Origin of the sequence: Microbacterium sp. Root322 (assembly GCF_001425645.1) — a bacterium.
Taxonomy (GTDB): Bacteria; Actinomycetota; Actinomycetes; order Actinomycetales; family Microbacteriaceae; genus Microbacterium; species Microbacterium maritypicum.
Window position 1 is genome coordinate 1,165,555 of sequence record NZ_LMCS01000002.1, and the last position, 54,288, is coordinate 1,219,842.

The window sequence follows — 54,288 nt, forward strand, 5'->3', positions numbered from 1 at the left end:
CCGTGATCCCCGGAGCCGGCACCACCGGAATCTCCAGAGTCGACGGCGGAGACACCGGCGGCTCACCCGACGGCGGAGTACCCGTCGCCGTCGCCGTGTTCGACACGCCACCCGCATCCACATCCGCCTGCGTCACCACATACGACGCCGTACACGTCACCGCTGCCTCCGGAGCCAACGACGCCGCACCCGCCGGRCACGTCACCACCGGAGCGGTGCCCGTCCCCGTGAACGCCGTCTCATCCACACTCACATCGGTGAGAGTGACATTGCCGGTGTTCGTGACCAGGAACGAATACCCGATCGTCTGACCCGCCGAACTGATCTCCGTCGYRTCCGCCGACTTCACCACCGTGATCCCCGGAGCCGGCACCACCGGAATCTCCAGAGTCGACGGCGGAGACACCGGCGGCTCACCCGACGGCGGAGTACCCGTCGCCGTCGCCGTGTTNCGTGATCCCCGGAGCCGGCACCACCGGAATCTCCAGAGTCGACGGCGGAGACACCGGCGGCTCACCCGACGGCGGAGTACCCGTCGCCGTCGCCGTGTTGTCGAGCGARTCGGTGCGGTARTCGKCTGCCGTCGTCGTATACGTCGCCGTGCACGTGACCGCCGCCTCAGGAGCCAATGATGCCGCACCCGCCGGACACGTCACCACCGGAGCGGTCCCCGTCCCGGTGAACGCCGTCTCATCCACACTCACGTCCGTCAGCGTCACATTGCCGGTGTTCGTCACCAGGAACGAATACTCGACCGTCTGACCCGCCGAAGTGATCTCCGTCGTGTCAGCGCTCTTGACCACCGTCAACGCCGGGGCCGCCGCGGCGGGCACCGTCACAGTGGAGGGGGGAGACACCGGAGGAACGAGGATGCCCGGAGGTGTTCCCGTCGCCGTCGCCGTGTTGGAGAGGGAGCCTCTGTCGATGTCGGCCTGTGTGAGCGTATAGCTCGCCGTGCAGGTCGTCGAGGCGCCGGCGGCGAGGGTCGTCGTCGGACACACTGCCGGCGAGATCGTCCCCGAGCCGTCGAACGCGGTCTCGGTGACCGCGACGTCGGTGAGAGTCACGTCGCCCGTGTTGGTCACCACGAACGAGTAGTCGATGACCTGCCCGACGGTGAAGGCCTCCGGGCCGGAGGGTGTCGCGGACTTGACCAGCGAGATCCCCGGGTTCACGGCGGCGATGGTGAGGGCGTAGTCCTCCACCTCGCCGGTGATGGCGGCACCCGTCGGAGTCGCCGTCGTCAGATCCGTGCCGTTCGCGATCCGGAATCGCGCGAACGTCGGGCCGGCGACCGTCTGGGAGATGATCCCCGGCCACGTGAGCGTGACGGACGAACCGTCCGCAGTTCCTGCAGGCACGGGCGCGGAGACGCCCTCGTTGGCGTCGAAGACACCGTTCCGGTTGAAGTCGACCCAGCCGACGAGGGTCGCGTTCGTTCCCGGCGCCTTGTTCGCCACCAGCACCGACACGGAGTAGCTGCTCGTGATGCCGGCCGTGATGGGCCCGAACGTCGAGACGCCGTTCTCGTCGTTGATGAACTGGTTCGGGGCCGCGCCGCCGACCTGGTTGTCACCGGTCGCGTTCGCGCTGTACTGCATCGCCGCCTCGGTATCGGCGGACCATCCGAGATACGTCGCGGCGTTCAGCTCGTGGGAGGCGGAGCCGTAGCTGGCGGGAGCATCGCCGAAGTCGTCCGGGATGGTGGCGCACGAGGGGTTGAATCCGTCGATGCCCTCGCCGCCGCTCTGCGCGCGGTAGCCGCGCACCACGATGTCGCTCGTGCCGGTCGTGGTCCCGGGACCGCAGCGAGGGGTCGGAGTCTGGAGCCCCCCGGTGGTGTTGAAGTTCTCGCCGATGGTCAGCACCGTCGGGGTGGCCGCCAGGTTCACCCGGAGCTGCCCGGCTGCGGTGAGGATCATCGGTCGGCAGGTGATCTGGACGGATGACGGCCAGCGTGCCACCCCGTCGCCGACGAAGGTCGTGCCGGTGATGCGATGCACGAACGTGTTGGCGGGACACGTGCCGGTCCGCAGGTTGCCCCGGCTCTCGTTGTACACCGGACCGTTGATCCAGGTCGGGTTCACGGTGCCGGTGACGACGCCGGCGTTGCTCACCGTGATCGTCGAGCACTGCACGGCGAAGCGCGTCAGGATGGCATTCGCGCTGGTCGGGTTGATGTTCTGGCGGTTCTCGGTCTGCACTCCCGTGAGCACGGAGTTCGATGGGCACTCGGTCGGCGCGGTCAGATCCTTGTCGGATCCCACCACCGCGGCCTCGAAAGACGGGCCGAGGTAGAGCTGGGCGGCGTCACCGGGGGCGGCCGCCGCCGTCGTCGCAGGAACGACGAGACCCGCGAGCACGAGCGTCAGCAGTGCGACGACGGCGGAGGGCTTGCGACGCGCCCGGGAGAGCCGAAGACGAGCGAGGAACGATTCGCGTCGCCGCTCGCGCACTCGCTGGATGGCACCGGACGTGCTGGTCTGAGAATGCATCGAGGCCCCCTCGCGTCGCAGAAGCGACGTCCTCGTCGCTCAAGCTGAGATTTTGCCCAGAGTACAGGAGGCGTCACCGGAGCCGACAGGTTTTTTCCACTTCACCTGGGTGAGGTCCGAACGTGCCGGAAGGACCTGAGGCAGCATCCCGGCATTCGTTCTTTTGAGTTATTCAAATCACGGGGTACACTCAAGGCATGGAGACGGAACTCGACTCAGCGCTTCGCGGTGCCGGGCTTCGTGCGACCGCGGGCCGCGTCGCCGTTCTCGAGGCTCTCGACTCCATGGCCCATTCAGACGCGGAACGGCTCTACCGCGCTGTGTCCGAAGTGCTGCCGACCACGTCGATCCAGTCGGTGCACAACATCCTCGCGGACCTGACGACGGCGGGCCTCATCCGCCGGATCGAACCGGCAGGCTCCGCGGCGCTCTACGAGCGGCGCATCGACGACAACCACCATCACGTCGTCTGCACCTCCTGCGGTGCCATCGGCGATGTGGACTGCGTCGTCGGTGAAGCGCCGTGTCTCACCCCGTCCTCGACGGGGGGATTCACCGTCCAGACAGCCGAAGTCACCTTCTGGGGCCTGTGTCCCAGTTGCCAGAACGCCGCACAGTAGCAGTCCGCCGATCGCCCATCCTCGGATGGGGTGTTCGTCGCGCCTGCACTGATGCGGATAAGGAGAAGGAGAACACCATGACGAAACCTGCCACCACGACCCAGACCGGGACCCCCGTCGCCAGCGACGCGCACTCCCTCACGGTCGGCGCCGACGGCCCCACCGTCCTGCACGATCGCTACCTGGTCGAGAAGCTCGCCTCCTTCAACAGGGAGCGTGTGCCGGAGCGCAACCCGCACGCGAAGGGCGGCGGCGCGTTCGGCGAGTTCGTCGTCACGGAAGACGTGTCGGCGTACACCAGGGCCGCGGTGTTCCAGCCCGGCGCCGTGAGCGAGACACTCATCCGCTTCTCGTCGGTCGCCGGAGAGCAGGGGTCGCCCGACACCTGGCGCGACGTGCGCGGATTCTCGCTGCGTTTCTACTCGACCGAGGGCAACCTCGACATCGTCGGCAACAACACCCCCACGTTCTTCCTGCGCGACGCCATGAAGTTCCCCGACTTCATCCACTCGCAGAAGCGCCTCGGCGACTCGGGTCTGCGCGATGCCGACATGCAGTGGGACTTCTGGACGCTCTCGCCCGAGACCGCCCACCAGGTCACGTACCTCATGGGCGACCGCGGCCTTCCCCGCAGCTGGCGCCACATGAACGGCTACGGCTCGCACACCTACCAGTGGGTGAACGCGGCCGGCGAGCGGTTCTGGGTGCAGTACCACTTCCTCTCCACCCTGGGCTTCGAGACCATGGAGGCCGACGAGGCAGAGAAGCTCGCCGGCTCGGACGCCGACTACTACCGTCGCGACCTGTTCGACGCGATCGCGCGCGGCGAGAACCCCTCGTGGGATGTGTTCGTGCAGATCATGCCGTACGACGAGGCCAAGGACTACCGCTTCAACCCCTTCGACCTCACGAAGACCTGGTCGAAGAAGGACTACCCGCGCATCAAGGTCGGCACGTTCACGCTGAACCGCAACCCGCAGAACTTCTTCGCCGAGATCGAGCAGGCCGCGTTCTCGCCGGGGAACCAGGTGCCCGGCACCGGGATCTCGCCCGACAAGATGCTCATGGCCCGCGTGTTCTCCTACTCCGACGCTCAGCGCTACCGCATCGGCGCCAACTACAACCAGCTGCCGGTGAACCAGCCGCACGCCGCCGAGGTGCGCAACTACATGCACGAGGGGCAGATGCAGTACCGGTTCAACCCGGCCGAGCACCGCACCTACACCCCGAACTCCTACGGCGCTGCGGGCGGCCCCGAGGCCGATCCCGCGGCCGGCGTCGAGGCGAGCTGGGAGTCGGACGGCGAGCTCATGCGCGCCGCCGCCACCCTGCACTCCGAAGACGACGACTTCGGCCAGGCCGGCACGCTCTACCGCGAGGTCTTCGACGCCGAGCAGCGGGCGCGCTTCCTGGAGACCCTCACCGGCCAGGGGCGCTCGATCACGATCGACGCGATCCGCGAGCGCTTCTTCCAGTACTGGACGAACGTCGACGCCGACCTCGGCGCCGCGCTGCGTGCGCGCTTCTGATCCGCACGATCATCTGATCGGCTGGGTCACCTGATCCGCACGGTCACCTGATCCGCACGGCCTCCCGGGGACACCTCGTCCCCGGGAGGCCGTTTCGTCGTGTCGCCTTTCCCGGGGGAACCGTCCTGCGCCGACGACCCGGGAACGGGTCCAAGATGGAGGAGTGGCCGTCCCTCTCTCCGACCTGACCAGCATGCCCGAGCCCCAGCAGGTGTACGCCGCCGACGGCACCCGGCTGGCGACCTACACCTGGGGCGAGCCCGACGCCCCCGTCGTGGTGATCGTGCACGGCTTCGCCTCGAACGCACGCGACAACTGGGTGCTGACCGGCTGGGTGCGTGAGCTCACCCGCGCGGGCTATCGCGTGCTGGCGCTCGACCAGCGCGGGCACGGGCTCAGCGAGAAGCCGCACGACCCCGACGGCTACCGCATCCGCACCCTCGTCACCGATGTCGAGACGGTGATGGACACCTATCTCGTCGACGACGCGTTCTATGTCGGGTACTCGCTCGGTGCGCGCGTGGGCTGGGAGGTGGTGCGCGAGCTGCCGCACCGCATCGGACGCGCGGTGCTGGGCGGAGTTCCTGACGGCATTCCGCTGGCCCGCCTGGATCTCGACCAGGTGCGCAGATACATCGCCGACGGCACGCCGGTGGCGGATCGGACGACCCAGAACTACATCGCGCTGACCGAGCGGGTGCCGGGCAACGACCTGCAGGCGCTGGTCGCACTCGCGGAGGGTATGCGGGCGTCGGGCATGATCGACCCCGACCCCTCTGATGCGCCGACCCGGCCCATCCTGTTCGCCACCGGATCGAAGGACGCCATCATCGAGGGCTCGCGGGTGCTGGCCTCAGCGACCCCCGACGGACGATTCTTCGAGATCCCGAACCGGAATCACTTCAACGCCCCGGGCTCGCGTGACTTCAAGGACGCGGCCGTGGCGTTCCTGGCGGAGGCGTAGCCCGGCCGAAACGACCGGGCTACGCGCAGCCGGAGACCGCTGTCGTCAGACGGCGGCGGCTTCGTCGCGCTTCGGCAGCACCCATCCCGCACGGGGGAAGTGGCAGGTGTAGCCGTTGGGGTACTTGATCAGGTAATCCTGGTGCTCCTCCTCGGCCTGCCAGAACGGGCCGGCTGGCTCGATCGTGGTGACGGCCTTCGCGGGCCAGAGGCCGGAGGCGTCGACATCCGCGATCGTGTCGCGGGCGACCGTCTCCTGCTCAGGGGAGAGCGGGAAGATCGCGGAGCGATAGCTCGACCCGACGTCGTTGCCCTGACGGTTCAGGGTCGACGGGTCATGGATCTGGAAGAAGAACGCCAGGATGTCGCGGTAGGTCGTCTGGGCCGGGTCGAACACGATCTCGACCGCCTCGGCGTGACCGGGGTGGTTGCGGTACGTGGCGTGGTCGTTCGAGCCGCCGGTGTAGCCGACCCGGGTGCTGAGCACACCCGGCTGGCGGCGGATCAGGTCTTCCATGCCCCAGAAGCAGCCGCCGGCGAGCACGGCGGTCTCGGTCCCAGGGGTGCGGGTGATGTTTCCCGTGTCGGTCATGACTGCTCCTCAGAGGTGTCGGTGGGGGTGTCGGTGGTGGGGGTGTCCGTCGTCGCGGCGAAGAGGGGACTGTAGCGACCGTACCCCTCCTCCTCCAGACTGGCAGCCGGGATGAAGCGGAGGGCCGCCGAGTTCATGCAGTAGCGCAGTCCGCCCTCGGCGCGGGGCCCGTCGTCGAAGACGTGCCCGAGGTGGCTGTCGGCCCCGGCCGACCGCGCCTCCGTGCGCTTCATCCACAGCGAGCGGTCGGTGCGCGTGGTCACCGCGTCCGCCTCGATGGGCTTGGTGAAGCTCGGCCACCCGGTGCCGCTGTCGAACTTGTCTGTCGACGAGAACAGGGGCTCTCCCGAGACGACGTCGACGTAGATGCCGTCTTCGTGGTTGTTCCAGTACGCGTTGCGGAACGGCGGTTCGGTCGCGTCCTCCTGGGTCACCTCGTACTGCAGGTGGCTGAGGCCGCTGACGGCCTCGGGGGTCTTGCGGTAGTCGTTCGACATGATCTGACTCCTTGTCCGACGCCGCTGGCTGCGGCGTCATAGAAGGAGAACCGACGAGCGGCCCGTTTTGGTCCCGTGGCCCTGGGAGCGGGCTGTGAGTTTCCAGGCCCCTCCGACTCGATAGAGTTGCCTCCGCACTGCACACCTGCCGAGGGGAACCGCCCATGTCCGTTGGACTGCTCGCCGTCGTCGATGACATCCTGAGCGCTGCGATGAAGGCGTCGGCGAAGGCGGCCGGCGTCGTGATCGATGACGCCGCGGTCACCCCGCAGTACGTGCAGGGCCTCACACCGGCCAGGGAGCTGCCCGTCGTAGGCAAGATCGCTCTGGGGTCGCTTGCGAACAAGTTCCTGATCATCATCCCGGCCGCCCTGCTGCTCACCGCGTTCGCGCCCTGGGTGCTGCCGTATCTGCTGATCCTGGGTGGTGCGTACCTCTGCTTCGAGGGCGCGGAGAAGGTGCTGGAGTGGTTCGGCGTGCAGCACGGCCACGCCGACGAAGGCGCGCGCGATGAGAAGAAGCTCGTGCTGGGTGCGGTGCGCACCGACCTGATCCTCTCGACCGAGATCATGCTGATCTCGCTGGCGAGCCTGGACAAGGGCCTCGACATCTGGGCGACCCTGGCGATCCTCGCCGTGATCGCGCTTCTGATGACGGGCGTCGTCTACGGCGCCGTCGCGCTGCTGGTGAAGATCGATGACATCGGCCTGAAGATGGCGAAGAACCCGGTGCAGCGCGTGCGTCACACCGGCACCAGGATCGTGCGGTCCATGCCCGCGGTTTTCCGGTTCATCAGCATCCTCGGCACGGTCGCGATGCTGTGGGTCGGTGGCCACCTGGTGCTCGTCAACCTCGGCGAGGTGGGCTGGCACTTCCCGGTCGACATGCTGCACGCCGTGGAGCACGCGCTCCACGGCCTCGGTCCGGTCGTGGTCTGGATCGTGGACACGATCATCTCCGCGATCGCCGGTCTTCTTCTGGGACTGGTCATCGTCGGGATCGTGCTGGGCATCGCGCGGCTGTTCGGCAAGACGCCCAACTTCCACGAGGGCGAGGAATCCCCCGCCGACGTGCACGTCTGAATCCGAGCCCGAGCCTGAGCCTGAGCGTCCGTCGCTATCCGCCGTGCGGGGGATGTGGCCTGTCGTCCGCTCCGGTTTGATCGGAGCATGAGCACCGATCACGCCACGCAGTTGCGTCGGACCCGGCGCCTGATCTCCGCCACCGCCATCGTGGGGATCGGTGCGGCCGCGGTCTGGTTCGTCTTCGCCGCCATCGACGAGTCCGGGGGCCAACTCACTGCTGCCGGAGCCACGGCTGCGGGGCTGGGCACCGCCTGGTCAGCGGGTTTCGCCACCATCACCTCCCGGCTGAGATCCATCGAGACCGCCTCGACCTCGGCGCGCTGAGTCCATCGGCGAGCGCGACGAAGGTGTCTGTCCGAGGAGACGGCACCCTCACGCCGCGATGTCGTACCGGGCTCTGCCGCCGAGTCTCGGTCTGCGCTCGGGGTCGACGTTCGGCGGCGGGATGAGCCACACCCGCGCGGCGAACCCGCACCCCTCGATCCTGATCTCCCACTCGTTGTCGTGGATGCGGTGGTGACAGCTGTCGCAGAGCAGCACGCCGTTGTCGAGATCGGTCGATCCGCCATCACGTTGCCACCAGCGCAGATGATGCGCCCTGGTCAGTTGCGGGGGCAGCCCGCACATGACACAGCCGCCGTCGCGCTCCACGAGCGCGAGCCTCTGCGCACGGGTGAACAACCGCTTCTCGCGTCCCCAGTCGAGGATCTCGCCTTCACCGCCGAGCACGACGGGGATGATGCCACCGCCCGCCGCCATCCGACGACATGCAGCGATGCTGACCGGCTCGTCAAGGCCGTCGACCGTCGCGAACCCGGCGCCGGTCGTCAGGTCGCCGAGCCCCACACGGACGACGACGGTCGCCCCGGACACCGGCAGCCCGCCGTTGTCGCATCCGCTCGCATGCGCGCAGATCTCTGTGAGCGCGTCGGCCTGGATCATTCCGACCGTGCGACGGTCGGCATCGGGCGCCTCGGGGTCGAGCGCGTGCGCCCGCGTCTGGAACGTCGCCGTGACGTAGGCCTGGATCGCCGCCTTCACGGGAGCCCCGGAGGGGATGTCGGTCTGCAGGGTGAGGTGCAGCGACCCGTCGCGCTCGAACATGGTCAGCGAGCGCCGCGACCTGGCCTCTTCTTCGCGCGGTGCCACACCGTCGGGGTCGAGCCAGGCTTCGGCATGCGCGACGAGCTTGCGCACATCATCGAGCGAGAGCCCCTCGGCACGCTCGACGAGCAGACGCTCGGCCTCGACGAGGCGGTCGACGCCGACCTTGAGTCGCGCCCGATCGAGCAGGGTCACGATCAGCGCCGCGGATGCCGCACCGAGCACGCCGGCACCGATCGCCCGCTGTACCTCGGGATACCGCGGCGGAAGCGGCTCGCCGATCAGGTTCGCCCGAGACGCCGTCGCCTCCCCCACCTTCACGAGCCGCACCGCGTCGCCCGTCGATCCGCCGGTCGTTGCGGCGATCATGGTCGCCGGGCTGCGGAAGCCCTGCTGCTTCGCGAGACCCTCAGCTCCCAGTTCGGGACGCGATTCCCGAGCGATGCTCGCCGCGATCTCGGCGTGGACGCCGTCGAGTCGACGCTGCACCAGCCCCAACGCCCGGTGGGCCTCGAGCAGCTCCGCTCGGGTCAGATCGCTCGCGTTCGTCGCATCGCCCCACGCGTCTTCGAGGCACTTCACTGCCTCGAGGACGGGGTTCAGATGCGGGTTCGCCATGCCCCCAGTTTAGAACATATATTCGAAGGTTCGGAAGGGTTGTGGATAACTCGGGCATCGCGGATGCCGTAATCTCATCGCCATGCCCACGTCCCCGCCCTCGCCGAAGCCGCACAGCACGAAGCGCGACGCCGACCGCTGGTTCCGCGAACAGGGCCTTCCGACGTTCGTGCCGCTGCGGCGCTGGTTCACCGACCTTCCGCGACGCGTCGCGCCGCTGATCGCGTGGGTCGCCGTGGCGGCCTATCTCTTCCAGGACGGGATCGAGGTCGTGTTCGACTTCGCCCTCGACGACTCGGCCGAGGAGGCCGCCTTCGTCGTGGTCGTCGCCGTCGTGCTCTTCACGCTCTCGGCAGGGCTCGCCTGGGCCGCCTACTTCCTGGTGCGCGCCGTGCTGCGTCGCCTCCCGATGGCCATCGGCACGGCGGTCGCGCTCCTCCTGATCGCCGCGTGCCTCGCCTTCACGATCAGCTACGGCTACAGCGTCCAGCCGGATGCGACCGTCGGTCCGGTCCTGCGGACGATCCTCGTCCTCGCTCTCTGCATCCTGGTCACCGGCATGGGCGGTGGCGCGATGATCTCCTGGGCCTCGCGCCTCGCGGTGCGCAACGCCTCGGCGATCGGACACATGGCCTCGATCGCTCTCCCGGTCATCCTGATGCTGGTCGTGTTCTCCTTCTTCTCGGCCGAGGTGTGGCAGATGGCGTCCGCCCTGTCCTGGGGATCGATCGCCCTGCTCGGCCTCGTCGTCGCCGTGCTCGCCGGCATCGTCGTGCTGCGGGTCAGCGCCTCCGAGATCGACGACGACGCGCAGGCGCCCACGGCGGAACAGCGAAGCGCACTGCTGCTCGGCACCCCCGCCGAAGGGCACCGCCTCCTGCCCGGCGCTCCGGGTCGACTGCGCGCACCGCAGCGCATCAACATCCTGCTCGCCATGACGGTCGCGCAGCTGGTGCAGGCGCTGTTCTTCGCGGGCCTCCTCGCGGCGCTGCTGATCGTGATCGGCGGCATCGCGGTCCCCACGGGGGTCGTCGGCATCTGGCTCGGCCCCGGCAGCGCCGCGCAGCCGCTCGCCGTCCAGCCTCTGGAGTTCTTCGGAGCGAAGCTGCCGCTCACCGTGAACCTGCTCAAGGCGGCCACCCTGCTCTCGGTGATCGCGGCCCTTCCGTTCGTGTTCTCCGCCGTGAGCGAGGCCCGCTATCGGGAGCGCTTCTTCGACCCGATCATGGTCGACATGAGGCGCGCGATCCTCGTGCGCGAGGCCGTGAGCACGAGGCCCGTGGGCTGAGCTGCGTAACTGTTCGGTTGCTTCCCCCCGGACGCCGGTTCCTCCTGCTAGCGTCGGCGATGCGCACCCGAGCGCGATGAAGCACGCGCACCCGAAGCGCTGAAGAAGAGAGACCGCCCGCCGATGACAGCCGTGCGAATCAGGGATGCCGAGACCGCCGATCTCGAGACGATCACCGCGATCCACAACCATGCCGTGCTGCACACCACCGCGATCTGGAACGAGGAGGCGGTCGACCTCGCCGACCGCGTCGCCTGGCTCGCCGATCGCACCACCCGCGGCTATCCGGTCATCGTCGCGGTCGACGACACCGGCGTGCTGGGCTATGCGTCATACGCGCAGTGGCGTCCCCACAGCGGCTACCGACTCACGGTCGAGCACTCGGTCTACGTTCTCGGCGGTCAGCACGGTCGCGGCATCGGCACGGCCCTGATGGCCGCGCTCGTCGAGCGCGCCACCGCCGCGGGGATGCACGTGATGATCGCGGGGATCGAGAGCGGGAACGCCGCCTCCATCGCCCTGCACGAGCGCCTGGGCTTCGTCGAGGTCGGGCGGATGCCGCAGGTGGGCACCAAGTTCGGGCGCTGGCTCGATCTGAGCATGCTGCAGCTGGTGCTCGACGACCGCGTCGAGCCCGACGCCGGTTCCTGACGATGAACCTGCTCGAGTGGTTCGTCGACGCCTTCAACTCGCAGTGGATGCTGCCCGGCGGGCAGACGCTCCTGGTGCGCGAGGTCGTGGGCAACGCGTTCGGTCTCGCGAGTGCGCTCGGCGGCATGCGTCGCAAGGTGTGGGCGTGGCCGGTCGGCATCATCGGCAACCTGCTGCTGCTCACGGTGTTCCTGGGCTCCGCACTCAGCCCCGATCCGTCACTGCCGCATCTGCTGGGTCAGGCCGGGCGGCAGATCATGTTCATCGCCGTGGCGATCTACGGCTGGATCCGCTGGCGGAATCTCGACGGCGGACGTGTGGTGCCGCGCTGGGCACCGACGAGCGCGCGCATCGGCATGGTGCTGGTGATGGTCGTCGGCACCGTAGCCCTCACGCCGCTGTTCCGTCTGCTGGGGTCGTGGGAGCCGGTCTGGGCCGATGCCTGGACATTCGTCGGGTCGCTGCTCGCCACCTACGGCATGGCCAAGGGCTGGACCGAGTTCTGGCTGGTCTGGATCGCCGTCGACGTGGTCGGAGTTCCCCTGCTGTTCAGCTCGGGCTACTACGCGACGGGCTTCATGTACGTGTTCTACGGCGTCTTCACCGCGATCGGCTTCGTGATCTGGTGGCGGGCTCAGCGCACCGCCGCGCATCCGATCGAGATCCTGCCGCCCGACCCGAGTCCTCGACGGCCGGAGGACGAGCTCGCCTGAGCGCTTCGTCGAGCACCTCGCGGAGTCACGGACGAACGGCGTTCGGCTCCCTGTCGCCGTCGCGCGGGCGCTTCCATCGGTCGGCAAGTGCCGCGAGCCACGCGCCGCCGATGCCCAGGACGATCACTGCGGCGATCTTCGCCAGCGTGAACGATCCGGAGGTGACCGAGCTGTCGATGAGCGCCCTGCTGATGATCGGGGGGATGAAGACGACCAGCATCACGGCGTAGGTGGCGAAGCTCCGTGCGCGCACGATGAGCCACCCTCCGAGGCCGACCAGCAGACTGACCAACCCTTGATCGAGCAGGAAGACCCACAGACCGGCAGGTTCGACGACGTTCCCGACTCCGCGTTCGATCCCGATCGTCGCCCAGAGGAAGAGGACCACGCAGGTGAGCGTGACGGCCGCCAGCCGGCGTGCCGAGGAGGTCGGGAAGATCCAGAACGCGGTGACGAAGAGGCCGAGCGTGAGCAGGAACTCGAAGAGGTCGACAGCAGGGATGTCGGTGCCGAGGACGCCGGCATAGTTCGTCGCTTGCACGAACGCGCTGTAGTCGGTGGAGACGCTGAGATAGCCGGCGAACAGCACCCCCACGAGGGCGGCTCCGTAGCGCGCGTTCGCGTCGAACTCCAGAACTGCGGGCATGGCTCGACCATAGCGAAACCCTTGCGGTCACGCCCAGGGATGGAGTGGAATCGATCAACGATGTAAAGGAGTCGACTCATGACGCCCTCACCCGAAGACGTGAGCGCCGGCGCGGAGTCGGTGAGACCTTCGCGGCGTGACTTCTTCCGTCGAGCGGGGATCGGCATCGCGGGTGCAGCGATCGGGGCATCCGCCGGCGCAGCGGTGACCGCGGCGGCGACCGCCAATCCGCCGGAGTTCTCGCCCCTGCCGCTGCGGTCCGCTCCCGGTTTCGATCATGTCGTCGTCGTCATGTTCGAGAACCGCAGCTTCGACAACATGCTCGGACACCTGTACAGCAGCGAGGAGAAGACCCGCGCTCAGTTCGACGGGATCCCGCAGGGCTCGTACTCGAACGAGGGCCTGGACGGCGAGGACGTCGCCGCCCACCTCTACGAGGGGTCCACCGATGCGATCATGCAGTCGCCCCAGCCGGACCCCGGTGAGCATTACCCGCACGTGAACACGCAGCTCTTCAACGTCGTCGACCCCGAAACGAATGCGGACATCCGCGCGAACGGGCTGATTCCGCCGTTCAACACACCCCCCGTCGGCACTCTCGCCACGAACAGCGGGTTCGTACGGGACTACTGCATCAACTTCGAGAACGAGAAGGGCCGGCGTCCTCGACCGGACGAGTATGGCGTCGTCATGGGCGGGTTCAGCCCGGCGATGATGCCCGTCCTCTCGACACTTGCTCGAGAATTCGCTGTCTACGATGCGTGGCACGCGGCGGTGCCCTCGCAGACGTTCTGCAATCGGCTGTTCTTCCATGCGTCGACCTCGCACGGCTACGTCACGAATCACGGCGGCGATGGATACGAGAAGTGGCTCGACGGCCCTCCTGCCCCGACGATCTTCAATCGGCTGCAGGACGCAGGAATCCCCTGGCGCATCTACTACGACAGATCGCAGCTCGTGTCACTCACCGGCCTCTTGCACGCACCCGTTCTGCAGCCCTACTGGAAGACCAATTTCCGCGACATGGAGCAGTTCTACGAGGATGTGCGCACCGGTGATCTGCCGGCCTACAGCTTCATCGAACCCCGCATGGTCTTCAACCACAACGACATGCATCCGCCGTGGGGAGAGACGGTGCGCGAGAGCGAGGTCGATGAGGACGGCGAGAAGGTGCCGGTGTACAACAGCGCCCTTTCCGATGTCAGAGCTGGCGACCGGCTCCTGCAGGAGATCTACGACGCCATCCGCACGAGTGCTTCCGAGAACGGCTCCAACGCGCTGAACACCGCGCTGGTGGTCACCTTCGATGAGCACGGGGGCACATTCGATCACGTGCCGCCGCCCGCTGCGACACCACCGGACCGCACAGGCCCTGGTGAGATGGGGTTCGCCTTCGATCGGCTCGGGCTGCGCGTGCCGGCGATCGTGGTCAGCGCGTACACGGCGGCCGGAACTGTGATCCATGACGAGATGCACCACGGTTCGATCATCAACACCCTCTGCCGCCAACACGGTCTGCCACCGCTGACGATGCGCGACCAGACCGCGAATCCCATCTTCAATGCGATCAACCTGACCGAGCCGCGTCAGCCCTATACGTGGCCCGCACCGAAGGCCCTGTATGCGGGGCGGAACCCCGAAGAAGATGATGCGACGGCAGCGGCGACGACGCACAAGCACCGCCCGCTGACCGCTCCCGCGATCGGGCTCTCGGGGCTGTTGCTGGCGCGCTACAGCCCCGGGGCGAAGGCTCCGTCGACGTACGCAGAGGCGTACCGCGACATCAGCAGGTTCGGGAAGGGCCTCTTCGGCGTCGGCGACTGAGGTCGGTCAGCGCCACATGAGGAGGACGACTGCCCACGTGATTCCTTGCGATCACGGAGCGGACGTCAGCTGAAGAAGCTGTTCGCGCGAGCCGTGTACAGCATGACGATCCCGACCAGAGCGAGCACGACGGTGATGAGGGAGCCGACCAGGACGTTCGCGTTCTGATGGACGATCGCCTGGAGCACCGCGCCGATGATGCTGAGCACGAGGGACACGGTGACGATGACCCGAGCGATGTTGCGCCCCCCGAACAAGCCGAAGCTCACGAGAAGTGTGACGAACCCGATCACCAGCGCGAACCACGTCGAGGGGATCGAGACGGAGGATACGGCGAGCACCCCCGTGAGGATGAGGATGCTGAGAAGGATCTGGAGCACCGCGGAGATCCATGCGAGGACCGCGACGAAGGTCACTCCGGCGGGGCGGGAAGTCGTAGCCATGATGTCCTACTCTCCTAGTTCGTTGAGGAAGTCTTTGAGGCCGAGACCACCGATGTTCTGAGCCTCGAATTCGAGGACGTTCCCGGTGGTGTCGTCGGTGAGCTCGATCACCCGCACCGTGCCGCTGTGGCGCGTGTGGACGGTCAAGTCGGCGCGGTCGATATGTGCGACGAGGGCGAGGTCCTTCCATCCGCCGACGAGTCCCGTACGGCGTCGACCCAGCACGTAGAGCTTGGTCGGCGAGACGGCGAGGACGATCGAGGGGTAGCTGCCCATCGATGCACTGTGAGCGCGCTGCGCGAGCATGCCGCCCGCCACGCCCCACGCCGTCTGGTTGTCGCCGCCGAAGCCGACCCCCAGCGCAGCCCCGATCACCCCTGACTTCGTGGACCCCCGCGGCATCACCACGGCGACATCGATCACCTCGTCGTCGGTGAGAACAGCTTGCACGCCTTCGCGAGCGTGTTCTTCTCTGGACATATCCACCTCTCTCCGTTCGTGTTTCAGGACACTACTGATAAACACCGCAGGTGTCGATAGCCTGAGGAAAATGATGCGCATCGATCTCATCGATCGACGAGATCCCGATCTGAGGGCCTGCCGCCGAGACGTCGTCGTGTCAGGGGCGGAAGGACGCCACCTCGGCGAACAGCGAAGAGAGCCGTTCGCCGTGCAGTTCGATCCCCGCAGCGACAGCGGCGACAGCATCCCGTCCCGCCTGCGTCGACTCGAGGACGACAGCGCGCCTGTCCCCCGGGACGGATCCCCGGGAGCGCCGGATGAATCCCTTCGCGAGAAGCTGATCCGCGATGTAGGACCTTCCCGCGGGTGTCACCTCGAGCGCGGGCCCGAGAGCAGAGAGCCGGACACCACCCGGCGTGGAAGCGATGAGGACGAGCCCGGCCCGTTGCCGCGCCGCGAGCCTGCCCTGCATCGCCGCAGCCGGCATGTGGTGAACGAGCGCGGCGCCCGCTTCGCACACGCGTCTGAGCAGGTCCAGAACATCTCCGGGCGCGGATTTCTCGATCTCCGCCGATGCCGTCCCGAGTCCGTGACTGATGCTCCGGGCAATCGATCCGCTGTCGCGGAAGAGGTCAGTGATCCGCGATCGGAGCTCGTCGGATCGCGCTCGTCCGCGCGCGGTCAGGAACACTTCGATCACGCGTGCATCCCGAGCCGAGCGTCGCGTGCCGATCACTCCGTCCGCGTGCAGACGAAGCACCAGTCGCGACACCGTCCGCCGGCCGAGTCCGCTGACTTCTGCCAGCCTCCGTGTGGTGACGACGCTCTCGGCGGACAGCGCGATGAGCGCGAGGATCTCCTCGATCTCCGCCCAGCGGGTCCCGAACACGCCGTCGATCGTTCGAGTGATCTCGTCGTTGAATTGCCCCAGAAGCTGCATAGCCTGGGCGCGCGCCGCGTCGTCCACCCTCGACCGCCCCTCCCCATTGATCCCAAGGCTCGTCTGCCGCTCCGCACCGACCTCGTCTGACCGCCGTCGGGTCGGACCTGAACCAGCGCGACCTGCGAGCCTTCTCCCGTCCCCTCGCACACGCCGCGGGCGCGGGCGGTGCGACTGCAGAGTATTCTGCCATCGTCGCCGATCCGATCCCCGCCTGATACCCCTCGGGACACCGCGGGGGCGGATCAGGCGGTCAGCTGGGGCGAGGAAGACGCGTCAGTGCTGCACGCGTGCCAGGAACTCCGCGGTGGCGGCGTGCTGCGGGGCGTCGAACACCTGAGAGGGCGGGCCCTGCTCGACGACGACGCCGTGCTCGAGGAACACGATGCGGTCGGCGACCTCGCGGGCGAACGACATCTCGTGGGTCGCCATCACGATCGTGGCGCCCTGCTGCTTCAGCTGCCGCACCAGGTCGAGCACCTCGCCGACCAGTTGCGGGTCGAGCGCGCTGGTGATCTCGTCGAGCAGCAGCACCTCGGGCTGCGTGAGGACGGCGCGCACGATCGCCACGCGCTGCTGCTGTCCGCCCGAGAGCCGGTCAGGATACTCGTCGGCCTTGGCGCCGAGCCCGAGAGTATCGAGCAGCTCGCGCGCCTTGGCCCGCGCCTCCGTCTTGCGCATGCCGTGCACGCGCACCGCCGCGAGCGTGACGTTGTCGAGCACGGTGAGGTGCGGGAACAGGTTGAAGTGCTGGAAAACGACACCGATCCGCGCCCGCACGGCATCGGCGTCGACCCGCGGGTCGGTGATGTCTTCGCCGGACAGGAAGATCTGTCCGTCGTCGATGCCCTCGATGAGGTTCATGGTCTTGAGCAGCGTCGACTTGCCGGAGCCCGAGGCGCCGATCAGCACGACGACCTCGTGCGTGCCGACCGAGAGGTCGATGCCGCGCAGCACGTCGTGGTCGCCGAAGCGCTTGCGCACGCCCCTGGCCTCGATCACGGGGACGCTCATACGACTCCTCCGGCCTGCTCGCGCTTGTTCAGACGCGCCGTGACGACATCGGTAAGGCGGATCATCGGCCAGCTGAGCACGATGAACATGAGACCGGCGACGACGTAGGGCGTGAAGTTGTAGGTCTCGGCGACCATCAGCTGAGCTGCGCGCACCGCATCGACCGCCCCGAGCACCGAGATCAGGCCGACATCCTTCTGCATCGACACGAAGTCGTTCATGAGGGCGGGGACGACCTTGCGCACACCCTGCGGGATCACGACGATCCGCAGGGTCTGGCCGTGAGTGAGGCCGAGCGAGCGCGCCGCGATGCGCTGCGAGGGGTGCACTGCCTCCATGCCCGCACGGAGCACCTCGGCGACATAGGCCGAGTAGGTCAGGACCAGCGCGATCGTGCCCCAGAACATCGGGGGCATGCGCGGGAAGATCCCCAGCGCGGGGATGCCGAAGCCGACGAGGTAGAGAACGATCAGCAGCGGGATGCCGCGGAAGAAGTCGGTGTAGGCCGCGGCGAGCGCGCGCAGCGGGAAGAACACCGGGCCGCGCAGCGAGCGCATGGTGGCCAGGAGCGTGCCGAGGATCGCGACGCAGACCACGGCGATGACGAGCACCAGCAGGTTGACGAGCAGGCCCTGGAAGATCGGTCCGATGCTCTGGAGTGCGACCTGCGGGTCGAAGAACGTCTGGCTGACGATCGCCCAACCCGGGGTGTTGACGACGACCACGATCAGCACCGCCAACAGCGCGATGCTGCTGCCGAACGCGATCAGGACGGATCGGGTGGTCGCCCGACGCCGCAGAACGCGGCGTGACAGCTCGAGCTCGCTCGGCTGCCACTCCGCGTCGACGGAGGTCGAGGTCATTTCAGGACAGGGACGTCGACCGCGTCGCTGAGCCATTTCTGCTGCAGCTCGTCGAGCGTGCCGTTGTCACGCAGGGCGTCGACCGCCTTGGTGACATCGGCCGTGAGGGCTGAGCCCTTGGGCAGCACGATGCCGAAGTCGTCTCCGCCGTTCGCGTCGGCGAACTGTCCGGTGACCACGCCATCGTCGAGCTGGGCGCCGACGACGTAGAAGGCGCCGGGGAGGTCGGTGATCATGGCGTCGATCTGACCGCCCTTGAGTGCGAGCACGACGTCGTCGACCGAGTTGAAGACGTTGAGGTCGGCCTCGCCGAGCTGAGCCTTGGCGACCGTGTAGCTGGTGGTGCCGCTGGCGACGCCGACCTTGGTGGCCTTGAGCTCGTCGATGGTCGTCGCCGACGCCGCGGGCGAGCCGCCGACCGCGACGACGGCCTGCGTGGTCGTGTAATACGGCGACGAGAAGTCGACGGCCTTCTTGCGGTCGTCGGTGATGGAGAACTGCTGCAGGTTGATGTCCCAGTCCTTGGGGCCGGGCGCGATGGCGCCGTCGAAGGTGGTGCGCACCCAGACGATGTCGTCGGCCGTGTAGCCGAGCTGCTCGGCGACGGCGTTGGCGACCGCACCCTCGAAGCCCTCGCCGTTGGAGGGGTCGTCGTCGACGAACCACGGCTCGTAGTTGGGCTCACCCGTGGCGATGGTGAGCTTGCCCTCGGTCACGGTCGGAAGTCCCGAGCCGTCTCCGCTGCCGGAGTCGGTCGACGGCGTGCTGCACGCGGAGAGGGTGAGGGCGATGGCGGCGGCCGCAGCGGCGACGACCGTCGCGCGGCGGAGGGAGGGGGCGAAGGGCACGATGACTCCAGGGCGAGGAAGGGTATGGAGAAGACGGCGAGGCAGGACGGGTCTGCTTCTGCAGAGACGGGTCTGCCTCTACAGAGTAGGCGATGCGGCCAGTCGCCAATCGGCGAAATCGAAACCTGGGGACACGAAGCACGACACCAGGACCTCCTCCGCATCCAGCGGACGGGCGGCCTGCCAGACCCCGGCGGGCACCAGCACCTGCGCGGCGTCGTCGGGGCCGAGCACCACGGCGGTCGCCTCGCCCGGTTCCGCGCCATCGCCGCCGAGGCTCAGCTCGAGCCGCCCAGGTCCGTGCCACAGCCACAGCTCGTCGCTGGTCACGACGTGCCATTCGCTCTTCTCCGATGGACGCAGGAGGTAGTGGATGCAGGTGGCCGCGGGTCGCGGACCGTTCGGCGTCTCGACCGGCAGAGGGCTCGTCCAGGTTCGGCGGAACCAGCCACCCTCGGGGTGCGGGGCGAGGTCGAGCCGCTCGGCGGTCGTGGGGCGCTGTGTCATGAGACACCTCCGGTCTCGGGGGTGACCGCGGCGCGGTCGAAGGAGTCGATCGCGAAGCGGACCTCGCCGGAGACGATCGTGGCGGCGGTACGGCCCGCCCCGTGCTCGACGAGTTCGGGAACGGCGTCGGGGCCGGCCGGCACGTCGAAGAACGTCAGGTCGGCGAGCGCCCCCACGGCGAGGTACCCGGTGCGGTCGGGGCCCACGTCGATCCCCATGGCGTGCGCCCCGCCGAGGGTCGCGGCACCCAGCAGGCGGGCGTGCAGGTCGCGGTCAGTGTAGCCCTGCGAGCGGGCGATGCGCGCGAGCTCTGCCACGTCGGCCAGCACATCGAGCGAGGGGCTCGACGACAGAGAGTCGGTGCCCACGGCGATCGGACTGCCCTCGCGCAGATACGCCGCGATCGGCGGCTCCTCGAGTCCGATGACGGCGTTCGACCGCGGGCACAGGGCCACGGTCGTGCGGCGCTCGCGCAGGATGGCACGGTCCCTGGCGCTCATGTAGACACCATGGGCGATGTGGCAATCGGGCCCGAGCACGCCGAGCTGATCGACGAACTCCGTGGCGCTGGTGCCGAATCCGGCCTTGCGCAGCTCCTGGAAGCTGGCGAGCCCCGCGGTATGCCAGGCCTGTGGATGCTCGTGCGCGAACTCGCTCTCGAACGCGGCCTCTCCGAGGTGGATGTGGATGCGCCCGCCGCGCTCGCGCACGATGTCGGGGATCTCCAGGAGCGGCTCGATGTCGAGCGAGTACGGGGCGTGCGGCGAGAGGCCGGTTCCGGGCGGGGTCGGCAGCGCGTCGAGGGCCTGCTCGACCTGGGTGCGTCCGGTGCGCGCCCAGTCGGCGTTGGTCCAGCTCATCACCTCCCAGTAGGTGATGCCGTGCAGCCGGGCGTCGTGCAGAGCTGTCGCCGCCGCACGATCGGTCACCACGTCGGCCACGGCCGTCGTGCCGGAGCGCAGCGCCTGTGCCGCGCCGTCCGCCGCATCCGCCGCCCAGTCGCGACCGCCTTCGTACACCGGGTCGAATGCCCGCACCCAGTCGTCGAAGCCGTCGTACTGGCCACGGCCGACCGAGGCCATGCCGGTGTACTGCAGGTGCGTGTGGGCGTTCACGAGTCCGGGGGTCAGCACGCCCGGCCAGTGCACCTCGTCCGCGTCGATGCCGCGCTCGGACAGCGATCGGAGCACCCACTCGCGTTCGCCGACATGCATGATCCGCCCCTCGCGCACGGCGACCGCGCCGTCGACGATGGGAGGCGCGGTGATCGGCACCACGAGACCTGCCGAGTAGACGGTGACGGCGGTCATGCGGACTCTCCTCGGAATCGCGGCGAGCGCCACTCGCGCTGCGCGTCGACCTGCGCGCGGCTGCGCTGGTCGATGTGCTCTCCGCGCAGGGCGAGAGCGGCGGTGCCGATCGTGACGTCGGCCTCGGCCGGGAGCGGATGCACGCCGGCGGGCAGTTCGTGGGCGAGAAGGTGCTCGACGGCGAAGAGCTGCACCGAGAACGACAGGTCCATGATCTCGATCGGGTTGCCCTCCCCCACGGACAGGTTCACACATCCGCCGCGGGCGATCACGAGCGCTCCGGTGCCGGCGCGCTCGACGAAAGCGGAGGCTTCGCCGTTCACACCCTCATACGGTCGCAGCGTCGACGCATCGAGGTCGATCTCGTGTGGGACCCCACCCGCGACCGCGACGATCGCCGCCGTGCGCAGCACCTCGGCGTCGACCGTGTGCGGCGCCCCTGTGGCCGAGACGACGAGCGCACCGGGGGCGAGATCGTGCAGACGTCCGATGCGGTACCCGTCGTGCGCGGCTCTGAGGGCGCGCACCGGATCGGTCTCGCTGACGCCGACCTGCGCGCCGAGCGCACGCAGGTGGGCGGCGACGCCCTCGCCGACGGGCCCGTAGCCGACCACGACCGCCGGCCGGTCACGAAGGCGGATGCCGGCGTCGTCCAACGCGTCGGCGATCGCGAACACGCACGACTGCCCGGTGCCGTATCGGTTGTCGAAGGAGGTCTTGGTCAGGGCGTCGTTCACCGCGATCACGGGGATCTCGAGCACGCCCTCCTGCTCCATGACTCGCAGCGGTGTGAGACCGCTCGTGGTCTCCTCGGCCGCACCTCGCAGCTGCGGCGCGAGAGACTCCTCATGCGCGAGGCGGATCAGGTGCGAGCCGTCGTCGAGCAGCAGGTCGAAGCCGCGGCGCAGGAACGACACGGCGGCGGCGCGTTCGGCGGCTCCCGAGAGCGAGGGATCGCCGTCGACCGGGATCCCGCGGGAACGCAGCACCTCGGCGACCTCGACGTCGATCTCATCGGGGTGGGCGTAGACGGCGACCGTGGCTCCTGCATCCCGCAGCAGCAGGGCGAGCTGGGCGGTCTTCGGCTCGAGCACCATCGCGATGCCGATGCGCACTCCGCGCACCGTGCCGTTCTCGCGCAGACGCCGCGCACGGTCGGTCGCGACGGGCATATGGCGTCCGGCCGCATCGACGCGATCCTCGGCCCTCTCGCGGGGCGGCAGCGCCTCACCGTCGAGCAGGATCTCGGGCGTCCCTCCCGGCGCGAACACGACCCCCGCGTCGCCGAGATGCGCACCGAGCGCCGGAAGCAGGGCGCGGAGAGCCTCGGCCACGCCATCCGTCCCGATGACCGAGAAGTCCCGGCCCGACACGAGCAGGTTGGTCTCACGGGCGAAGCGGCGCACCAGCCGCTGGGCGGTCACGGTCTCGTCGGTCACCAGTCAAGGGTAGAGCCCGCGGGGGTGGCCGAATGCCAGGGCGAGGCAGACCCGCACCCGGAATGTGTCCGTGCATTTCGGGGACTCTGGATTCGTCCACGCCCTTCCCCTTTCATGGGGGCATGACCCGTCAGATCCGCTTCAACGCCTTCGACATGAACTGCGTCGCCCACCAGTCGTCCGGCCTGTGGCGGCACCCCGACGACCGCTCGCGCCAGTACAACACCATCTCGTACTGGACGGAGCTTGCGAAGCTGCTGGAGAGCGCGACCTTCGACGGCATCTTCATCGCCGACGTGCTCGGCACCTACGACGTGTACGGCGGCACGAACGAGGCCGCTATCCGCAACGGCGCGCAGGTGCCGGTGAACGACCCGATCCTGCTGGTGAGCGCGATGGCCGCGGTCACCGAGAACCTGGGCTTCGGCATCACGGCCGGCACCGCGTTCGAGCACCCCTACCCGTTCGCGCGCCGGTTGAGCACCCTCGACCACCTCACGCAGGGCCGCGTCGGCTGGAACGTCGTGACCGGATACCTGCCCAGCGCCGCGCGCAACATGGGCCAGGAGGACCAGCTCGCCCACGATGACCGCTACGACCACGCGGACGAGTACGTCGAGGTGCTCTACAAGCTCTGGGAGGGGTCGTGGGAGGACGACGCCGTGGTCGAGGACCGCGAGCGCGGCATCTTCACCGACCCGGCCAAGGTGCACCCGATCGGGCATGAGGGGAAGCACTTCAGCGTGCCCGGCATCCATATCTCCGAGCCCTCGCCACAGCGCACGCCGGTGATCTACCAGGCCGGTGCGAGTCCGCGCGGCGTGAAGTTCGCGGCCGAGAACGCCGAGGCCATCTTCGTCGCCGCCCCCTCGAAGGAGGTGCTCGCCGGAACGGTCAGGCGCATTCGCGACGCCCTCGAGGCGGCCGGACGCGACCGGTACGACGCCCGCATCTACACGCTGCTCACCGTGATCACCGCCGCCACCGCCGAAGAGGCGACGGCGAAGCACGCGGAGTACCTCTCCTACGCGAGCCCCGAAGGCGCCCTGACGTTCATGTCGGGGTGGATGGGCGTGGATCTGTCACAGTACGCCGAAGACGAGCCGGTCGGGAACGTCGAGTCGAACGCGATCCAGTCGGTTCTGCAGCACCTGAAGGAAGAGGCCGACCTCGGCCGCGAATGGACCGTCGGCGACTTCGGACGCCACAACGCGATCGGCGGCCTCGGCCCCACGATCGTCGGGTCCGGCGTCGAGATCGCCGACGAGCTGCAGTCCTGGGTCGAGGCGACCGACATCGACGGCTTCAACCTCGCCTACGCGGTCACCCCCGGCACCTGGCAGGACATCATCGAGCACGTGATTCCGGTGCTGCGCGAGCGCGGCGCCTATCCCGAGGAGTACGCGCCGGGCACTCTTCGCAACAAGCTCCACGGTCGCGGCGACCGGGTGCAGGACACGCACCGCGCCGCGAAGTATCGCGTCGGGGCGTTCGCCCGGGCGTGAGCCGTGACCTCAGTCGTCGCTGCGGCTGAAGATCCCGCGGAGCACCAGGAAGACCACGACCGCGACGACGGCGACGATCATGAGCTTGAAGATGAAGGCCAGCACCGAGAACAGCGCGCTCACGATCCACCACGCGATCACGACGGCGAGGATGACGCCGAGGATGGTCCAGATGTTCTTGGTCATGCCTCCAGCCTACGGAGTCGCAGCTGGGGGAATCTCGTCGAGCGACCGGTAGACGGGAAGTCCGAGCTCCTGCGCGATCTCGACGTCCTTGTCCGCACCCGACGACTCCCCCGGCAGACGCAGCACGGCATCGCAGTGCTGCAGCAGGCGGCGGGCCGTCTCGTACATCACGTCGCCCTCTCCGGCATCCACCGGGTCGAGCGTGCGCAGCACCGGAAGCGCTACCCATTCGCCGATCATCGGCACGTGGCCGAGGCGGAAGATCGGGCCCGCGGCCTCCTCCAGGCGGGCGAGGTTCCTCGCGATGAGGGCGGGGTCGCCGTCGGTGCCCGAGCGGTAGGGGCCGGCGATCAGGATCAGCAGTGGCGTCGTCATGGGGATGACTGTAGTCTGAATCATGCACAATCGTGCAACTTCGTGAGGAAACGCATGCTCGCCGCCCAGCGCAAAGACCACCTGCTCGACCTTCTCGCCCGTGATGGACGGGTGGTGGCCAAGACCGTCGCCGACGAGGTCGGGGTCTCGGAGGACGCGATCCGACGCGACCTCCGGGAACTCGCCGAAGAGGGAAAGCTCCAGCGCGTGTACGGCGGCGCCCTGCCGATCCCTGCCCCGGAGGCCCCGGTGAGCGAACGCACCGAGCTGGCGACCGCGAGCAAGGAGCGCGTCGCACGCGCGGCCGTGGCCACCATCCGGCCCGACTCGACGATCATCCTCGATGCCGGCACGACCACTCTCGCCATGGCCCGGATACTGCCCTCCGGCACGGGGCTCACGGTGATCACGGCGAGCCCGACCGTCGCACTCGCGGCGGCGGAGCACTCGGACGCACGGGTGATCATGGTCGGTGGGGAGCTCTCTCGACACTCACTGGTGACGGGCGGCGGAATGGCGATGGAGGCCATCCAGCACGTCGCGGCCGACACGTTCTTCCTCGGCGCCACCGGCATCGATCCCGCACGCGGCCTGACCACCGGCGAGCTCGACGATGCCGTCACCAAGCGGGCACTGGCATCGCGCTGCACCGAGACCGTCGTGCTCGCGAGCGAGGAGAAGATCGGCGCTGTCGCGCGCTATCCCATCCTCGCGCTCGACGCCGTCACCGCGATCATCACCGACCCGGCCGACGACAACCCGCTCACCGCGGAGGTCCGGTCGAGCATCGACGGACAGGAGTGAGGACGTGGGCGGCGAGCGCACGAGCATGATCCTCTGAGCTTCACGCCCCTCCGGTTCCGGCCGACTCCGATCAGAGCTGGGCGCGACCGAGTCCGGGGAAGTCGAGCGAGGTCTGCTCCTGATCGCGCCAGGCACGGTGCACGAGGACGTCGGGACTCGACACCCGATAGGCGTCGCGCAGCGCGGCGACGCACCTATCGGCGAACTCCCGATAGTCGGCCGCGTACGCAGGCAGCGCGAGTTCCGAGGTCCAGTTCGGCTGCGCGACCCCCGGCTCTTCCCAGCCGGCGGCCTTCAGCACCGTCTCGTCGGCATCCGTGACCACATCGAGTCCCGGCGCCTCGGCGTACAGCTTGTCAGGATCTCCGGCGAACTGGACGTAGCGCAGCGGGTCACCGTCGACCGACACGATGAGGAACACCTGGTCGGTCACACCGCGGAGCGCCGTGACGAGACGGAGCCCGAAGGCTCCCCACGCCGACGGCTGCGCGTCGGATGCCCGCGGGACGGAACGCTGCGCGACGGCGTCTCGGCTCGTCGCCGCCCACGGCATCGGCTCAGGCGTGCGGATCGTCTCGAAGTCGAGGTCGGGATCATCCATGGGTACGAACTTCAGCCACGGCTGCAGCTCCGGCCGCTCGAAACCGAGCATCTCGAATCCCTGCTCGGCTGCTCGTGGATCGAGGGTGCCGAGTCGCGCCAGCCCTCGACGGTCCGGCCCGTCTCTGCCGGGCTCTACGGTGACCGTGATGCCGCGATACGTACCGCGGTGTTCGACGCGGAAGCACTCCAGCTGTTCATCCGGAGAGATGTTGCGTACCCACCCGTTCCCGATCCGCCGGAAACCCTCGACCGGGGTCGAGCTCCAGAGTGCCCAATGGCCTCCGGGTGTGGCGAGCGGGTACTCCGTGTTCCCGACGCGGACGTAGCGTCCTGACTTCTGCACGTTCAGCCCCCCGGCTTCCGGGTCGGCGCGGCGACCCCGCGCGTCGGCGTCGCCGACAGAGAGCTGCATGTCATACGAGCCACCCTAGGCGAGCCGTCCGACGCCGCGGATGACGAGCGCCCGGGCGAGGTCGCGCAGCTGCTGCGCCGAGTACCCCACCCGTCGCCCGAGCGCGACCGTGGTCATGTCATGATCTTCCCCATCCTTTCGGCATCAGAGTCCACATAAGCACGTGGGGTTCATCATTGAGGGATGGAGATGCAGGAGATCATCGAGACGGTCCGCGGCTTCCCGCAGGGTGCCGAACGGCGGGTGGGGTGAGCATGTCCACTGCGCAGGGCATGACCGAGACCGAGCGACGGATCGTCGCGGTGTGGGCGGCCGACTGCGCGGAACGGGTGCTGCCCCTGTTCGACGCGGAGGCACCCGACGACGACCGCGCGCGCGACGCCATCGCGCGAGCTCGAGCCTTCGCACGGGGTGAGCTCACGGCTGCGGGAGAGATCCGTCGCCGCTTCGTCGCGGGCCGGGCCGCCCACAGCGCCGCTTCACCCGCGGGGGTCGCCGCAGCCCGCTCGGCCGCCCAGGCCGCAGGGGTCGCGCACATGGGTGCCCATGCGCTCGGAGCCGCCGCCTACGCCGCGAAGGCCGTGGAGCTCACGCACCCGGAGGACCCGGATGCCCGCGCCGCCGAGGTGCGGTGGCAGCTCGCCGCCCTGTCGCCCGAGGTCGCATCCGCACTCCGGCGACTGCCTCCCCTCGGCACCGACACCGCGGGCCCCCTCGGCCCCGGTCTGCTCGCCTCCGGCACGCTCGGCGAGGTGATCCGCGAGATCCAGGCCGCCCTCGGCGCCTGAGGCTCACGACCCGCTTCAGCCCCGATTCAGCGTCGAGCGGCCACACTGGAGGCATGCGGATCCTGGTGGTGGACGACGAAGTGCGTCTGGCCGAGGGCGTGCGCCGCGGCCTGGAGGCCGAGGGCTTCGCCGTCGACGTGGCACACAACGGCGTCGACGGACTCTGGCGCGCGCGTGAGACACGGTACGACGCGATCGTGCTCGACCTGATGATGCCGGGCATGAGCGGCTGGAAGGTGTGCGAGGCGCTCAGGGCCGAAGAGAACTGGACCCCCGTGCTGATGCTCACGGCGAAGGACGGCGAGTGGGACCAGGTCGAAGCGCTCGAGACCGGGGCCGACGACTACGTCACCAAGCCCTTCTCGTTCGCGATCCTCGTCGCGCGCCTGCGTGCTCTCGTGCGGCGCGGAGCCGTCGCGCGTCCGGCGATCCTGGAAGCGGGCGATCTGCGGCTCGATCCCGCAGCGCACCGGGTCTGGCGGGGCGAGACTCCCGTGAGCCTGACCGCTCGGGAGTTCTCGGTGCTCGAATACCTGATGCGTCATCGCGGCCAGGTGCTGTCGAAGCGCACCCTCATCGACGGCGTCTGGGACGACGACTTCGACGGCGATCCCAACATCGTCGAGGTCTACGTCGGGCACCTGCGCCGCAAGCTCGACAAGCCGTTCGGACGCGAGGCGATCGAGACCATCCGCGGAGCGGGCTACCGGCTGGCGGCCGACGGTGGCTAGTCGCAGCTGGCGCTCTGTGCGCGGCAGGACCACGCTCGGCGCCACCGTCGTCGTCGCCGTCGCACTCCTCATCGGCGCCTTCTCGTTCTACGGCGTGCTCAGCGCCAGCATCCACGGCAGCACCGAGCGCGCGGCGGAACAGCGCCTCGAAGAGCTCACCGAACGCGCGGGCGGCCCCGGCGGCAAGGACATCGATGCGCTCGACGACGAGATCCTGCAGATCATCGGTGCGGACGGTTCGGTGCGCGCCGCCAGCGAAGACGCCAGGGAGAAGCTCGGGTCGACACCCCTCCCCGTCGACGACGATCCGCAGACGACCACTGTCGACGGAGAGACCGTCCTCGTCGTCTCGGAGGACATCGAGCGCGACCAGACCCTCGTGCTCGCCGTCTCGATGGAGGACGATGCCGAGACCCTCGCGACGGTCGCGACGCTGCTGGCCATCGCCCTCCCCCTGCTTCTGCTGCTCGTCGCCGTGACCACATGGTCGGTGGTCGGCCGAGCCCTCCGCCCGGTCGAGCTCATCCGCGAAGAGGTCGACGGCATCACCGCAGAGCGCCTGCACCAGCGGGTACCGGTGCCGGAGACCGCCGATGAGATCGCCGCGCTCGCGACGACCATGAACGGCATGCTCGATCGGCTCGACGCGGCGGCCACCGCGCAGCGGCGCTTCGTCTCGGACGCTTCCCACGAGCTGCGCTCGCCCCTCGCGACGATCCGTCAGCATGCCGAACTGGCCCAGGCCCATCCCGATGTGACGAGCATCGGCGAACTCGCCGAGGTGGTGTCGGAGGAAGGACTGCGCCTGCAGGGCATCGTCGAATCACTGCTGCTGCTCGCCCGCCTGGATGAGGGAGCGAGCACCCATGACGAGGCGGTCGACCTCGACGACATCGCCCTCGGCGAGGTGCGCCGGCTCCGGGCCGCGGGAATCGACGTCGACGGCTCCGGGATCCACGCCGCCCGGGTGCACGGCGACCCGCGACTGCTCGGGCAGCTGGTGCGAAACCTCGCCGACAACGCCGTGCGCCACAGCCGCGGGCGCGTCGCGATCGGGGTGACGCCATCGGACGGATACGTGTTCGTCACGATCGAGGACGACGGCACCGGAGTGCCGGCCGAGGAGCGGGAGCGGATCTTCGAGCGCTTCGTCCGCCTCGACGAGGCCCGCAGCCGCGACGCCGGAGGCAGCGGATTGGGCCTCGCGATCGCCCGCGGCATCGCCGCCAGCGGCCACGGGACCCTCACGGTCGACGACTCCCGCTGGGGTGGTGCGCGCTTCGTGCTCACCCTGCCCCTCGGCGCCTGACCAGACGGACCCGAGGTTCCTGAAGAGGTCTTCAGGACGCTTCAGGGAGGCTTCAGCGCCCGCGGGAGACCATCGAGACATGGACGACAAGACACCCACCCCCGACCAGACGCCCGCTCCTGACCAGACGCCGCAGAGCACTCCGGATGCGGAGACCGTGCCGGTGACCCCGCCCCCGACGCCCGGCGCGGAGGCCCCGATCGCGGGCTCCGGACAGCACCCGGTCTTCCCCGCCGCAGAACCCGTGCCCGCTCCCGCGACGGCCGCATCGAAGCCCGGCCGCACGCGCGCGCTCCTCATCGGCGGAGGCATCGCTGCGGCCGTCGTCCTGGCGGGTGGCGGCGTCGCGGTCGGCGCGGCGATCGGCGACGAGTTCGGCGACGACGATCGCTCGTCGATGTCCGACGACGGCCCCCGCCACGACGCCGATGACCACGGCCCGCGCGGCGAGGACCGCGGCGACGACCGCGGCGACGACGACCGCGGCAACGCCCCCTCGAACGGCCGCGGCCCGGTGACCGGAATCGGCACGGCTTCCGCCGACGAGCTCATCGAGATCGCCGACGCCGCACGGGGAGCGGCCGACGGCGAGGTCACCTCGATCGACGCGAAGCGCGACGGCACCTGGGAGGTGCAGCTGACGACAGCCGCCGGGGCGGAGACCGAGGTCCGGGTCGACGAGGCCCTGGTCGCATCCGTCACCTCCACCGACGCGGCCGACGGTGACGACACCGGCCCCGCGCTCACCCTCGACGACGAGACGATCCGCGCCCTGGTCTCCGCCGCACTCGCCGAGGCCGAGGGGATGATCACCGACCTCGATGTCGACGGCGACGACGTGAGCCCCTACGACGCCTCGGTGCTCACCTCGGACAACCGCTCGATCGACATCGACTTCAGCGCCGACTTCGCCGTCGTCGGAACCGACATCGACTGAGCTGATCCGGGCCGCGTCCTGTCGGGCGGACCCGAGACGCCCGGCTCGACGGTGCCGCCGCTCCCACCCGGGGGCGGCGGCATCGTCGCATCCACCGGGCCTCGAAGCCGATTAGCATTCAAGGATGACGAACTCCGATCCGATCGACGACATCTCCATCGGCGGTGAGGTGATCCGCCTCGGGCAGTTCCTCAAGTTCGCCGGACTCCTCGACTCGGGCGGCGACGCCAAAGAGGTCATCATCGACGGGTACGTCACGGTGAACGGCGAGATCGACCGCCGCCGAGGACGCCAGTTGCGCGACGGCGACCTGGTGTCGTTCGAGGGACGAACGGTCCGCGTCCGCCCGTGACCGTCTGACTCCTCGTCAGCCGCCGCTCACGCCGGCGTCACATCCATTCGAGCACCTGCTCGATCAGGATGCCCACGCCGATGACGGTCATGGCGATGCCGGCGATCCGCGTGACCACCGAACTCGCGCGGGGCCGGGTGCGCAGCAGTCGACGGGCGAGCAGACCGACCGTCGTGTAGACGATCGCGATGTTGAGCAGGTGCAGTCCGCCCAGCGCGAGCATCTGCGTCGTCGACGGCCAGCCATTCGGACTCGTGAACTGCGGCAGCAGGGCGAGGAGCAGCAGGAGCCCCTTCGGGTTGATGCCGCTGACACCGGATCCGCGCAGGAACTGCCCCCACCCTCCGGTCGCGATCGGCTCGCCGCTCTCCGCGATCGGAGCCGGACGGCTGGCCAGGGTCGTGGCTCCGAGGAAGATCAGGTAGAGCGCACCGACCACCGTCAGGGTCGTGAGGGTGACGGGATACGCGGTGACCAGCGCGCCGAGACCGAGAGCGACGGCGACGATCACGACGGTGTATCCGGCGATCATCCCGAGGATCGACGGTGCGATGGAGCGGGCACGCAGGCCTGCGGAGATCGCATACGCCCAGTCGGCGCCGGGGGTCAGCGCGAGCATGACGGCGACCACCCAGAACTGCATCACCAGAGCGATATCCATCGGTTCTCCTCAATCCGAGGAAGAGACTACGAAGGATCACGCGAAAGGTGCTCCGATTCTTCGAGCCATCCGCGCCTTCACCTGCAAGAATTGTCGTCATGGACGCACTCGACCGGGAGATCCTCTCTCTGCTGCAGGATGACGGCCGGATGAGCGCGACCCACCTCGCCTCGCAGGTCGGCCTGAGCCTGTCCGCCTGCCATCGCCGACTCAAAGAACTGGAGCAGTCCGGCGCGATCGAGCGGTACCGCGCGGTGGTCGCCCCGGCAGCGGTCGGCCTCACCTTCGAGGCCATCGTCTTCGTGACGATCGGGCGCACCGACAAGGACACGATCGTGGCGTTCGAAGAGGCCGTCGTGGCGATCCCCGCGGTCGTCGAGGCGCAGCGTCTGTTCGGCGACCCCGACTACATGCTGCGCATCCTCACCCGCGACATGGGCGCCTACCAGGAGCTCTACGACAACACCCTCGGCGCCCTGCCCGGCGTGCAGCGTCTCACCTCGACCATGGTGATGAAGCGGCTCGGGGCCGATCGGGCCGTGCCGATCCCCTGACGCAGCAAGGACAGCGCCGGCGCCGTGATCAGACCGCGACAGCGCTGATCGATGCGTGCGGACGGCGTCCGTCCTGCACCCGGGCCTCGCTGTCGACCACGCGGAAGCCAGCGCGCTCCAGCAGCACGGACAGCCCCTCGACTGACCAGTAGTGCGCCGTCGTGACGGCATGCGGGAAGGGCTCCCCGTCGACCCCGGCGAAGAACCCGACCAACAGGGCTCCCCCGTCGCGGAGAACGCGTCGAGCATGGGCGAGGAGGACCGCGAGCTCATCCGGCCCTGCGTGGATCAGCGAGTACCAGGCGAGCACGCCGCCGAGGGAACCCGACGCGACGCCGACGTCTGTCAGCGATGCCACCCGATACCGAACGTGCGGGAACCGCGCGCAGGCACCGGCGACGAACTCCGGCACCAGGTCGATGCCTTCGGCGTCGATCCCTCGTTCGGCGAGGAACGCGGTCCAGTGCCCCGGGCCGCACCCGGCATCGAGGATGCGCCCGTCGACCGCATCCGCCCAGCCCCCGATGCGCTCCCGGTCGACCTCGTCCATCTTCCCGATATCGCCGAACAGCTGCGTGTACTCGGCGGCACGTGCGGCGTATCCGTCTCGGATGCGCCGGTCGCTCCCTGAGTCGTCCACCACGGCTCTCCCCTCAGCGTCCATTCGCGATCACCGCCGTCCACGGTATCCGGCTCCCGCAAGCAGCACCCCCTCGACGCCCGGACACGACGACCGATACTGTCTGGTCATGACTACGACCGACGCGCCGGTGCGCTCACCTCGTTGGCACCTTCTCGGTTCGCTGCCCTTCGCGGCGGCCGCGCTCGTCCTCGTGAACGGGCTCTACATCTTCCTGGTGGCGCTCGGGAACATCACCGACTACGGCACCAACTTCGATTTCGTGCAGCACGTCTTGGCGATGGACACCACGAACTTCGGCCAGGAGGCCGGCAAGGGGCTCGATCCCGACGTGATGTGGCGGGCGATCGACAACCCTGTGCTGTGGAACATCGCCTACATCGGCGTGATCATCTGGGAGTCGCTGAGCGCGATCGTCCTGATCGTCGCTGTCGTGTTCTTCGTGCGCGGATTCCTCGGCCACGGCTTCCACGCCGCCCGCGTGTGGTCATCGATCGGGCTGGTGATGATCATCCTCCTCTTCGTGGGCGGGTTCATCTCGATCGGCGGCGAGTGGTTCCAGATGTGGCGCTCCACCTCGTGGAACGGACTCGACCCCGCCTTCCGCAACTCGGTGATCGCCGGCATCGGCCTGGTGCTGCTGCACCTCCCCTCGCCCCGCTGGGACGACACCGCACCGCGTCGCGACGCCTCTCGCTGATCGAGGTCGCTGCATCGACCCGGGTTCAGTCTCGGAGAATCGAGTGCTGCTCGCCCTTCGCCGGCGGTGTGTATGCGCAGGTGTCACCCGCACACAACTGCGGCTTGCGCCGCGCGAAGCGCTGGGCGACAACGCATCCCAGACAGATCCCGAAGGCTGTCTCCAGGTACAGCAGGAGAAGACACACCCCGCAGATCACCTGAGCGACGATCGTCGGCAGGCCCAACCATCCCAAGCTGAAGCACCCCGCGAGGGACATTCCGAACCCCATGCCCCAGGCAAGGATCTTCGACCGCGCCTCCACCCACTCCGGACGCTGCGGGCGAGTGATCAGCGCACCCAGGATGAGCGTAGGAGTGAAAGCTGTTCCGACGAACAACCGCAGCATCATCTCGATGGCGAACACGATTCCGAAGATCCGCATCGGCTGCAGGTCACCGGTGATCACACTCCAGAGCCACGCCGAGAAACCAGCCAGGAACAGGATCCCCGCTGACGCTCGAACCGCGCGTTCGTTCACGACCGGAGTGTCGATGCCCTCGACCCACTGACCGACGACGGGTTGTTCCTTCACGGGCTGAGATGAGCGCATGGACGAAATAATACCCCGGGGGGTATAATCGGAATCACTTCGATCCAAGGAAAGGTGCAGGAGATGTGCGCTCGCGTGACGTGTGGCCAGTGCGGTAAAGCAACGTGGGAAGGTTGCGGTCAGCATGTGGAGGAGGCGCTCTACGGGGTCCCCGACGATCAGCGGTGCGAGGGGCACCCTCATGGCGCGGCGTAGCCTTCGAGCTGTCGCACTCGGGGCGGCTCTCGCCCTCTCCGTCGCGATGAGCGGCTGCGCTGCCACGGCGTCTCCCTCTGTAGCGATCGTCGAAGACACGGTCGTTGTCGATGTGCGCACCCCCGCGGAGTACGCCGAGGGCCATCTCGACGGCGCCATCAACATCGACCTTCAATCCCCGGAATTCGACACGACCATCTCGGAGCTCGATCCCGAGGATGAGTACGTCGTCTACTGCCAGTCCGGCAACCGATCCGCGCAGGCGGTCGCCGCGATGGAAGCCGCGGGACTCGACGTGCAGGACGCGGGCGGGATCTCTGAGGCCGCAGAGGCCACCGGTCTCCCCGTCATCCGATGACGTCCGCCCCCGCTACCCACGGCTCGGAATGAAAGGACCACAATGACCACTCTCACTGTCACCGGCGACAACCTCCGAGACACCATCAGCCGCACCGACATCGTGATCTTGGACTTCTGGGCGGCATGGTGCGGCCCCTGCCGCGCCTTCGCGCCCGTCTTCGAGAAGGCGTCCGACACACACTCGGATATCACCTTCGGCAAGGTCGATACCGAATCGGAACGAGAACTCGCCGCCGGCTTTCAGATTCGGTCCATCCCCACGCTGATGATGTTCCGGGGCGGTATCGGTGTCTTCTCTCAGCCCGGAGCGCTCAATGATGCGCAACTCGAGCAGGTCATCACCTCTGTCCGCGCATTGGACATGGCAGAGGTGAGAGAGCAGCTCCGTCGCTGATCCGAGTCTGCGCACGCGCCGTCATGAGAGACTCTTCGGCCGCTGACGCCGCCTTCGTCACTGCGGTGAGCTGGCGGAGATACCCCGCGGGGTAGCCCGAGCGTACCGTCGCGCGAGTCGCACCATCGGCGGCGTTTCGAGACCTCGGTTCAGTGCCCGGATTCTCGGGCGAGAGATCAGTTGAAGTCGCCGCCGGGGGCCATGTCCATGAAGCGCGAGTAGTGCCCCTGGAACGCGACTGTGATCGTCGCGGTAGGTCCATTACGGTGCTTGGCGACGATGAGGTCGGCCTCGCCCGGACGCACGTCCTTGTCGTAGACCGAGTCGCGGTGCAGCAGGATGACCATGTCGGCGTCCTGCTCGATCGAGCCGGACTCTCGCAGGTCGCTGATCGCGGGCTTCTTGTCGGTGCGCTGCTCGGGACCACGGTTCAGTTGCGAGAGCGCGATGACCGGAACCTGCAGCTCCTTGGCGATGAGCTTGAGGCTTCGCGAGAACTCCGAGACCTCCTGCTGACGCGACTCGACGCGCTTGCCCGATGTCATCAGCTGCAGGTAGTCGATGATGACCATGCGCAGGCCCTCGCGCTGCTTGAGTCGACGGCACTTGGCACGGATCTCGACGAGCGTCATGTTCGGGCTGTCGTCGATGTAGAGCGGGGCGTCGTTGATGCGGCCTCGTGTCGCGGCGACGGTGGTCCAGTCGCGCGGGTCGAGGTTTCCCTTTCGCATGTTCTGCAGAGGGATCGCACCCTCGGCGCTGAGCAGACGCATCGCGATCTCGCTCTTGCCCATCTCGAGCGAGAAGAAGACGGAGGGGAGGTTGTGGCCGATGGATGCCGAGCGGGCGAAGTCGAGCGCGAGCGTGGACTTACCCATGGCGGGTCGAGCGGCGACGACGATCATCTGACCGCCGTGCAGGCCGTTCGTGAGCTCGTCGAGCTCCTTGAAGCCGGTCGGAACGCCGGTCATGGATCCGTCGCGACCGCTGGCGGCCTCGATCTCCTCGAGGGCGGCATCGACGGCGATCTGCAGGGGGACGTAGTCTTCGGCGGTCTCGGATCCGGTGATCGAGTAGATCTCGGCCTGGGCGTTGTTGACGATGTCGGTCGCGTCGCCCTCACCGGCATAGCCGAGCTGCACGATGCGGGTGCCGGCGTCGACGAGCCGGCGCAGGATCGCGCGCTCCGAGACGATGCCGGCGTAGTAGCCGGCGTTCGCGGCCGTGGGCACGATCGAGGTCAGGGTGTGCAGGTAGTCGGCACCGCCGGCGCGGCCGAGCTCGCCCGTCTTGATGAGCTCATCGGTGACGGCGACGACGTCGGTGGGCTCGCCGTGCGAGTACAGCGAGAGGATGGCCTCGAAGATCAGCTCGTGCTTGGGGATGTAGAAGTCGGCGCCCTTGAGCGTCTCGATCACATCGGCGACCGCATCCTTCGACAGGAGCATTCCGCCCAGCGCGCTCTGCTCGGCGAGGAGGTCGTGGGGAGGCGTGCGCTCGGGCGCGCGCTTCGCGCCCATGCGCTCCTCTGAGATGTCAGCGATCGACACAGTCTTCCCTTCGATGCGACGTTTCCGATGCGATGTTCCGAGGAGACGCCTCGACGGCGGGGCCTGTATGGATCTCGGCCCTCACGCCACCCTGAACAGCAAAACAGGTGCCTCCGACATTCGGTCGCTCGCCCACGCTACGAGCGACTCTTTCCACATGCAACACGGCCTGTGGATAACCATGTGGAAAGCGTGCGGACAAAGTCGGAGTGTCTGTGCACAACGGGTGTGGATAACCCCGTGGAGGAGTGGGAAAGCAAACTTTTTTATCTGCCCTGATCTGGCGTTTACCCTTTCCCCAGCCTGTGGATGAAAATCAGTTTAAATCGGGCGTTGAAGGTTGCCCTCTTCGGGGATGGGATGTGTAGAACCTGGGGAAAGTCAAGCCGAGATTTCTCCGGGCGCGTCACACCCCGACATCCCCGGAAACGCGCGGAGAACCCCCTAGACAGATCGTGCGGCCGCGAGTATCGTCGCCTCCAATCGACGCAGCTCCGTCGAGATTCGTGGCTTTCTGAGGGGGAGGCACACGAGATCACCTTCTGAGGGGGAGGTTGACGTGGACGTTCGGGCCACCCGACGCGGCACACCTGCCGTCGTCTTCTGGGGTGGCATCGGCGTGCTCGCCTGGGCGACGCTCACCGTCCTCCTCTCGGGCGGATCCGCGCATGCGGACGACCAGGAAGACGGGCCGCTCGACGGGCTCACCTCGCTGGTCAGCAACACGGTGTCGGCCGTCACGGCCCCCGTGGCACCCATCGTCACAGAGGTCGTCGCTCCCGTGGTCACACAGGTGGTCGCCCCCGTGCAGCAGGCCGTCCCGGCCGTCGTCACCACCGTGACCGCGCCGGTCGTGAACGCTCCGGTCGTCGGGCCGGCGGTCGCTCCCGTGGTCCATGCCGTGACGGAGACCACGACGGCGGTCGTCGCGCCGGTCACCGACGTGCTGACCGGCGCACCGGTCTCCCAGATCACCGATCCGATTCTCGACACGGTCTCCGGCATCCCGGTGGTCGGCGGGCTCGCCTCCGACCTCGGCCTGATCTCTGCGGTGGGCGACGTGGTCGGCGTGGTCGATGACACCACCGCACTTCTCGGGAACGTCACGAATGAGACCATTCCTCCCGTGCTCGAGGCCCTCGACCCGACCTCGCCCGAACCCGGCGAGGGGCCGGAGAGCATCACCGCGCCTGCGGTGACGACGACCCCGACCGTGATCATCGCGGAGGACATCGCGACGATGCCCCCGGTCATGTCGAAGGCTCTGCCCCCGGCCGGATCGTCGCGTCCGAGCGTGCTCTCCGCCGCGGACGGCGCCACCGGCGCCGGCGACGACACCACTCGTGTGCCCACCGACCCGCCGCCGTCGAGCCCGCCGGGCAGCACGGTTCCCGCGTCGTCCTCCGCCGGTTCCGGCGGAGGAAGCGGCGCCTTTCCCGCGCGCCTCAGCGACGCGAACTCTTCTCCGCTCCGTGCTGGTGAGCGGACATCCGGGGCCTCCGACGACGAGCTTCCTTCGTCGCCGGTCGCCGACACCGACGTCTCTCCTGACTGACGGTTCGTCACGTCGTTCCCCCGGGAACGACAGAAGCAGTGCTGCGCGCGCACTCTGATCGCGCGCACCCTTCAGACGAACGATCCAGTCAGGAGAACGATCATGCGTACATTCATCAAGCGGGCCCTCTGGGGCGCGCTCATCGCCGGAGGCGTCACGCTTCTCGGCGCGACGGCCGCGAACGCGGCCGAGACGACCGGGGACGACGGACTGCTCTCCGGCACACAGGTGGAGACGGCGATCACCGCACCGATCTCGGTCGTGAACAACGCGATCTCGGTGCTGGGCGACGCCGTGTCCACGGCCCCCGCCGCAGCTCCGGCACCGGCTCCGGCTCCGGCGCCCGCCGCAGCACCGGCTCCCGCACCCGCTCCGGCCCCGGCGCCTGTCGCCGTCGAGACCAGCGGCGCTTCGGGTACGGCATCCGGCACCCAGGCCGCTGTCACCGTCAACCTCCCGGTCACGGTGGCGAACAACGCGGTGAGCGTGCTCGACACGTCGACGACCACCGCCCCGGCCGCGACTCCCCAGAGCCCGGCTCCCCAGGCCGGGACCCCGGCCGAGGCGCCTCTGGTGACCACGAACGGCCTGGACGGAGTGCTCTCGGGCACCCAGGCACTCCTCGCGGTCAACGCACCGATCACCGTCACCGGCAACGCCGTGTCGCTGCTCGGTGACAGCGAGAGCACCGCGCCGACCGGGCAGGGCGCCGCAGCACCGGCATCCTCCGCTCCGGTGGACGTCACGACGTCCGGCGACGACGGCATCGGCAGTGGCACGCAGGTCACGGCGCCCATCACGGCACCGATCACGGTGTCGGGCAACGCGATCTCGCTTCTGGACGACGCGCGGTCGACGGGTACCGGCGCTGCCGGTCCGAGCGACTCCACCGCTCCCGCCACCTCGGCGGCGACCTCGGGTGACGACGCGATCCTCGGCGGCACGCAGGTCACGGCGCCCGTCACGGCACCGATCACGGTGTCGGGCAACGCGATCTCGCTGATCGACGACGCCGCCGTCACCCGCACCGGAGGCAACACTCCCGCAGCGGTCACCCCGGCCACCGGAGGCAACACCACCACCGGCACCGACAGCGTCCTCGGCGGCACCCAGATCACCGCGCCCGTTACCGCCCCCATCGGCGTGACCGGCAACGCGATCTCGCTGCTCGACGACGCTACCGTCACCCGCACCGGTACCGGTGCCTCCCCCGCTCCGACCGCACCCGCGACCGGAGGCAGCACCACCACGGGAGCTGACAGCATCCTCGGCGGCACCCAGCTGGCGCTGCCGATCAGCCTTCCGATCACGCTGGGTGGCAACGCCATCTCCGTGGTCGGCGAGGCGACGGTGACCGACCCCGGCACCGGGACGAACCCGGGGACCGACCCCGGCACCGACCCCGGCACGAACCCGGGAACGAACCCGGGCACGAACCCGGGGACCGACCCCGGCACGACCCCTGTCCGCACGCCCGCAGCCGCCTTCGCCTCTGGCGCGGCGACGACCGGTCAGGCTTCGGGACTCGCGATGACCGGCGGCACGTCGTCGGTCGGACTGGTCGCACTCGCCGCCGTCCTGCTCCTCCTCGGAGGTGCGGGACTCCTGCGACGTCGCCTGACGGCGTAGCGATGACGCCGGTGGTGCGGCCGTCCTCGGGGGAGGAGACCCGCACCGCCGGTGCGCCGCTGCGTCCACCCCACACATCGACGAGGTCGTAGCCCCCCGCTCACCCCGTCGTGCGACGCCGGCGCAGATCGGGCGGATGCCCCGTGGAAACCCCACCCACGGGGCATCCGTCGCGCCCGCGCGGAAGCACCCGGCGGTCCGCCTGTCGGGAGTTCGGACGGACGCAGGGAGCAAGTGCCCGCCCGGACCGCGCGCGGCCGGATGCTCCCGACAGACGTCCCGCGAAACCGGTGCGCAGCTGGTCCCACGAACCCGCGCCGGGAATCGGGAGCACCCGGTGCACGCGGTGAGGCAGGATCAGGGGATGTCGTCGACCTCGCCGTGCGGGATGATCGCGGCGCGGTAGCGCTCCACGAGTTCCCGCCATCCGGAACCCTCGGTGTACTCGTGCTCGTAGACCGCTTCGGTGAAGTGCCAGAGCAGATAGGGGTGCGCGCCGAGACCGTACAGCGCCCCGTAGTCGCGTTCCACGAAAGCAGTGCGCTCCTCGGGGGTCAGCACCCGGTCGTCGGCAGCCGCATCGGGGCCCGCTCCCCCGGCGAGCCAGCCATCGACGAAACCCTCGGTGTCGGCGACGTAGGCGTTCACGTTCGCGGTGCTCATCTCGACGGCGCGGATGAACTTGTTCATCATGTACCGGCTCACGATGCGGCCCTCCACAGGAAGAACGGACTGGATGCGAAGCGCGAGGTCGTCGCCTCGGCGAGGTCGGCGGGGCGGCCCTGCATCGCGGCGAGCGCCGCCACGATGTTCACATACTGATAGGTGACGTTGCCCGCGGCCATGATGCGGTCGAACCGGCACCCGGCGATCGCACCGTCGAGGTCGCCGTCACGCATCCAGGCCACCGCCTCGGCATCGAACTCCGGGTCGGGCGAGCCGTTGAACGTGCGCGGGCCGCCGACGTCGGTGGCCATATGGCCCGAGGTGAGAAGTCCCACCCTGGCGTCGCTGTCCCAGGACTCGACCGCGGTGCGCAGGTGCTGTCCGAGCGCGGCGAATCGTGCGGCGGTGGGCAGTGGCGGGAGGATCGCGTTCGCGTGGATCGGCACGATCGGCAGGTCGAGTTCGGGCCGCACGTACTGCAGCGGGAGCACGAAGCTGTGATCGAGGCGCCACTCGTGCGAGACCGAGAAGTCGATCGCCTCGGGCAGCACCTCGCGGCCGGTGATCTGTGTCGCGAGCTCCTGGTTGCCGGTGAGCTCGGCGTACTCCATGCCGAAGGTGCGCACCTCGTTCTCGTAGGTGCCGTGGTACGAGGCGGCCTTGCCGACGATGAACGCGGGCGAGTTGTCCGAGAAGAACTGCCGCACATGGTCGGTGCCGAGCACGATGAGCGTATCGACGCCGGCGTCCGTGATCGCTTCGCGGATGCGACGGAAGTTCGCCTCCACCGCGACGAGGTCGGAGGGATAGGGCTCGCGCATCGCCCGCCACAGCAACGGGTTGTGCGGGGTCGCCGCGGCCATCACCAGTTCAGCCACGATCGGCTCCTTCCTTCGCGCTCACAGTCGGAACAGCTTGCGTGCGTTGTCGAGCAGGATCTTCCGGCGCGACTCCTCTTTGAGCCCGAGCTCGTCGAACTCGGTCATCCAGCGGTCCGCGGTCATCACCGGCCAGTCCGACCCGAACAGCACGCGGTCGGAGATGAGCGAGTCCGCGTAGCGGACCACCTCGGGCGGCAGGTACTTCGGCGCCCAGCCCGACAGGTCGAGATACACGTTCGACTTGTGCCAGACCATCGCCAGGTTCTCGAGGTGCCACGGCCATGCCGGGTGCGCGCTGATGATGTTCAGCTCGGGGAACTCGGCCGCCACGTCGTCGATGTACGGCACGGGGCGGGCGTTCTCGAGGCGGTAGCCACCACCGCCGGGGGTGCCCGCGCCGGCTCCGGGGAATCCGGAGTGGAACATCACCACGAGTCCGAGTTCGGCGCAGGTCTCCCAGATCGGGAAGAAGCGCCGGTCGTTCGCGAGGAACTTCTGCCGCGACGGGTTGAGCTCGCCGACGCCCTTGATGCCGTACTCGTCGTGCATCCGACGGATCTCGGCGACCGCAGCCTCGCCCTTCCACGGATCGATGCCGGCGAAGGCGAGGAACACATCGGGGTGGTCCTGCTGGGCTTTGCCGAGCAGGTCGTTGGGCGCGCCCTTGATGCCGCTCGTGGTCTCCGAGTCGGAGTTCACGATCACGGCCATCATCTTGCGGTCGCGGTACTGATCGGCCTGCTCGGCGAACGACACGACCGGCCGCTCGCGCCCGAAGTGCGCCGACATCTGGGAGTGCCGCTGACCCATCGCCGCGATGAACTCCTCGGTCTGCGGGTGGGTGTGGACGTCGATCGCGACGAGGTCGTCGATGCCGGGCATCAGGCTGTCCCTTCCGTGGGGGTGAGGGATGCGGTGGGCAGCCCGGTGATCTCCTCGGTGTCGGCGCCGAGCGCGGGCGCGTAGCGCAGCTCTGGCCGACCGGAGCGGTGGAATCGGATGCTGGGCACCGGCACGCGCAGCGCACCGTCCGGCCCCTCGATCTCCTCGACCAGCCCCATGCTCGCGATCTGCGGATCGTCGAACAGGTCGCCCATGGTGTTCAGGGGGCCGTGCGGGATGTCGTGCGCGGCGAGACGGTCGAGCCAGTACTGGCGGGGCCGGGTGGCGGTGATCTGCTTGAGCACCCCGTCGAGTTCGTCGTAGTTGCGCACACGCGCCTCGCGGGTCGAGAAGCGCGGGTCGGCGGCGAGGTCGGGCCGCTCGAGCACGTCGAGAAGCCCGGTCCAGAACTTCTCGGGCACCGACATGTGGATCACGAACGCCCTGTCGTCCGAGCCCCGGCAGGCGTAGGCCTGCGCACGACGCGGGCGCGAGTCGGGAGAGGAGACCTGGCCCGTCTCGAGGAATGCCGAGGCGGATTCGGTGAGGAAGTCGAGCAGGGCTCCGACCATCGTGACCTCGACATGCTCGCCCACCCCGCTCACATCGCGGGCATGGAGGGCGGCGAGCACGGCCTGCACGGCCGACATCCCCGACAGCAGATCGGAGAACGCCGGTCCCAGCGGACGGATCGTTGAGGCCGGGACCACCTGGCTGTACATGCCTCCGGTGGCCGAGATGACGGTGTCGTAGGCGGGGCGCTTCGCGGCGGGGCCGGTGGGGCCGAAGCCGGTGATCGAACACGTGATCACCCGCGGGTTATGGGAATGCAGCGCGTCCGGACCGAAGCCGAGCCGTTCGGCGACGCCGGGGCGGAAGTTGTCGAGCACGATGTCGGCATCGTCGACCAGGGCGAACAGGGCGGCGAGTCCCTCGGCACTCTTGAGGTCGAGCACCACGCCGCGCTTGCCCCGGTTGTAGGCGGCGAACTGCGGGCTCATGCTCGCCCGCCCCTCCCACCGGCGCATCGGGTCGCCCTCGGGCGACTCGACCTTGACGACGTCGGCACCGAGGTCGGCGAGCAGTTTGGCGGCGAATGGGCCCGAGATGTACTGACCCAGCTCGACCACGCGGATCCCGGCCAGCGCTCCGGCGCCCGGGGATGCAGTACTCGTCACTTCTGGTCTCCTCTTCGATACCGACGGCGGTCAGCGCACATCGACGACGACCTTCCCGTCGCCCTTGCGGGGGAAGTCGCGATACGCCGTCGCGATGTCGTCGAACGCGTAGCGTCGGCCGACGAGCGAGGGCAGCGCACCGGCGGCGGCGAGCGCGAGTGCTTCGGCCACGTCCTCATAGCGGGCACTGGCCACCCCGAACAGTCGCTTGCGACGCAGATAGAAGTCACGGGCGTCGATGCGCAGGTCGCTGTCGACCGATGCGGCGCAGAACACGGCCCTGCCGCCCCATCGCAACGCGGCGATTCCCGCGCTCAAGGTCGGAGCGTGGCCGGAGACGTCGAGCACGACGTCGAAACCCTCTCCCGCGCCGAGGGCTGCCGAGAGGGCCTCGGCACCCGAAGCCTGCACGACCTGCTCGTCCCCGAGCGGTGCGAGGTGACGACGGGAAGCCGCGACGACCTCGACCCCGCGAGCGAGCGCGATGGCCACGGCCGCGCGGCCGAGCGTGCCACCCGCGCCGGTGACGAGAACCCGGTCCCCCGCGGAGAGCGCGACGGTGCGGACGGCGTTGATGACGATCGAGGCGCTGTGCACCACGGCGGTCGCCTGCGCGGCATCGAGGCCATGGCGATCGATCGCGTTGCGTGTGGGGACGGCGACGAACTCCGCTGCACCACCGTCGCGGTGCACGCCGACGACGGTCTGCTTCGGGCAGTCGGCTTCGTCTCCAGCCTGGCAGCGGGCGCACGCCCCGCAGACGATGTTGGGCTTCACGACGACGGTCTGCCCGATACGTCGCTGGTCGACGCCGGCCCCGACCGCGATGATCTCCCCCGCCGGGTCGATGCCGAGGATGCGGGGCAGCTGCGCCTGCGCTCCAGGGCCGATGCCGGCGATGACATTGAGGTCGAGCTGATTCACGCCCACGGTGTCGACGCGCACGAGCACCTCGTCGGCTCCCGGCGCCGGAACATCCACTTCTGCGACGGTCAACCCGTCCAGGTCGTGGCTGCTCAGCACGGCGGCACGCATCTTCACCTCTTCATCGCGGGAATCTGTTTGGGATACTGTATCCAATTTACACCGAGCCCGTCTAGACCCTGTTCGAGCACGATATCCCGCAAAGCATGGACACGTGATTCCAAATTGGATACCGTATCCCAAAATCCGCGTGAGGCGCCCCACTCCACGGAGGAGTCGCACGCACTTGCCCGAATGGAGAGTCATGCGCACGACAAGAAACAGACTCGGCATCGCCGTGGTCGGGGGTGCTGCAGCACTGACGCTGCTCGCCGCCTGCGCCTCGTCGACACCGACACCGGAAGGACCCGTCGACCTCGGAGACGGCGAACCCGGAGCAGCGGAGGACACCAGCATCACGGTGGCCATCCCCTTCCCCGACATCACGATGTACTCGATGTTCGTCCTCGCGACCGACCTCGGCTACTACGAAGAAGAGGGCCTCACCGTCGAGGTCATCACCGCCGACAACGTCACGGCCGCGGTCGCCAGCGGCAGCGCCGACATCGGCGTGGAGTCGACCGGTACCGTGATCGACGCCATCCGCGGCGGCGTCGAGATCGACCTGGTCTCCGGTCACTACTGCCGGCAGAACTTCGACTTCGCGGTGCAGTCCGATATCAAGAGCGTCGACGACCTCGACGGCACCTCGATCGTGCTGGCCGGCACCCCCGGCGACCCGGCCGAGTTCCAGCGCGCGCAGGTGCTGAAGGAAGAGGGCTGGGACGTCTCGTCGATCAACGCCGAGATCGTCTACCCGGGCCCGGGATCGGAGTCGTGGACGGAGTTCTTCGTCAACGACAAGATCACCCTGCAGCCGTTCTACGCCGACGACAGGGCCGCCCTCGAGGAGCACGGCGCGAACATCGTCGTGGAGTCGCTGCGCAACTGGGCGAACGACGTGCAGATCGCCGGCACGAAGTGGGCGCAGGAGAACCCGAACAGTCTGGTCCGGTTCCTGCGGGCCACGCTCAAGGGCACCGACTTCATGACCGCACCCGCGCCCGGCGAGTTCCCCGAGAACGCGGAGGAGGCGCTGGACATCTACGAGGCCAACGACTTCGACGTCGTGGAACTGCGGGGTTCGGACAGCGTCTGGATCCTCGACGGTCACCTCGCCTGCCCGAACCTGTACTTCGACGACGAGGCATGGGACACCACCATCGAGACGCAGAAGCTCGAACCGCTCGAGTTCGACGCAGAGCAGCTCGTCTACCTCCGCAAGGCGCAGGAGCTCCTGGGCCTCGACAACGAGGGACCGGCGACGCTGCCCTACCCGTGACCCGCTGAGCCACACGAAGAGGCCCCACCGTTGCGCATGGCGGTGGGGCCTCTTCGTGTGCGGATGTACCAAACGATCAGTTTGATCGTTTGGTACCATAAGACCATGACTGATGTGCTGCCCGTCTCCGATGCCAAGCGTCAGCTCGGCGCGCTCGTCGATCGTGCCCACCTCACGCACGAGCCCGTGTTCTTGTCCCGCCGTGGGCGTCGCGTCGTGGCCATCGTCGACGCGGATGAATTCGATCGACTTCGCGAGATCGCCGAGGACGCCGAGGACGCGGCCGCCGCCGTGGCAGCACGCCGCGAAGCTGCGGAAACCGAATCGCTCCCCGTGCCGTGGGAGGAAGTGAAGGCGGAACTGGGGCTCGTGTGAGCTATCGGATCGACATCGCTGCGCCGGCACAGCGGCAGTTGCGAAAGCTGGATCCGCAGGCCCGACGTCGCGTGCAGGCGGCGATCGAACTCCTGTCCGAAGAACCACGACCGCCCGCGGCGAAGTTGCTCGCCAACAGCGATGGCGCGTGGCGCGTCCGCGTGGGCGACTATCGGGTGATCTACGACATCGAGGACGATCGTCTGGTCGTGCTCGTTCTCGCCGCAGGGCATCGCCGCGAGATCTACCGCTGAGCGAAGAGCCCCATGACCCCGGCGGGATAGAGGGGCAGCACCTCGGCGGCGGCGTCGAAGCTGCGCCAGACGACGGGAACCACCGCCCCGTCGCTCTCCGTGAGCGTCGCGCCCTCCGCTGCGGGTTCCGGATCGAGGCGTCCGGTATACACGAAGACGATCTCGTGTCCGACGTCCCCGTCCAGGTGGAAGATGTTCTCCACCACCCCGAGGTAGCTCAGATCCTGGATCGTCGCCGACAGCTCCTCACGCACCTCGCGCCGGACCGCATCGATGTGGGTCTCGCCGACCTCGACGCTGCCGCCGATGAGGCGGTGATATCCGCCCGGATTCTCCGCGGTCGCGGCATTGACGCTCACGGCATGCGCGGTCCCTTGCACGTTCGGCGCGACAAGCATCGCCTTGACGCGGATATGACTTCGATCGATCGGCACCCCGCAACGCTATCCCTGCCCGTAGACCGGACCCGACCCCCGTCGCGCATGAGACGGGGGTCGGGAGTCGTGGGGCGGATCAGCCGACGATCTTGCGCTCGTCGTACCAGGGCGCGAGCCGTCGCCGGAGGATCGAGATGAGCAGCAGCGTGAGGTTGGCGATGATCACCATCACCACGACCATCGCGATGGCCTCGTCCATGCGGAACTGGTACGCGGCGAACTCGAGCAGGTGGCCGAGGCCGCCGGTGCCGCCGAGGAACTCGCCGAGCACCTCGCCCGTGAAGCCGAGGGCCGCACCTCGTTGGATGCCGGAGAGGCTGTAGGGCAGCGTGGCGGGGAAGATCACCTTCCATCCGAGGCCGATCCCCTTCGCGCCGTAGACCCTGGCGGCGTTGACGAGCGAGGGGTTGACGGTGACAGCGCCCTCCATCGTGTTGAGCAGGATCGGGAAGACGGCCAGCAGGATCACGAGTGCGATCTTCGACTCGCTGCCGAGTCCGAGCCCGAGGATGAACAGCGGCGCGAGCGCGACCTTGGGCGTCGAGTACAGCACCCACAGGAACGGCGCGACCATGAAGCGCAGCACCGGCGACCAGCCGACGGCGAGACCGACCACGACGCCGACGACGATCGCGATCGCGAGACCGATCAGCAGGTTGGTGACGCTGAACGCGAAGGCGCTCCAGAACTCGGCGTCGACCATGAGCTGCCCGAACGCCACCGCCACCGCGCTGGGAGGCGGCAGGAACACGGCGGGCACCCAACCGAACCAGCTGACCGCTGCCTCCCACAGCAGCAGCACGGCAGCGACCACACCGATCAGGAGCAGGGTCCACTTGCCCTCACCCGAGCGCACCACGCGCCGCGGCCGCACGATGCGCACGGTTCCGGTTGCCGAGACGACGCTCATCGCTTGCCCTTCCTCGTCCACGGCGCGACCCCGCGTTCGATGGCCGTGACCACCTGGGTCATGCCGACGCTCCACAGCACGACCACCGCGATCGCGGCGAACGCCTGGTCGGTCTGATAGGTGTTCGATGCACGGATGATGAGCGCTCCCATGCCGCTGGATGAGCCGGCGAGCTCGGCCACGACCATGCCGATCGTGGCGAGCACGACCGCCTGCCGCAGGCCCGCGAACAGGAACGGGATCGTCGACGGCAGGTACACCGAGCGGTACAGCCGCATCCGTCCGGCGCCGTAGACGCGGGCGGCGCGGATGATCGAGGGGTTCGTGGTGCGCATGCCGGCGGCGACGTTGAGCAGGATCGGGAAGATCGCGCTGATCGTCACGAGGAAGATCACCGGGCCGATCCCGAAGCCGAACCACGCCTTCGCGAGCGGCTGATAGGCGATCGACGGCGTCGCGTAGATCGTCCAGGCGATCGGTCCGATGACGCGGTCGACCGGAAGCGAGGACCCCATCAGCAGCCCGACCGGGATGCCGACGACCACGGCGAGCGCGAAGCCGGTCAGCCACGCCTGCACCGAGACACCGGCGTTGGCGGCGAGGGATCCGTTCGACACGATCTCGCCGAAGCCCTGCGCGATGGCGAGGGGCGGAGGGAGGAAGACCGGACTGATCCATCCGAGAACGCCCACCACCACCTGCCAGAGCACGAGGAGGATGACGACTTCGACCGCGATGACGGCCGCCTTGCCCCGAGGACTCAGGCCCGCGAGCCAGGCGGCGGCACCACCCCTGCCGAGGTTAGGCCCGGTGGCGAGGAGCGCGGTCATTTCGACACCGCTGCCGCCGTGGCCTCACCCTCCAGCGCCTCCCAGAGGTGGTCGCGGAGTTCGAGGAAGCGCGGGTCGTGCTGCACCGCGCGCTCCGAGCGCGGACGCGGGATGCCGGTGGTGATGATCTCCTTGATCGCGCCGGGGTGACTCTTGAAGACGACGATGCGGTCGCCCAGGAGGATGGCCTCCTCGATCGAGTGCGTGATGAAGAGGACGGTCTTGCCCGTCGCCTCGATGAGCTTCTCGATCTCGTCGCGCATCACCTCGCGGGTGAGGGCGTCGACGGCGCCGAGTGGCTCGTCCATCAGCAGGATGCGCGGCTCCGCCACGAACGCACGGGCGAGTCCGACGCGCTGCTGCATGCCGCCGGAGAGCTCTCGGGGGTACGACGACTCGAAGCCCTTGAGCCCCACCATCTCGATGGCTTCCTGCACCTTCGCGCGCCAGTCGGCGGTGCGCAGGCCCTTCTGCATCTCCAGCCCGAACTTCACGTTGTCGAACACGGTCCGCCACGGCAGCAGGGCGTAATCCTGGAAGACCACGGCCCGGTCGGGCCCAGGGCCGTGGACCTGCTTCCCATCGACGAGGACCGCCCCGGTGCTCGGCGCGACGAGGCCGGCGATGACGTTCATGAACGTCGTCTTTCCGCACCCCGACGGGCCGAGCACCGTGATGAACTCGCCTTCGAACACGTCGAGGTCGACGTTCTCGATGGCTATCAGCTTCTTTCCCGTCCGCGCGACGTCGTAGCTCACCGAGAGTCCGGTGACCGAGATCAGCGGATCCTCCGAGTCCCGTGCGGTGTCGTTCACGTCAGTCATCGTCGACCTCTCGTCTCATCGCCGCGCGTCGGTGCGCGGCTTATCGCAGCTTCGGAAGCACCTCGGTACCGAGGAGTTCGATCTGCTCGAAGAACCGATCGAACTTGAACCGGAAGTCGAACACCAGGTGCTCGGTGCCGACCTCCTCGAACCGCTTGATCTGCTCGACCGCCTCGTCGGGGCTGCCCACGATGAGCTGGCCCTCGAGGTCTTCGACGGTCTCGAAGCTGCCGGACGGCGGCTTCACCGCGAACTTGGCCTTGTTCGCCCAGGCGAGAAGGCCCGGGATGTTCACGTGCTTGAGCGCCTCTTCGCGGGTGTCCTCGATCGACGTGGGCGGGATCACGGCGATGGTCGGCATCGGGCGGCCGTTCTCATCCGTCATCTCACGCATGGTCTTGATGCGCTTCTCCATGGTGAGCAGGCCCGTGCGTCCGGGCATCCATCCGTCGGCGAACTCCGCCGCGAGACGGGCCGAGCGCGGGGTCGCGCCGCAGTACCAGAACGGGATGCGTCCACCCACGGGCTTCGGCTCGATCGTGACGTTGTCGAATTTGAAGATGCCGTCGTCATAGGTGACGTCGTTCTCGGTGAACACCCGACGCAGGATCTCGGCGTTCGAGCGGACCATCTCCACCCGATCGAGGTCGCCCCAGCCGATCGCGTCGAACTCGTGGTCGAAGGTGCCGGCGCCGAAGCCGAGGATCAGGCGCGGGCCGAGCAGCTGGGTCATCGTGCCGGCCATGAGGGCGGTGACGAGCGGGTGGCGGAACGGGATGAGCGATCCGGTGCCGAGTTCGATCTTGTCGGTGACGGCACCGATGGCGGTGAGGGTCGTCAGCGCGTCGTAGAACGTGCGGTTCGGCTTCTCCATCTCGCCGTGCGGCTCGAACACCAGGTGATCGCGCACCCAGACGGAGTCGAATCCGAAGCTCTCTGCGAGCTTCGACCCCTCCAGGAGCTTCTCCTTGCTCGCCTCCTCGCCGAAGTGCGGCAGCAGCAGTCCGAATTTCATGTCAGTTCCTCTCTGCGGCGAATGCCGCCCTGTCTTCCGCCGATGCGGCGAGCTTTCCGAATGTGCGGTCACCGACGACCTCGTCGCCGACGTAGACGTCGACGCCGCGCACGAGGGTGCGCTGGATGCGGGCGCTGATCGTGCGCCCGTCGTACGGGGTCCAGCCGATCTTCGACAGCACGCCGTCGTTCGTGATGGTCCACTCGTCGGCGAGGTCTGCGATGACGATGTCGGCATCCGCCCCGATCGTGAGGGAGCCCTTGACCCCCTCCAGGCCGAACTTGGCGGCGGGAAGGTGAGCGACCATGTCGATCGCGCGCTGCAGGTCGAGCTCGCCCTTGTTCACGGCGTCGAGCATGAGCTCGTAGTAGTACTGAATGCCGGGGGTGCCGGTGTGCGAGCTCCACATCTGCGTCCAGCCGACCTCCTTCTCCTCGCGCGTGTGCGGGGCGTGGTCGCTGGCGGCGATGTCGATCGTGCCGTCGCGCATGCCCTCCCAGACGGCCGCGCGGTTGTCGTCGGGCACCCAGTAGCTGAGCGCGTACGGGCCCAGCGTCTCGACGTCGTGCCAAGTCGACAGGAACGGCGCCCAGTGGTTGACCTCGCAGGTCACGTCGATGCCGTTCTGCTTCGCGCGACGCACGGCTTCGATCGAGCGCCGGGTCTGGATGTGCGCGATGTGCACCGGGCATCCGGAGGCCTCGGCGAGGCGCAGCACGACATCGATCGCCGTGTCCCAGATCACTCCCTCTCGGGCGGCGTAGGCGGAGGCGTAGCCCTCGGGGGTGTTCTCACCCCGGGCGAGGTAGGCGCCCTCGATGTAGTCCATGAGCGCCTGGTCGTGCGGGTGCACGATGAAGCGCTTCCCGGTCTGGGCGATGTGATCCATGATCTCGAGCAGGTGCCCGTGGTTGTGGATGCCCGTGCCGGAGGGGTGCGGGTAGTCACGGCCGGTGTCGACGACCATGTAGATCTTGTACGCCCTGATGCCCATCTCGCTCATGCCGGCGATCTGGTCGAACTTGGTCGGCGCGGGGTTGTGGTTCCAGTCGACGATCGACGATTCCTCGTACCGCTGGAACACGTCGGTCAGGGTCGCGACGTCGGTGGTCGGCGGCTTGAGGTTCGGCATCCCGAACATCGTGGTGACGCCGCCGGCCGCGGCCTGCACGCTCGTCGTGTAGATGTCGTCCTTGTGCTCGTAGCCCGGTTCGCGGGTGTGCACGTGCACGTCGACCATGCCGGGGAGCACGAGCTTGCCCGCGGCGTCGATCGTGCGCGCGGCGGTGATCTCGGTGTCCGCGGCCACGATACCGGCGACCTTGCCGTCGGCGACGAGCAGGTCGGCGACGACCGGACCTGCGGGGGTGACGACGGTGCCGCCGGTGATCTTCAGTTCCACGCTCATCGCGCGACCTCCTGCTTCTGAACGGATTCGGTGGTGAGGGACTCGCCGATCGCGGGCGACGGCGACGAACGGTGGACGAGATGCGCGGGACGCACGTACCGGTCGAACCAGCCCACGATCACCGGGGTGGTCTGCTCCCAGTACGCGTCGTAGGCGGCGTAGTGGGTGGTGTGCCGCTGCATGATCAGCTGCTTCGGACCTCGCGCGGCCTCGTACAGCGCCTCGGCGTGATCGGTGGGCGTGGTCGCATCGCCCTCGACGCCGATCACGAGCAGCGGCGTGGTCAGACGAGCCGCCGCCTCGATGGGCCGGTAGGCGATGATGCCCTCGGCGCAGGCGAGCGGGACAGCGGTGGGGATGCGGTCATCGACGTCGGCCTTGATGGTCGTCGCTCGACGCTCGGCGGTGGGGATCATGATCTCCTCGCGAGGATGAACGATGCGCCCCTCCCCCGTGGCGACGCGCTGGCGGCGATCCTCCTCGAGCGACTTCTGGAAGTCGAGCCACTCGTACTCGCTGCGCATGCGGTGCAACCAGTCCTCGCCGTCGGCGACGGGCACCTGGCTGACGGCGGCCTTGATGCGCGGATCGGCGTCGGCGAGGAGCACCGCGTTCCCGCCTCCGGTGCCGCCGGTGCCGAAGACACCGATCGCGTCGGCGATCACGTCGTCGCGCGTGGTGAGGTACGTCACGGCGTTCACCAGATCCTGCAGCTGCCAAGCCGGCGACAGGTAGCCGCGGTCACCCTCCGAGTCGCCGAAGCCGCGGTAGTCGATCACGAGCACGGCGAAGCCGGCGGCGACGAGGGCCTCGTGATAGCGGACGTAGAGCTTGGCGTCCTTGAGCCCGAGCCAACCGGGACCCTGCACGATCGCGCGGTACGGACCCTCATGATCGGGGGTGCGCCACACGGCGGAGATGCGCTGACCCTCGCTGAAGTACGAGACGGGTGTGGTCTGCATGGGTTCCTCTCGGCTGAACGCGGCGTCGCGATCGGCGATGTGCGCCGCTGCGGTGGGGCTTTCCCCATCTTCACCCATTTTGGATCCAGAATCCAGTATTGATTTGGATCCAGTATCCGCGATACCATGACCGCATCACGTCGGCCCGATTGGCCGACGCCGGTGGTCCCGACCTGGACTGCGAACGCGCTCTCTCTTGCGCCCTTCCCCTTCCTCGTCTTCCGGGAGAACCATGCCTGCCACCGCCCGCGCCCTCGGCGCCGCCCCCGTCCTCGCCCTCCTCCTCGCCGCCGGATTGAGCGGATGCGCCGGTGCGCCGGCAGCTCCCGCCGCTGCCGCCGATCCGAAACCCGTCGTGGTCGACAACTGCGGGACCGAGGTCTCGCTCGATTCCACGCCGCAACGAATCCTCACCGTCAAGTCATCGACCCTCGAGCTCGCGCTGGCCCTCGGGGCGGGAGATCGGATCATCGGCTCCGCCTTCTCCGACGGCCCCCTGCCGGAAGATCTCGCGGCAGACGCCGAGGACATCCCCGTCGTCTCCGACAAGGTGCCGTCGAAAGAGGCCGTGCTCGAACTCGAACCCGATCTGGTGTTCGCCGGGTGGGAGTCGAACTTCTCGGTCGACGGCGCCGGCGAGCGCGCCGACCTGCACAAGCTCGGCATCACCACCTACGTCGCCCCCGCCGCCTGCAAAGCCGCCGGATACATGCCGGACCCGCTCACGTTCGACACCGTCTTCGACGGCTTCGCAGAAGCGGGCGAGCTGCTCGGCAAGGAAGAGGCGGCGGCCTCCCTGATCGCGCAGCAGCGCACGGAGCTCGCCGCGATCACTCCCGACGACCGCGGCCTCACGGCGCTGTGGTACTCGTCCGGCACCGACCAGCCCTTCGTGGGCGCAGGCATCGGTGCGCCCGAGATGATCATGTCTGCGGCCGGGCTCGAGAACGTGTTCGCTGACGTGCACGACACCTGGACATCGAGCTCCTGGGAGCTGATCGCCGAGGCTGACCCCGACGTGATCGTCCTGGTGGACGCCGCATGGAACACCGCCGCCTCCAAGATCGCGCTGCTCACCTCGAACCCCGTGACCGCGCAGCTCGACGCGGTGCGCAGCGAGCGGTTCGTGATCGTCGACTTCCCCTCGACCGAGGCCGGCATCCGCAACGTCGACGCCGTGCAGGCCATCGTGGCGCAGCTCGGAGAGCAGTGAGCGTCGCGGTTCCGCTGCGCACGGCGATCCCGGCCACCCCGGCATCCGCCCCTCGCCCGCGCCGCCGCACGGTCTCCGCGATCGCGGTGCTGCTGTTCGCCCTGGTCGGCAGCGTGGTCGCGGCGGTCGCGATCGGGCCGGCCGACATCACCCCGACCGAGCTCGTGGCGAGCGTGTGGTCGCACCTGACCGGGTCCGCCAGCGGGCTCACCCCCATCCGCGACGCGATCATCTGGGAAGGACGGGTGCCCCGCGTGCTCACGGCTGCCGCCGTCGGAGGCGGCCTGGCCCTGTGCGGCGCCGTGATGCAGGCCCTCACCCGCAACCCTCTCGCCGACCCCTACCTGCTCGGCCTGTCGTCGGGCGCGTCGACGGGCGCCGTCATCGTCATCGTGCTGGGGGCCGCGGTGGCGCTGCCGTTCGCGGCCTTCGCCGGTGCGCTGCTGGCCCTCGCATTGACGCTCGGTCTCGCCCGCGCGGCCGGCTCCGCGGGCTCGACCGCGGTGGTGCTCGCAGGCCTCGCCGTGTCGGCCGTGCTGGCCGCCCTGACGAGCCTGGTGATCTTCTGGAGCGCGACGAACGACAGCTATCGCGAGATCCTCAGCTGGCTGCTGGGCTCGCTCGGCGGTGCGGGCTGGGCGGAAGCCGCTCTCGCCGGCGCTGCCGTGGCCGTGTGCGCCATCCCGCTGCTGGCTTCGGCGCGGCCCCTGGACAGTCTCGTGCTTGGCGACACCGCGGCCGAGGCACTGGGCGTTCCCGTCACCCGGGTGCGGGTGCTGCTGTTCGTGTGCACCGCGCTGCTGACCGGAGCGCTCGTCGCGGTGAGCGGGTCGATCGGCTTCGTCGGGCTGATCCTCCCCCACGC

At 68.6% G+C, this 54,288-nt stretch carries 59 protein-coding genes and 2 pseudogenes (1 of these 61 only partly in view); 27 read left to right on the plus strand and 34 right to left on the minus strand.

The annotated features are described in order from the left end of the window. Together ASC55_RS17855 and ASC55_RS17860 are read right to left on the minus strand one after the other, a co-directional pair. Nucleotides 1–406: pseudogene (locus ASC55_RS17855) on the minus strand (DUF7507 domain-containing protein); the annotation flags it as partial. Between the two features lie 46 nt (nucleotides 407–452). Then, nucleotides 453–2,495, minus strand: a pseudogene (locus ASC55_RS17860) (DUF7507 domain-containing protein); the annotation flags it as partial. 197 nt (nucleotides 2,496–2,692) lie between these two features. On the opposite strand from ASC55_RS17860, the gene ASC55_RS10515 reads away from it, so the two are divergent. The 3 genes from ASC55_RS10515 (at nucleotide 2,693) to ASC55_RS10525 (ending at nucleotide 5,608) form a co-directional block, all read left to right on the plus strand. Beyond that, on the plus strand, nucleotides 2,693–3,115 hold the full coding sequence (locus ASC55_RS10515; protein WP_017829797.1) for a Fur family transcriptional regulator: 423 nt from the start codon (nucleotides 2,693–2,695) through the stop codon (nucleotides 3,113–3,115). 77 nt (nucleotides 3,116–3,192) lie between these two features. Next, on the plus strand, nucleotides 3,193–4,644 hold the full coding sequence (locus tag ASC55_RS10520; protein ID WP_017829798.1) for a catalase: 1,452 nt from the start codon (nucleotides 3,193–3,195) through the stop codon (nucleotides 4,642–4,644). A 163-nt stretch (nucleotides 4,645–4,807) separates the two neighbouring features. After that, on the plus strand, nucleotides 4,808–5,608 hold the full coding sequence (locus ASC55_RS10525) for an alpha/beta fold hydrolase (RefSeq protein ID WP_157559433.1): 801 nt from the start codon (nucleotides 4,808–4,810) through the stop codon (nucleotides 5,606–5,608). Nucleotides 5,609–5,653: 45 nt separating this feature from the next. On the opposite strand, the gene msrA is transcribed toward ASC55_RS10525, so the two are convergent. Together msrA and msrB are read right to left on the minus strand one after the other, a co-directional pair. Continuing rightward, entirely contained in the window at nucleotides 5,654–6,199 is a 546-nt protein-coding gene (gene msrA, locus ASC55_RS10530) for a peptide-methionine (S)-S-oxide reductase MsrA (RefSeq protein WP_055871264.1), read from the minus strand. After that, nucleotides 6,196–6,696 (minus strand): peptide-methionine (R)-S-oxide reductase MsrB, encoded by a 501-nt coding sequence (gene msrB / locus ASC55_RS10535; protein WP_055871267.1) that lies wholly within the window; start codon nucleotides 6,694–6,696, stop codon nucleotides 6,196–6,198. Before msrB ends, msrA begins: the two co-directional genes overlap by 4 nt. 164 nt (nucleotides 6,697–6,860) lie before the next feature. Here msrB and ASC55_RS10540 point away from each other — a divergent pair, with 164 nt between their 5' ends. Then, a complete protein-coding gene (locus ASC55_RS10540) occupies nucleotides 6,861–7,778 on the plus strand; it encodes a DUF808 domain-containing protein (RefSeq protein ID WP_017829806.1) in 918 nt (305 codons plus the stop codon). A gap of 87 nt (nucleotides 7,779–7,865) precedes the next feature. Then, nucleotides 7,866–8,105 (plus strand): hypothetical protein, encoded by a 240-nt coding sequence (locus ASC55_RS10545; protein WP_055871270.1) that lies wholly within the window; start codon nucleotides 7,866–7,868, stop codon nucleotides 8,103–8,105. Between the two features lie 48 nt (nucleotides 8,106–8,153). Here ASC55_RS10545 and ASC55_RS10550 read toward each other — a convergent pair whose 3' ends face one another. Beyond that, the gene (locus tag ASC55_RS10550; protein WP_055875148.1) at nucleotides 8,154–9,503 is read right to left on the minus strand and encodes an HNH endonuclease; all 1,350 of its coding nucleotides are present in this window, start codon (nucleotides 9,501–9,503) and stop codon (nucleotides 8,154–8,156) included. 82 nt (nucleotides 9,504–9,585) lie between these two features. On the opposite strand from ASC55_RS10550, the gene ASC55_RS10555 reads away from it, so the two are divergent. The 3 genes from ASC55_RS10555 to pnuC all read left to right on the plus strand — a co-directional run bounded on the left by ASC55_RS10555 (nucleotide 9,586) and on the right by pnuC (nucleotide 12,155). Then, on the plus strand, nucleotides 9,586–10,791 hold the full coding sequence (locus tag ASC55_RS10555; protein WP_055875151.1) for a hypothetical protein: 1,206 nt from the start codon (nucleotides 9,586–9,588) through the stop codon (nucleotides 10,789–10,791). A 123-nt stretch (nucleotides 10,792–10,914) separates the two neighbouring features. After that, entirely contained in the window at nucleotides 10,915–11,442 is a 528-nt protein-coding gene (locus ASC55_RS10560; RefSeq protein WP_055871278.1) for a GNAT family N-acetyltransferase, read from the plus strand. A 2-nt stretch (nucleotides 11,443–11,444) separates the two neighbouring features. Beyond that, nucleotides 11,445–12,155, plus strand: coding sequence for a nicotinamide riboside transporter PnuC (gene pnuC, locus ASC55_RS10565; protein WP_055871280.1), 711 nt, complete (start codon nucleotides 11,445–11,447; stop codon nucleotides 12,153–12,155). A 25-nt stretch (nucleotides 12,156–12,180) separates the two neighbouring features. Here the strand turns inward: pnuC and ASC55_RS10570 are convergent, their stop codons facing one another. Further along, on the minus strand, nucleotides 12,181–12,801 hold the full coding sequence (locus ASC55_RS10570) for a hypothetical protein (RefSeq protein ID WP_047522884.1): 621 nt from the start codon (nucleotides 12,799–12,801) through the stop codon (nucleotides 12,181–12,183). A gap of 78 nt (nucleotides 12,802–12,879) precedes the next feature. Between ASC55_RS10570 and ASC55_RS10575 the strand changes: the two genes are divergently transcribed. Continuing rightward, entirely contained in the window at nucleotides 12,880–14,625 is a 1,746-nt protein-coding gene (locus tag ASC55_RS10575) for an alkaline phosphatase family protein (protein WP_055875153.1), read from the plus strand. Nucleotides 14,626–14,690: 65 nt separating this feature from the next. Here the strand turns inward: ASC55_RS10575 and ASC55_RS10580 are convergent, their stop codons facing one another. The 9 genes from ASC55_RS10580 to ASC55_RS10620 form a co-directional block, all read right to left on the minus strand. Continuing rightward, complete coding sequence (locus tag ASC55_RS10580; RefSeq protein WP_157559434.1) at nucleotides 14,691–15,068, minus strand: hypothetical protein; 378 nt, start codon at nucleotides 15,066–15,068, stop codon at nucleotides 14,691–14,693. 6 nt (nucleotides 15,069–15,074) lie between these two features. Further along, nucleotides 15,075–15,548: a hypothetical protein gene (locus tag ASC55_RS10585; RefSeq protein WP_055875159.1), complete on the minus strand. Its 474-nt coding sequence runs from the start codon at nucleotides 15,546–15,548 to the stop codon at nucleotides 15,075–15,077. A 139-nt stretch (nucleotides 15,549–15,687) separates the two neighbouring features. After that, nucleotides 15,688–16,419: a MarR family transcriptional regulator gene (locus tag ASC55_RS10590; protein WP_157559435.1), complete on the minus strand. Its 732-nt coding sequence runs from the start codon at nucleotides 16,417–16,419 to the stop codon at nucleotides 15,688–15,690. A 327-nt stretch (nucleotides 16,420–16,746) separates the two neighbouring features. After that, nucleotides 16,747–17,484 carry an amino acid ABC transporter ATP-binding protein gene (locus ASC55_RS10595; protein WP_055871285.1) on the minus strand — a complete coding sequence of 246 codons (738 nt, stop codon included), beginning with the start codon at nucleotides 17,482–17,484 and terminating at the stop codon, nucleotides 16,747–16,749. Then, entirely contained in the window at nucleotides 17,481–18,347 is an 867-nt protein-coding gene (locus ASC55_RS10600; protein WP_055875166.1) for an amino acid ABC transporter permease, read from the minus strand. The genes ASC55_RS10595 and ASC55_RS10600 overlap by 4 nt, the downstream gene beginning before the upstream one ends. Beyond that, nucleotides 18,344–19,195: an ABC transporter substrate-binding protein gene (locus ASC55_RS10605; protein WP_055871287.1), complete on the minus strand. Its 852-nt coding sequence runs from the start codon at nucleotides 19,193–19,195 to the stop codon at nucleotides 18,344–18,346. The genes ASC55_RS10600 and ASC55_RS10605 overlap by 4 nt, the downstream gene beginning before the upstream one ends. Before the next feature lie 78 nt (nucleotides 19,196–19,273). Continuing rightward, nucleotides 19,274–19,702, minus strand: coding sequence for a cupin domain-containing protein (locus ASC55_RS10610; protein ID WP_055871295.1), 429 nt, complete (start codon nucleotides 19,700–19,702; stop codon nucleotides 19,274–19,276). Continuing rightward, a complete protein-coding gene (locus ASC55_RS10615; RefSeq protein ID WP_055871297.1) occupies nucleotides 19,699–21,012 on the minus strand; it encodes an amidohydrolase family protein in 1,314 nt (437 codons plus the stop codon). Before ASC55_RS10615 ends, ASC55_RS10610 begins: the two co-directional genes overlap by 4 nt. Beyond that, entirely contained in the window at nucleotides 21,009–22,451 is a 1,443-nt protein-coding gene (locus ASC55_RS10620) for an adenosylhomocysteinase (RefSeq protein WP_055875167.1), read from the minus strand. The genes ASC55_RS10615 and ASC55_RS10620 overlap by 4 nt, the downstream gene beginning before the upstream one ends. A gap of 122 nt (nucleotides 22,452–22,573) precedes the next feature. Between ASC55_RS10620 and ASC55_RS10625 the strand changes: the two genes are divergently transcribed. Then, a complete protein-coding gene (locus ASC55_RS10625; protein WP_055875170.1) occupies nucleotides 22,574–23,956 on the plus strand; it encodes an LLM class flavin-dependent oxidoreductase in 1,383 nt (460 codons plus the stop codon). Nucleotides 23,957–23,965: 9 nt separating this feature from the next. On the opposite strand, the gene ASC55_RS17630 is transcribed toward ASC55_RS10625, so the two are convergent. Together ASC55_RS17630 and ASC55_RS10635 are read right to left on the minus strand one after the other, a co-directional pair. Then, on the minus strand, nucleotides 23,966–24,142 hold the full coding sequence (locus tag ASC55_RS17630) for a hypothetical protein (RefSeq protein ID WP_055871313.1): 177 nt from the start codon (nucleotides 24,140–24,142) through the stop codon (nucleotides 23,966–23,968). 9 nt (nucleotides 24,143–24,151) lie between these two features. Further along, entirely contained in the window at nucleotides 24,152–24,517 is a 366-nt protein-coding gene (locus ASC55_RS10635; RefSeq protein WP_200935164.1) for a DUF4406 domain-containing protein, read from the minus strand. 42 nt (nucleotides 24,518–24,559) lie between these two features. On the opposite strand from ASC55_RS10635, the gene ASC55_RS10640 reads away from it, so the two are divergent. Beyond that, nucleotides 24,560–25,321: a DeoR/GlpR family DNA-binding transcription regulator gene (locus tag ASC55_RS10640; RefSeq protein ID WP_235563218.1), complete on the plus strand. Its 762-nt coding sequence runs from the start codon at nucleotides 24,560–24,562 to the stop codon at nucleotides 25,319–25,321. Nucleotides 25,322–25,391: 70 nt separating this feature from the next. Here ASC55_RS10640 and ASC55_RS10645 read toward each other — a convergent pair whose 3' ends face one another. Beyond that, nucleotides 25,392–26,336, minus strand: a complete 945-nt coding sequence (locus tag ASC55_RS10645) for a TY-Chap domain-containing protein (RefSeq protein WP_055875176.1) — start codon at nucleotides 26,334–26,336, stop codon at nucleotides 25,392–25,394. 254 nt (nucleotides 26,337–26,590) lie between these two features. Here ASC55_RS10645 and ASC55_RS10650 point away from each other — a divergent pair, with 254 nt between their 5' ends. From ASC55_RS10650 to ASC55_RS10670, 5 genes are all read left to right on the plus strand, one after another. Next, nucleotides 26,591–27,124 (plus strand): putative immunity protein, encoded by a 534-nt coding sequence (locus ASC55_RS10650; RefSeq protein ID WP_055875179.1) that lies wholly within the window; start codon nucleotides 26,591–26,593, stop codon nucleotides 27,122–27,124. Nucleotides 27,125–27,177: 53 nt separating this feature from the next. Further along, a complete protein-coding gene (locus ASC55_RS10655) occupies nucleotides 27,178–27,855 on the plus strand; it encodes a response regulator transcription factor (RefSeq protein ID WP_017829831.1) in 678 nt (225 codons plus the stop codon). After that, nucleotides 27,848–29,164, plus strand: a complete 1,317-nt coding sequence (locus ASC55_RS10660; protein WP_055875182.1) for a sensor histidine kinase — start codon at nucleotides 27,848–27,850, stop codon at nucleotides 29,162–29,164. The genes ASC55_RS10655 and ASC55_RS10660 overlap by 8 nt, the downstream gene beginning before the upstream one ends. 79 nt (nucleotides 29,165–29,243) lie before the next feature. Continuing rightward, a complete protein-coding gene (locus ASC55_RS10665) occupies nucleotides 29,244–30,101 on the plus strand; it encodes a hypothetical protein (RefSeq protein ID WP_055875185.1) in 858 nt (285 codons plus the stop codon). Between the two features lie 124 nt (nucleotides 30,102–30,225). Continuing rightward, the gene (locus tag ASC55_RS10670) at nucleotides 30,226–30,453 is read left to right on the plus strand and encodes an RNA-binding S4 domain-containing protein (protein WP_017829834.1); all 228 of its coding nucleotides are present in this window, start codon (nucleotides 30,226–30,228) and stop codon (nucleotides 30,451–30,453) included. A gap of 37 nt (nucleotides 30,454–30,490) precedes the next feature. Here the strand turns inward: ASC55_RS10670 and ASC55_RS10675 are convergent, their stop codons facing one another. Continuing rightward, nucleotides 30,491–31,114 (minus strand): LysE family translocator, encoded by a 624-nt coding sequence (locus tag ASC55_RS10675; RefSeq protein WP_055875188.1) that lies wholly within the window; start codon nucleotides 31,112–31,114, stop codon nucleotides 30,491–30,493. 98 nt (nucleotides 31,115–31,212) lie between these two features. Between ASC55_RS10675 and ASC55_RS10680 the strand changes: the two genes are divergently transcribed. Next, the gene (locus ASC55_RS10680) at nucleotides 31,213–31,668 is read left to right on the plus strand and encodes an Lrp/AsnC family transcriptional regulator (RefSeq protein ID WP_017829836.1); all 456 of its coding nucleotides are present in this window, start codon (nucleotides 31,213–31,215) and stop codon (nucleotides 31,666–31,668) included. A gap of 28 nt (nucleotides 31,669–31,696) precedes the next feature. Here the strand turns inward: ASC55_RS10680 and ASC55_RS10685 are convergent, their stop codons facing one another. Beyond that, nucleotides 31,697–32,311: a class I SAM-dependent methyltransferase gene (locus ASC55_RS10685; RefSeq protein WP_055876111.1), complete on the minus strand. Its 615-nt coding sequence runs from the start codon at nucleotides 32,309–32,311 to the stop codon at nucleotides 31,697–31,699. Nucleotides 32,312–32,417: 106 nt separating this feature from the next. Between ASC55_RS10685 and ASC55_RS10690 the strand changes: the two genes are divergently transcribed. Continuing rightward, entirely contained in the window at nucleotides 32,418–33,008 is a 591-nt protein-coding gene (locus ASC55_RS10690; protein WP_055875194.1) for a DUF2165 domain-containing protein, read from the plus strand. 25 nt (nucleotides 33,009–33,033) lie between these two features. On the opposite strand, the gene ASC55_RS10695 is transcribed toward ASC55_RS10690, so the two are convergent. Next, nucleotides 33,034–33,726 (minus strand): DUF4395 domain-containing protein, encoded by a 693-nt coding sequence (locus ASC55_RS10695; protein WP_082524304.1) that lies wholly within the window; start codon nucleotides 33,724–33,726, stop codon nucleotides 33,034–33,036. A 55-nt stretch (nucleotides 33,727–33,781) separates the two neighbouring features. Between ASC55_RS10695 and ASC55_RS10700 the strand changes: the two genes are divergently transcribed. Together ASC55_RS10700 and trxA are read left to right on the plus strand one after the other, a co-directional pair. Beyond that, nucleotides 33,782–34,153 (plus strand): rhodanese-like domain-containing protein, encoded by a 372-nt coding sequence (locus ASC55_RS10700; protein ID WP_082524305.1) that lies wholly within the window; start codon nucleotides 33,782–33,784, stop codon nucleotides 34,151–34,153. Between the two features lie 42 nt (nucleotides 34,154–34,195). Beyond that, on the plus strand, nucleotides 34,196–34,549 hold the full coding sequence (gene trxA / locus ASC55_RS10705) for a thioredoxin (RefSeq protein WP_055875197.1): 354 nt from the start codon (nucleotides 34,196–34,198) through the stop codon (nucleotides 34,547–34,549). 176 nt (nucleotides 34,550–34,725) lie between these two features. Here the strand turns inward: trxA and dnaB are convergent, their stop codons facing one another. Then, on the minus strand, nucleotides 34,726–36,099 hold the full coding sequence (dnaB, locus tag ASC55_RS10710) for a replicative DNA helicase (protein ID WP_082524306.1): 1,374 nt from the start codon (nucleotides 36,097–36,099) through the stop codon (nucleotides 34,726–34,728). A gap of 559 nt (nucleotides 36,100–36,658) precedes the next feature. Between dnaB and ASC55_RS10715 the strand changes: the two genes are divergently transcribed. Both ASC55_RS10715 and ASC55_RS10720 read left to right on the plus strand, forming a co-directional pair. After that, nucleotides 36,659–37,654, plus strand: coding sequence for a hypothetical protein (locus tag ASC55_RS10715; protein ID WP_055875200.1), 996 nt, complete (start codon nucleotides 36,659–36,661; stop codon nucleotides 37,652–37,654). Nucleotides 37,655–37,756: 102 nt separating this feature from the next. Continuing rightward, on the plus strand, nucleotides 37,757–39,283 hold the full coding sequence (locus ASC55_RS10720; protein WP_055875203.1) for a hypothetical protein: 1,527 nt from the start codon (nucleotides 37,757–37,759) through the stop codon (nucleotides 39,281–39,283). A gap of 357 nt (nucleotides 39,284–39,640) precedes the next feature. Here the strand turns inward: ASC55_RS10720 and ASC55_RS10725 are convergent, their stop codons facing one another. Genes ASC55_RS10725 through ASC55_RS10745 form a run of 5 tightly spaced genes read right to left on the minus strand, consistent with a single transcriptional unit; the run spans nucleotide 39,641 to nucleotide 43,925 of the window. Then, nucleotides 39,641–39,988, minus strand: coding sequence for a hypothetical protein (locus ASC55_RS10725; RefSeq protein WP_157535661.1), 348 nt, complete (start codon nucleotides 39,986–39,988; stop codon nucleotides 39,641–39,643). Beyond that, the gene (locus ASC55_RS10730; RefSeq protein ID WP_151487459.1) at nucleotides 39,985–40,827 is read right to left on the minus strand and encodes an extradiol ring-cleavage dioxygenase; all 843 of its coding nucleotides are present in this window, start codon (nucleotides 40,825–40,827) and stop codon (nucleotides 39,985–39,987) included. The genes ASC55_RS10725 and ASC55_RS10730 overlap by 4 nt, the downstream gene beginning before the upstream one ends. 21 nt (nucleotides 40,828–40,848) lie before the next feature. Continuing rightward, nucleotides 40,849–41,712 carry an amidohydrolase family protein gene (locus tag ASC55_RS10735; RefSeq protein ID WP_055875211.1) on the minus strand — a complete coding sequence of 288 codons (864 nt, stop codon included), beginning with the start codon at nucleotides 41,710–41,712 and terminating at the stop codon, nucleotides 40,849–40,851. Next, the gene (locus ASC55_RS10740; protein WP_055875214.1) at nucleotides 41,712–42,890 is read right to left on the minus strand and encodes a CaiB/BaiF CoA transferase family protein; all 1,179 of its coding nucleotides are present in this window, start codon (nucleotides 42,888–42,890) and stop codon (nucleotides 41,712–41,714) included. The genes ASC55_RS10735 and ASC55_RS10740 overlap by 1 nt, the downstream gene beginning before the upstream one ends. A 30-nt stretch (nucleotides 42,891–42,920) precedes the next feature. Then, on the minus strand, nucleotides 42,921–43,925 hold the full coding sequence (locus ASC55_RS10745) for an alcohol dehydrogenase catalytic domain-containing protein (protein WP_162243052.1): 1,005 nt from the start codon (nucleotides 43,923–43,925) through the stop codon (nucleotides 42,921–42,923). Nucleotides 43,926–44,118: 193 nt separating this feature from the next. On the opposite strand from ASC55_RS10745, the gene ASC55_RS10750 reads away from it, so the two are divergent. The 3 genes from ASC55_RS10750 to ASC55_RS10760 all read left to right on the plus strand — a co-directional run bounded on the left by ASC55_RS10750 (nucleotide 44,119) and on the right by ASC55_RS10760 (nucleotide 45,824). After that, the gene (locus ASC55_RS10750) at nucleotides 44,119–45,195 is read left to right on the plus strand and encodes an ABC transporter substrate-binding protein (RefSeq protein WP_055875219.1); all 1,077 of its coding nucleotides are present in this window, start codon (nucleotides 44,119–44,121) and stop codon (nucleotides 45,193–45,195) included. 105 nt (nucleotides 45,196–45,300) lie between these two features. Then, nucleotides 45,301–45,570, plus strand: coding sequence for a type II toxin-antitoxin system Phd/YefM family antitoxin (locus ASC55_RS10755; protein WP_055871358.1), 270 nt, complete (start codon nucleotides 45,301–45,303; stop codon nucleotides 45,568–45,570). Beyond that, nucleotides 45,567–45,824 carry a type II toxin-antitoxin system RelE family toxin gene (locus ASC55_RS10760; RefSeq protein WP_055875222.1) on the plus strand — a complete coding sequence of 86 codons (258 nt, stop codon included), beginning with the start codon at nucleotides 45,567–45,569 and terminating at the stop codon, nucleotides 45,822–45,824. Before ASC55_RS10755 ends, ASC55_RS10760 begins: the two co-directional genes overlap by 4 nt. Here the strand turns inward: ASC55_RS10760 and ASC55_RS10765 are convergent. The 7 genes from ASC55_RS10765 to ASC55_RS10795 all read right to left on the minus strand — a co-directional run bounded on the left by ASC55_RS10765 (nucleotide 45,815) and on the right by ASC55_RS10795 (nucleotide 52,210). Then, nucleotides 45,815–46,258 (minus strand): NUDIX domain-containing protein, encoded by a 444-nt coding sequence (locus tag ASC55_RS10765; protein WP_055875226.1) that lies wholly within the window; start codon nucleotides 46,256–46,258, stop codon nucleotides 45,815–45,817. The two genes, ASC55_RS10760 and ASC55_RS10765, sit on opposite strands and share 10 nt — an antisense overlap. Before the next feature lie 79 nt (nucleotides 46,259–46,337). Beyond that, nucleotides 46,338–47,171 carry an ABC transporter permease gene (locus ASC55_RS10770; RefSeq protein ID WP_055875229.1) on the minus strand — a complete coding sequence of 278 codons (834 nt, stop codon included), beginning with the start codon at nucleotides 47,169–47,171 and terminating at the stop codon, nucleotides 46,338–46,340. Further along, a complete protein-coding gene (locus ASC55_RS10775) occupies nucleotides 47,168–48,001 on the minus strand; it encodes an ABC transporter permease (protein WP_055875232.1) in 834 nt (277 codons plus the stop codon). Before ASC55_RS10775 ends, ASC55_RS10770 begins: the two co-directional genes overlap by 4 nt. Then, nucleotides 47,998–48,825, minus strand: coding sequence for an ABC transporter ATP-binding protein (locus ASC55_RS10780; RefSeq protein ID WP_055875236.1), 828 nt, complete (start codon nucleotides 48,823–48,825; stop codon nucleotides 47,998–48,000). The genes ASC55_RS10775 and ASC55_RS10780 overlap by 4 nt, the downstream gene beginning before the upstream one ends. A gap of 40 nt (nucleotides 48,826–48,865) precedes the next feature. After that, nucleotides 48,866–49,840, minus strand: a complete 975-nt coding sequence (locus tag ASC55_RS10785; protein ID WP_055875239.1) for an LLM class flavin-dependent oxidoreductase — start codon at nucleotides 49,838–49,840, stop codon at nucleotides 48,866–48,868. Nucleotide 49,841: 1 nt separating this feature from the next. Then, complete coding sequence (locus tag ASC55_RS10790; RefSeq protein WP_055875243.1) at nucleotides 49,842–51,248, minus strand: dihydroorotase; 1,407 nt, start codon at nucleotides 51,246–51,248, stop codon at nucleotides 49,842–49,844. Beyond that, the gene (locus ASC55_RS10795) at nucleotides 51,245–52,210 is read right to left on the minus strand and encodes an alpha/beta hydrolase (RefSeq protein ID WP_082524346.1); all 966 of its coding nucleotides are present in this window, start codon (nucleotides 52,208–52,210) and stop codon (nucleotides 51,245–51,247) included. The genes ASC55_RS10790 and ASC55_RS10795 overlap by 4 nt, the downstream gene beginning before the upstream one ends. A 232-nt stretch (nucleotides 52,211–52,442) precedes the next feature. Between ASC55_RS10795 and ASC55_RS10800 the strand changes: the two genes are divergently transcribed. Both ASC55_RS10800 and ASC55_RS10805 read left to right on the plus strand, forming a co-directional pair. Next, nucleotides 52,443–53,423, plus strand: a complete 981-nt coding sequence (locus ASC55_RS10800) for a putative F420-0 ABC transporter substrate-binding protein (RefSeq protein ID WP_055875246.1) — start codon at nucleotides 52,443–52,445, stop codon at nucleotides 53,421–53,423. Continuing rightward, nucleotides 53,420–54,288 carry the 5' portion of a putative F420-0 ABC transporter permease subunit gene (locus tag ASC55_RS10805; RefSeq protein ID WP_200935165.1) on the plus strand. Its footprint extends 202 nt past the window's final position, so only the first 869 of its 1,071 coding nucleotides appear in the window; its start codon is at nucleotides 53,420–53,422; its stop codon lies off the right edge, out of view. The genes ASC55_RS10800 and ASC55_RS10805 overlap by 4 nt, the downstream gene beginning before the upstream one ends.

What these genes read in the sequence shown, in the direction of transcription:
- ASC55_RS10515 (WP_017829797.1), top strand. Translation starts at nt 2,693, where the DNA reads ATGGAGACGGAACTCGACTCAGCGCTTCGCGGTGCCGGGCTTCGTGCG.
- ASC55_RS10520 (WP_017829798.1), top strand. Translation starts at nt 3,193, where the DNA reads ATGACGAAACCTGCCACCACGACCCAGACCGGGACCCCCGTCGCCAGC.
- msrA (WP_055871264.1), bottom strand. Translation starts at nt 6,199, where the DNA reads ATGACCGACACGGGAAACATCACCCGCACCCCTGGGACCGAGACCGCC.
- msrB (WP_055871267.1), bottom strand. Translation starts at nt 6,696, where the DNA reads ATGTCGAACGACTACCGCAAGACCCCCGAGGCCGTCAGCGGCCTCAGC.
- ASC55_RS10540 (WP_017829806.1), top strand. Translation starts at nt 6,861, where the DNA reads ATGTCCGTTGGACTGCTCGCCGTCGTCGATGACATCCTGAGCGCTGCG.
- ASC55_RS10545 (WP_055871270.1), top strand. Translation starts at nt 7,866, where the DNA reads ATGAGCACCGATCACGCCACGCAGTTGCGTCGGACCCGGCGCCTGATC.
- ASC55_RS10550 (WP_055875148.1), bottom strand. Translation starts at nt 9,503, where the DNA reads ATGGCGAACCCGCATCTGAACCCCGTCCTCGAGGCAGTGAAGTGCCTC.
- ASC55_RS10555 (WP_055875151.1), top strand. Translation starts at nt 9,586, where the DNA reads ATGCCCACGTCCCCGCCCTCGCCGAAGCCGCACAGCACGAAGCGCGAC.
- ASC55_RS10560 (WP_055871278.1), top strand. Translation starts at nt 10,915, where the DNA reads ATGACAGCCGTGCGAATCAGGGATGCCGAGACCGCCGATCTCGAGACG.
- pnuC (WP_055871280.1), top strand. Translation starts at nt 11,445, where the DNA reads ATGAACCTGCTCGAGTGGTTCGTCGACGCCTTCAACTCGCAGTGGATG.
- ASC55_RS10570 (WP_047522884.1), bottom strand. Translation starts at nt 12,801, where the DNA reads ATGCCCGCAGTTCTGGAGTTCGACGCGAACGCGCGCTACGGAGCCGCC.
- ASC55_RS10575 (WP_055875153.1), top strand. Translation starts at nt 12,880, where the DNA reads ATGACGCCCTCACCCGAAGACGTGAGCGCCGGCGCGGAGTCGGTGAGA.
- ASC55_RS10580 (WP_157559434.1), bottom strand. Translation starts at nt 15,068, where the DNA reads ATGGCTACGACTTCCCGCCCCGCCGGAGTGACCTTCGTCGCGGTCCTC.
- ASC55_RS10585 (WP_055875159.1), bottom strand. Translation starts at nt 15,548, where the DNA reads ATGTCCAGAGAAGAACACGCTCGCGAAGGCGTGCAAGCTGTTCTCACC.
- ASC55_RS10595 (WP_055871285.1), bottom strand. Translation starts at nt 17,484, where the DNA reads ATGAGCGTCCCCGTGATCGAGGCCAGGGGCGTGCGCAAGCGCTTCGGC.
- ASC55_RS10600 (WP_055875166.1), bottom strand. Translation starts at nt 18,347, where the DNA reads ATGACCTCGACCTCCGTCGACGCGGAGTGGCAGCCGAGCGAGCTCGAG.
- ASC55_RS10610 (WP_055871295.1), bottom strand. Translation starts at nt 19,702, where the DNA reads ATGACACAGCGCCCCACGACCGCCGAGCGGCTCGACCTCGCCCCGCAC.
- ASC55_RS10615 (WP_055871297.1), bottom strand. Translation starts at nt 21,012, where the DNA reads ATGACCGCCGTCACCGTCTACTCGGCAGGTCTCGTGGTGCCGATCACC.
- ASC55_RS10625 (WP_055875170.1), top strand. Translation starts at nt 22,574, where the DNA reads ATGACCCGTCAGATCCGCTTCAACGCCTTCGACATGAACTGCGTCGCC.
- ASC55_RS17630 (WP_055871313.1), bottom strand. Translation starts at nt 24,142, where the DNA reads ATGACCAAGAACATCTGGACCATCCTCGGCGTCATCCTCGCCGTCGTG.
- ASC55_RS10635 (WP_200935164.1), bottom strand. Translation starts at nt 24,517, where the DNA reads ATGACGACGCCACTGCTGATCCTGATCGCCGGCCCCTACCGCTCGGGC.
- ASC55_RS10645 (WP_055875176.1), bottom strand. Translation starts at nt 26,336, where the DNA reads ATGCAGCTCTCTGTCGGCGACGCCGACGCGCGGGGTCGCCGCGCCGAC.
- ASC55_RS10650 (WP_055875179.1), top strand. Translation starts at nt 26,591, where the DNA reads ATGTCCACTGCGCAGGGCATGACCGAGACCGAGCGACGGATCGTCGCG.
- ASC55_RS10655 (WP_017829831.1), top strand. Translation starts at nt 27,178, where the DNA reads ATGCGGATCCTGGTGGTGGACGACGAAGTGCGTCTGGCCGAGGGCGTG.
- ASC55_RS10665 (WP_055875185.1), top strand. Translation starts at nt 29,244, where the DNA reads ATGGACGACAAGACACCCACCCCCGACCAGACGCCCGCTCCTGACCAG.
- ASC55_RS10670 (WP_017829834.1), top strand. Translation starts at nt 30,226, where the DNA reads ATGACGAACTCCGATCCGATCGACGACATCTCCATCGGCGGTGAGGTG.
- ASC55_RS10675 (WP_055875188.1), bottom strand. Translation starts at nt 31,114, where the DNA reads ATGGATATCGCTCTGGTGATGCAGTTCTGGGTGGTCGCCGTCATGCTC.
- ASC55_RS10680 (WP_017829836.1), top strand. Translation starts at nt 31,213, where the DNA reads ATGGACGCACTCGACCGGGAGATCCTCTCTCTGCTGCAGGATGACGGC.
- ASC55_RS10690 (WP_055875194.1), top strand. Translation starts at nt 32,418, where the DNA reads ATGACTACGACCGACGCGCCGGTGCGCTCACCTCGTTGGCACCTTCTC.
- ASC55_RS10695 (WP_082524304.1), bottom strand. Translation starts at nt 33,726, where the DNA reads ATGCTGACCGCAACCTTCCCACGTTGCTTTACCGCACTGGCCACACGT.
- ASC55_RS10700 (WP_082524305.1), top strand. Translation starts at nt 33,782, where the DNA reads ATGGCGCGGCGTAGCCTTCGAGCTGTCGCACTCGGGGCGGCTCTCGCC.
- trxA (WP_055875197.1), top strand. Translation starts at nt 34,196, where the DNA reads ATGACCACTCTCACTGTCACCGGCGACAACCTCCGAGACACCATCAGC.
- ASC55_RS10720 (WP_055875203.1), top strand. Translation starts at nt 37,757, where the DNA reads ATGCGTACATTCATCAAGCGGGCCCTCTGGGGCGCGCTCATCGCCGGA.
- ASC55_RS10735 (WP_055875211.1), bottom strand. Translation starts at nt 41,712, where the DNA reads ATGCCCGGCATCGACGACCTCGTCGCGATCGACGTCCACACCCACCCG.
- ASC55_RS10745 (WP_162243052.1), bottom strand. Translation starts at nt 43,925, where the DNA reads ATGCGTGCCGCCGTGCTGAGCAGCCACGACCTGGACGGGTTGACCGTC.
- ASC55_RS10750 (WP_055875219.1), top strand. Translation starts at nt 44,119, where the DNA reads ATGCGCACGACAAGAAACAGACTCGGCATCGCCGTGGTCGGGGGTGCT.
- ASC55_RS10755 (WP_055871358.1), top strand. Translation starts at nt 45,301, where the DNA reads ATGACTGATGTGCTGCCCGTCTCCGATGCCAAGCGTCAGCTCGGCGCG.
- ASC55_RS10770 (WP_055875229.1), bottom strand. Translation starts at nt 47,171, where the DNA reads ATGAGCGTCGTCTCGGCAACCGGAACCGTGCGCATCGTGCGGCCGCGG.
- ASC55_RS10775 (WP_055875232.1), bottom strand. Translation starts at nt 48,001, where the DNA reads ATGACCGCGCTCCTCGCCACCGGGCCTAACCTCGGCAGGGGTGGTGCC.
- ASC55_RS10780 (WP_055875236.1), bottom strand. Translation starts at nt 48,825, where the DNA reads ATGACTGACGTGAACGACACCGCACGGGACTCGGAGGATCCGCTGATC.
- ASC55_RS10785 (WP_055875239.1), bottom strand. Translation starts at nt 49,840, where the DNA reads ATGAAATTCGGACTGCTGCTGCCGCACTTCGGCGAGGAGGCGAGCAAG.
- ASC55_RS10790 (WP_055875243.1), bottom strand. Translation starts at nt 51,248, where the DNA reads ATGAGCGTGGAACTGAAGATCACCGGCGGCACCGTCGTCACCCCCGCA.
- ASC55_RS10795 (WP_082524346.1), bottom strand. Translation starts at nt 52,210, where the DNA reads ATGCAGACCACACCCGTCTCGTACTTCAGCGAGGGTCAGCGCATCTCC.
- ASC55_RS10800 (WP_055875246.1), top strand. Translation starts at nt 52,443, where the DNA reads ATGCCTGCCACCGCCCGCGCCCTCGGCGCCGCCCCCGTCCTCGCCCTC.